The organism is Enterobacter cloacae (genome assembly GCF_013375935.1).
In the GTDB taxonomy this organism is placed as follows: domain Bacteria; phylum Pseudomonadota; class Gammaproteobacteria; order Enterobacterales; family Enterobacteriaceae; genus Enterobacter; species Enterobacter pasteurii.
Map to the genome: position 1 here is coordinate 230,687 of NZ_CP056117.1, position 57,671 is coordinate 288,357.

Sequence of the window (57,671 nt, forward strand, 5' to 3'; positions counted from 1 at the left end):
GCTCAGGTTAGTGAATACGGAGGCAGCAAACTTCAGGGCCGCCACGCGATGCTGTACCAGACCATGGGAAGATACTTCCATCGCCGCAAAGGTCGCCCCCTGCTCTGCAAGGCCCGCCAGCACGTGCTGCACGTCAACCGCAGAGCCGGTGGTATTTTCCGTTGGGCTTACCTTGCCCAGCAGACCATTACCTACGGTACCCATCACGGCTCCGGTTTCACCCAGTAGCTGCGCCCACTGCGCCATCAGCTGAGTGGTGGTGGTTTTCCCGTTTGTCCCGGTTACGCCAACCAGCCGTAGCTGGTCGGAAGGTTCGTTGTAAAAACGCCCTGCCAGCGCGGAGAGACGCTCGTTCAACTGGCTGAGATAGATGACCGGTACGCCGTGCATTTCACGGATCTCACCGTCTGTTGCCTCATCTTTAGCCTCAGCAATAATGGCAGCAACACCTTGCGCAATCGCCTGCGGGATATAACGACGCCCGTCCGCCTGATGACCAACCACCGCGACAAAAAGATCCCCAGCAGCCGCTACGCGGCTGTCCAGTACCATCTCTCGCAGTGCTCGCGCAGGTAGCATAGGCACCCACGGAGCAAGAAGGTCGCGCAAATTACGATCTGCCACCTGTTCCCTCGCCTTGATTAATTACAAATTCACTTTTTTCGCCCGTCGCCAGCGCATCTGGTTCAATGTTCATGGTGCGCAATACGCCGCCCATGATAGCCCCGAACACAGGCGCGGAAACGGCGCCGCCGTAGTATTTACCCGCCTGTGGATCGTTGATAACGACCACCAGCGCAAAACGCGGATTGCTTGCAGGCGCAACGCCCGCGGTATAGGCAATGTATTTGTTGATATAGCGGCCATCCGGCCCCACTTTCTTCGCTGTACCGGTTTTAATGGCGATACGATAGCCTTTAATCGCCGCCTTCACGCCGCCACCGCCCGGCAGCGCGACGCTTTCCATCATATGCACGACGGTACGAACGATAGATTCCGGGAAAATACGCTCGCCAGGAACCGGTGGATCAACTTTGGTAATCGACAGCGGGCGATAAATGCCATAGCTGCCGATCGTTGCGTAGACTCGCGCTAACTGTAACGGGGTTACCATTAGCCCGTAGCCGAAAGAGAAGGTGGCCCTCTCTATGTCAGACCACCGTTGTTTTTGAGGATATAAGCCACTGCGTTCTCCGACCAACCCCAAATTGGTCGCCTTTCCCAGCCCAAAACGTGAGTAAGTTTCTACTAACGCTGAGGACGGCATCGCTAACGCCAGCTTTGAAACACCGACGTTACTCGACTTCTGTAAGACCCCGGTCAGGGTCAGTTCGCTGTAACGGGCCACGTCTTTGATTTCATGGCCGTTAATGCGGTAAGGAATCGTATTCAGAACGGTACTTTCATTGACGATGCCGCGCTGAAGCGCAGTCATCACCACCATAGGTTTTACCGTGGAGCCGGGTTCAAACACGTCGGTGATCGCCCGGTTACGCATCGCGTCTTTTGCGGTGCCGGTAAAGTTGTTCGGGTTATAGGAAGGGCTGTTGGCCATCGCCAGCACTTCGCCGGTACTGACATCCACCAGCACGGCGCTGCCGGATTCCGCCTTGTTAAAGGCCACGGCGTTGTTCAGCTCGCGGTAAACCAGCGCCTGCAGGCGCTCGTCGATACTCAGGGCCAGGTTGTGCGCGGCCTGGCTGTCAGTAGAAGAGATATCTTCAATGACGCGACCATAGCGATCTTTACGTACAATGCGCTCGCCGGGCTGGCCTGTTAGCCACTTGTCGAAGCTTTTCTCAACGCCTTCAATCCCCTGACTATCCACGTTGGTAAAGCCGATGAGGTGAGCGGTTACTTCGCCGGAAGGATAGTAACGGCGTGATTCCTCACGAAGATGAATTCCCGGCAGCTTCAGTTTTTTAATGTAGTCGGCCATGTCAGGGTTGACCTGACGCGCCAGATAGATAAAGCGCCCTTTCGGGTTGGCGTTAACGCGCGAAGCCAGCTGATCCAGCGGCATTTTCAACGCGTCTGAGAGCGCCTTCCAGCGGTTATCAAGGGTGATCCCGCCTGCATCGTGCAGCTCTTTCGGATCGGCCCAGATCGCCTTCACCGGCACGCTCACCGCCAGCGGACGGCCAGAACGATCGGTGATCATCCCGCGGGAGGTAGAAACTTCCTGTACGCGCAGTGAACGCATATCCCCCTGGCGCACCAGCATGTCAGGGGCGATGATTTGTAGCCACGCCACGCGACCCAGCAGAAAACCCAGCGCCAGTAAAATGCAGCCGCAAAGCAACGCAAAACGCCAACTGACAAAGTTGGCCTGTTCTTCCTGGCGTTTTGGTTTTAGCGTTTTTGCCGCTGCTTTCATGCGTCGCGTTTTCCCTTATTTTTGTACTACGATATTTTCCTGCGAAGGATCAACATGCTGTAACTGCAGTTTTTCCGTTGCGATCCGTTCAACCCGGCTGTGATCGCCGAGCGCGTTCTCTTCAAGGATCAGGTTTCGCCATTCAATATCCAGCGCATCGCGTTCCAGTACCATCTGTTCACGCTGCGCAGTTAATAAACGGGTATGGTGAGCGGTCGTAACCACCATGACTGCCGTCACAATGATGCAAATGAACAGGCAGAGTGGCAGCTTCCCAAACCGCAAAAGATCGTCGCCGATCACGCCAGGCAAGGCATGGCGCTCGTTGCTTCCTAACGATCCCTTAACTTTGCTTAGGGTCTCTGTCACTCTGCCGATCATGCGTTCGTCCTCTCTGCAATACGCAGCACTGAACTACGGGCACGTGGATTCTCTGCCACCTCTTCTTCGCCCGGCATCAACTTGCCTAATGCTCGCAGCTGACGGCCACCCAGCTTCCTGAGCTGTTCTTCCGTCATCGGCAGCCCCGCCGGAACCTGAGGACCGCGGCTCTGTTCACGCATGAAGCGTTTCACAATGCGGTCTTCCAGCGAATGGAAGCTGATGATGGATAACCGCCCACCCGGGGCCAGCACGTCGAGCGAGCTTTTTAGCGCCAGCTCTATTTCCTCCAGTTCACTGTTTACCCAGATACGAACCGCCTGGAAGGTGCGGGTCGCGGGATGTTTGTGCTTATCCTTCACCGGCGTTGCCGCCGCGATCACTTCAGCCAGCTCTTTGGTGCGGGTCATTGGCTCAATGCGGTTGCGCTCAACGATGGCGCGGGCAATACGTTTGCCGAAGCGCTCTTCACCGAAGGTTTTGATCACCCAGGCGATATCCGCTTCGTCAGCAGTTTGTAACCACTCAGCGGCAGACTGGCCGCGTGTCGGATCCATGCGCATATCCAGCGGGCCATCGCGCATAAAGGAGAAGCCGCGTTCAGCATCATCAAGCTGTGGTGAAGAGACGCCGAGATCGAGCAGAATCCCGTCGATCTTGCCGGTCAGGCCGCGCTCAGCAACGTAATCCGCGAGCGCAGAAAAAGGTCCATGCACGATGGAAAAGCGAGGGTCATCGATGGTTTGCGCAACGGCAATTGCCTGCGGGTCGCGGTCAATTGCCAGCAGGCGTCCTTCCGCTCCAAGCTGAGAGAGGATTAAACGCGAGTGACCACCGCGACCAAAAGTGCCATCAATATAGATGCCGTCCGGACGAATATTCAGGCCGTTAACGGCCTCATCCAGCAGCACCGTTGTATGTTTATAATTTTCCATCATATTTATAGAGACAAGTCCTGCAGCCGTTCCGATAATGTTGCGGAATCAGACTGCTCAGCGTCGATATCTTCCTTGACCTGTTGATACCAGGTCGTTTCGTCCCACAGTTCAAACTTGTTGAACTGCCCGACCAGCATCACTTCTTTGGTCAGACCGGCATGTTGCCGCAGCACGGGCGCAATCAGTAATCGCCCTGCGCTATCCATCTGACACTCACTGGCATGTCCCAATAACAGTCGCTGCACGCGACGTTCCTGCGGGTTCATGCTCGACAGTCGCGACAGCTTTTGCTCAATGATTTCCCATTCAGGCAAAGGGTAAAGCAGCAGGCAGGGGGAGTTGATGTCAATGGTGCAAACCAGTTGACCCGAAGCGTTCTCAATCAGCTGGTCGCGGTATCGGGTTGGTACCGATAAACGCCCTTTGCTGTCGAGATTGACTAACGTTGCTCCACGGAACATACCAGCCTCACCCCTCCTCACCACTTTAACCCACAAATTCCCACCTGAAGGAGTTTACGGAGCGAGGGAAAAGCTTGTCAAGCCAGGACTCTCTCTATACGAACCCGAAAGTACCGTATTTACAGAGGCCGAGTGACCTGGTTAATAACTACACAACTGGCGAGGCAAAATTAACGTTATGAATATTTGTAAGAAAAAAACCGAATATGCACACGAGCGTTAAGACTCACTCAATATCATCGCAGGGAAATATAAAGTGTCAGTTTGCGACGCGGGCAGCATTTTAAGGCATATTGACCGGGGATAACAGCACCAGATTAACCGCAAGGCGATATGGATTCGTTCGCGAGCATTGCGGCCTGAAGGGGGGATCAAAAACGGCTGAATATTCATCGTCCGGCGCCTGTTTGTAACAAAACAATACAAAGATAAGCCGGTTAAAATTTATAAATGCTCTTTTTAAGGCCGAAATAGAGGCAAAAAAAATAGCAGCCTATGAATCGTAGAGATAAATCCTAATTTTTATCCGGGAATTATTTTCGCAATAACCGCGCAGCAAAAGGGGCAGTTTTCACCGCCCCTGAGGAAATATTAATGGCGGCTTAAAATTCCGCGCCGGTAGAGATTACGTTTGATACGGGTAAGCCCTGGTTTCGGCTTACGGGGTTCATCAAGGCTTGCCAGAACGATCTCCAGCACCCGCTCGGCGACATCGCGGTGACGTTGGGCCACGGCCAGCACCGGACACTGCAGGAAATCGAGCAGTTCGTTATCGCCGAAGGTTGCAATCGCCAGGTCGGATGGCAGCTTGCCGTCACGACGTAACGTAACGTCCATCACCCCCTGCAACAGAGCAAACGAGGTGGTAAACAACGCCTGCGGCATCGGGTGCGTTTCCAGCCACTTCTCGAACAGCTGAGCTGCCGCTTCGCGCTCATAGCTGTTGGCATACAGATAATGAACCTCACGCGGATCGTCTTTCCAGGCGGTACGGAAGCCCTGCTCGCGCAGGAAGCTTACGGAAAGTTCAGGTAACGCACCGAGATAGAGCACCGTTTCAGCCGGGAAGGTTCGTAACTCGGCGGCGAGCATTTCAGCATCATCCTGATCGGCACCCACTACGCTTGTGAAGTGTTCACGGTCGAGCGCCCGGTCCAGCGCCACTATCGGGAACGGATCGTTCGCCCAGCGCTGGTAGAAAGGATGCTCCGGCGGTAGGGAGGTCGAGACGATAATGGCATCAACCTGACGTTGCAGCAGATGCTCAATGCAGCGCATCTCGTTGTCGGGCTGATCCTCAGAGCAGGCGATCAGCAGCTGATAGCCGCGCTGGCGAGCCTGACGTTCCAGATAGTTGGCGATGCGGGTATAGCTGGTATTCTCCAGATCCGGGATCACCAGGCCGATAGAGCGGGTGCGCCCGGCACGTAAACCTGCGGCGACAGCATTGGGATGGTAATTATGCTCACGCACGACTGCCATCACTTTTTCAACGGTCTTATCGCTGACGCGGTACTGCTTTGCTTTACCGTTAATCACATAGCTGGCCGTGGTTCTCGACACGCCGGCGAGCCGGGCGATTTCATCCAGTTTCACAATTGCCCCTCAAAAAAAGAAAAGAGTCCATGGCCCTGTCAAGGTTATGGTTAAATCTTTTAACATCTAAACGCAGAATAGCCTTCACGGCAACCGCTTTTGTCTGCGTTATCGGCGGATTACGCAAAAAAAAGCCCGGCGTTAACGACCGGGCTGAAAGAGGCGAACCTTTTGCGCAACTAACGCATGATTTTATCGCCGCGCGACAGGCCAACCACGCCAGAGCGCGCAACTTCAACAATCTTTGCCACATCCCGGACTGACGCCAGGAACGCGTCCAGCTTATCGCTCGTACCCGCAAGCTGAACGGTATATATAGAAGGGGTGACGTCAATAATCTGCCCGCGGAAGATATCCGTGTTGCGTTTGACCTCTTCCCGGCCGTAACCGCTGGCCTGAATTTTCACCAGCATAACTTCACGTTCAACGTAAGCGCCCTGCCCCAACTCGCTGACGCGCAACACATCCACCAGCTTGTGCAGCTGCTTTTCGATCTGCTCAAGCACTTTCGCATCGCCCACGGTCTGGATGGTCATCCGGGAGAGCGTAGGGTCATCGGTCGGAGCGACGGTCAGGCTTTCAATGTTATAGCCGCGCTGGGCAAAAAGGCCAATAACGCGCGACAGTGCGCCCGACTCATTTTCCAGTAATACAGATAATATCCGGCGCATATCAGGTTCTCTCCGTTTTGCTTAACCACATTTCATCCATGCCGCCGCCGCGAATATGCATCGGATAAACGTGTTCCGTGCCGTCAACGATAACGTCCATGAAAACGAGGCGATTATTTTTAACGTGCGCAAGCGCTTCGGCGAGCTTTGCTTCCAGCTCTGACGGTTCCGTTACCCGCATGCCAACGTGGCCGTAGGCTTCAGCCAGACGCACGAAGTCCGGAAGCGACTTCATATAAGACTGAGAGTGGCGGCCGGAATAAATCATATCCTGCCACTGCTTCACCATGCCGAGATAGCCGTTATTCAGGTTCAGCACCAGCACCGGCAGCTCATATTGCAGCGCGGTAGAAAGCTCCTGAATATTCATCTGAATACTGCCGTCCCCCGTAACGCAAATTACCGTTTCGTTCGGCAGAGCCAGCTTCACTCCCAGCGCAGCGGGCAGGCCAAAGCCCATCGTGCCCAACCCGCCTGAGTTGATCCAGCGACGCGGTTTATCAAACGGGTAATACAGCGCAGCAAACATCTGGTGCTGGCCCACGTCTGAGGTCACATAGGCATCGCCGTTGGTCAGACGCCAGATCGTTTCGATCACCGCCTGCGGCTTAATGCTCTCACTTTGGGTGTCGTAGTTCAGGCGCTGACGGCTACGCCACTGCTCAATCTGCTGCCACCAGTCGCGTATCTCATCCAGCGGTTGGGTCGCGGTCTCTTGCGCCAGAAGATCAAGCATCTGATCCAGTACCTGCCGGGCATCCCCCACGATCGGCACATCCGCCGGTACCGTTTTGGAGATAGACGTAGGATCGATATCAATGTGCAGCACCGTCGCGTTCGGACAGTATTTCGCCAGGTTATTGGTGGTGCGATCGTCAAAACGCACCCCGACGGCAAAAATCACATCAGAATTGTGCATCGTCATGTTGGCTTCGTAGGTGCCGTGCATGCCCAGCATGCCCAGCGCCTGACGGTGGGTAGCCGGAAATGCCCCCAGCCCCATCAGCGATGACGCCACAGGGAGATTAAGCTTCTCAATCAGGTCGCGTAGCTGCGTTTCACAGGCGGCATTAACGGCGCCGCCCCCGACGTAGACCACGGGTTTTTTCGCTGCCAACAGCGTTTGCAGCGCGCGCTTAATCTGGCCCTTGTGCCCTTGCGTCGTCGGATTGTAAGAGCGCATGCTGACCGACTCCGGCCACAGGTACGGCAGCTTATTGGCCGGGTTGAGAATGTCTTTCGGCAGATCGACCACTACCGGCCCGGGACGACCGCTGGCGGCCAGCCAGAAGGCTTTTTTCAGTACCCCAGGAATGTCTTCAGTCTGCTTCACCAGGAAGCTGTGCTTCACGACCGGGCGTGAAATCCCCACCATGTCGCACTCCTGAAATGCATCGTAGCCAATCAGCGACGTCGCAACCTGTCCGGAGAGAATGACCAGCGGAATGGAGTCCATATAGGCAGTCGCAATGCCGGTAATGGCATTCGTCGCCCCCGGGCCGGAAGTGACCAGCACCACCCCAACTTCACCCGTGGCGCGCGCCAGGCCGTCAGCCATGTGCACGGCAGCCTGTTCATGACGCACCAGAACATGATCAATCCCGCCCACCGTGTGCAGTGCGTCATAAATATCAAGAACCGCACCTCCGGGGTAGCCGAACACCTGCTTCACGCCCTGATCGATAAGCGATCGGACGACCATTTCCGCGCCAGACAACATCTCCATGCTTCGCCTCCAGGCTTTTGTTATAGACGGTTGCAGAATTCAATTTCCGCGCCGTCTTCTGACAGGGTAATCCCGTCTTATAATTTGCAGAGTGATTGATACCTTAACCGCTCGTTATGAGGCAGGCAATTAGCAAGCGAGAAGCGAAAAAAGAGGTTAAAAGCAGAAAAAACAGCTGCCTGGCACAAATATGGTGAATTCAACTGAAATGAAGGAAGGTGGTGATTATTCATTTTTCAAAAAGGGGATGAATCAGGAAATCATCTATTTTTGAGCCTTCTTGAACTTCTGAAAAAAATGACATCAGAACAAAATAGCGTAAGCGTGAAAAACAACAGAATAAACCGCACATCCTCTTGCGGTTTATTCTCGCAGGGTTATCGACGACAGATATTAATCAGCAGCTCTTCCATCCACTGGTGTCCCTTATCCCGGCCCGCGGCTTCGTGCCATGAAAGGTAACAGGTACGGCTATTAAGCTTAAGCGGCAAAGGGAGAATTTGCAGGCTCAGCGATTCAGAGAACTCTTCCGCAAGCCAGCGCGGGGCAATCGCGACCAGCTGCGTTTGCGAGACGACGTTTAATACGCTTACCATCGCCATTCCCTGATAGGCCACGCTCGCCTGCTTATCGGCCGTGTCATACCACGGCTGACTAAATGAGGCATATCTGTCGAGGGCAACAACGGCATGCTGTTCGCTGTAAACATCACTTTCACGCAGCGGTGAATTCATGCGTGGATGTTTTTTACTGGCAACCAGCACCATTTCATCTTTGAACAAAGGAACGCAGGAAAATTCAGGACGTCGAAACTCCTCATACCCCAGAACGAACTCCGTTTCCTGATAACGAAGCTGATGTTCGGTGTTTTGATTTAATGATGATTTAAAAACGAGATGAATATTTGGCGCAATTTCTTCAACTTTATTATATATAACAGACGTCAAATAATTGTCTAACGGGCTGCACACGCAAAGGTGGAAGACACGCTCGCTGCTCAGCGGTTCAAAGCCCGATCCCGGCAGCTCATTTTGGACCAACTGTAGCGCCTGGCGGATAGAACCGAATAGCTGGAAGGCACGCGCGGTGGGCTGAATCCCTCTTCCGTAACGCACAAATAACTCGTCGTTAAACATCACTTTAAGACGGGCTACGGCATTACTGACGGCAGGTTGAGACATCCCCAGAGATTGTGCTGCTCGCGTAATATTCTGTTCCTGCATAACTGCATCAAAAACAGTCAACAGGTTAAGATCCACCGTGCGTAACTGAGGCTTAACCCCATCATAAGACTGAGGTTGGTTAATATTATTTTCTGGCATTTCTGACTCCACTGTCACGCTAAATTCCCTTTGCCAAAGTACAGTAATAACTTCGAAAAATATGATTTACCATGCAGATACAACAAGCGAAAGAGAATTGTTTAAAATTCGGAAAATATAAAGAGTCTCCCGACAAAAGATGAGATTGTGCATCCCATTAATGAAGAGATAAAAAATGGATCAAATGATATCTAAAACTTTAGTGCAGGCATGAAAACATAAACCAGACAAATAAACAATCACCTGCCTCGTTAATAATGACTTAAGCATTATTAAACTATTAATACAAGGCGCCCTTATTTTGTTAACAAATTTCTATCATTATCGTTAACCTAAATACGCGAAACCCATTCACTAAACTTATAAATCAATGAAAGTAAACACATTTCATTTCACATCATCCCGGCATAAACAATATGTTTAATTGCTACCAATTATATTCAAATTATTCCAGAGATGAATCTCTAGTCCAATAATAGACAATTAAATCGGCCTTCCGTGTAAAAACCAGCACAATTAGCTAATGTGTTGCCGAGGCTCAGGCACGCCGTTTGGACCGATTTTACTGGCAGGGGTTGACATGGATCGCCGTATCCAGTACCACTAAAAGCATATCGCATTTACCTGGAGCACGATTCATGATTCGCACCCTTCGTTTCACCGGTCTACTACTACTAAACGCATTCACTGTGCGCGGTAGACTGGCGGGCGAAACTCAGCGTTGAATCGTCACCAGTAACACTAAAAACCCGCGCCACTGCGCGGGTTTTTTTATGCTCGTAGCAAGGCGCCCTAAGACTGACAAGGACCAAACCCATGAGCCAGCAAGTCGTTATTTTCGATACTACCTTACGTGACGGTGAACAGGCATTACAGGCGAGCCTGAGCGTTAAAGAAAAATTGCAGATTGCGCTGGCCCTCGAACGTATGGGCGTGGACGTGATGGAGGTGGGTTTTCCCGTCTCTTCGCCGGGAGATTTTGAGTCAGTACAGACCATCGCCCGCACCATCAAGAACAGCCGCGTGTGCGGCCTGGCACGCTGCGTAGAGAAAGATATCGACGTGGCCGCGGAATCGCTGAAGGTCGCTGAAGCTTTCCGTATCCATACGTTTATCGCCACCTCCCCCATGCACATTGCGACCAAGTTACGCAGTACGCTGGATGACGTGATTGAACGTGCGGTGTACATGGTCAAGCGCGCGCGCAACTACACCGATGACGTCGAATTCTCCTGTGAAGATGCTGGCCGTACGCCGATTGAAGATCTGGCGCGCGTGGTGGAAGCCGCCATTAACGCAGGTGCCACAACTATCAACATCCCGGACACCGTCGGCTACACCATGCCGTTTGAGTTCTCCAGGATCATTACCGGCCTGTATGACCGCGTACCGAATATCGATAAAGCCATCATCTCCGTTCATACCCATGATGATTTGGGCCTGGCGGTAGGCAATGCCATCGCCGCCGTTCACGCCGGTGCGCGCCAGGTTGAAGGTGCGATGAACGGTATCGGCGAGCGCGCGGGCAACTGCTCGCTGGAAGAAGTGATCATGGCGATTAAAGTGCGCAAGGACATCATGAACGTGCACACCCGCATTAATCACCACGAAATCTGGCGCACCAGCCAGACCGTCAGCCAGATTTGTAATATGCCGATTCCGGCTAACAAGGCGATTGTCGGCACCGGCGCATTCGCGCACTCGTCCGGCATTCACCAGGACGGCGTGCTGAAGAACCGTGAAAACTACGAAATCATGACCCCGGAATCCATCGGCCTGAACCAGGTCCAGCTGAATCTGACCTCACGCTCTGGCCGTGCGGCGGTGAAACACCGAATGGAAGAGATGGGCTATCAGGAAAGCGACTACAACATGGATCAGCTGTACGACGCGTTCCTGAAGCTGGCCGACAAGAAAGGCCAGGTCTTCGATTACGACCTGGAGGCGCTGGCGTTCATCAACAAACAGCAGGAAGAGCCAGAGCACTTCCGCCTGGATTACTTCACCGTGCAGTCAGGCTCCAGCGATATCGCAACCGCCTCAGTCAAGCTTGCCTGCGGCGATGAAGTTAAAGCGGAAGCGGCCAACGGTAACGGCCCTGTGGACGCCATCTATCAGGCGATTAACCGTGTTACCGAGTACGACGTTGAGCTGGTGAAATACGACCTGACGGCTAAAGGGCACGGTAAAGACGCCCTGGGCCAGGTTGATATCGTCGTCAACTACAGCGGCCGCCGCTTCCACGGCGTGGGTCTGGCAACGGATATCGTCGAATCCTCCGCGAAAGCGATGGTGCATGTCCTGAACAACATCTGGCGCGCCGCTGAAGTGGAAAAAGAGTTGCAACGAAAAGCTCAGAATAAAGAGAACAACAAGGAAACCGTGTGATGTCGAAGAATTACCATATTGCTGTGTTGCCGGGTGACGGTATTGGCCCGGAAGTGATGGCACAGGCGCTGAAAGTTCTGGAAGCCGTTCGTTCGCGTTTTGCGATGAAAATCACCACCAGCCACTACGACGTGGGCGGTATTGCGATTGATAACCACGGTACGCCGCTGCCAAAAGCGACCGTGGAGGGCTGCGAGAATGCCGATGCCGTGCTGTTTGGCTCCGTGGGCGGGCCCAAGTGGGAACACCTTCCGCCGGCAGAACAGCCGGAGCGCGGCGCGCTGCTGCCCCTGCGTAAACATTTTAAACTGTTCAGCAACCTGCGCCCGGCGAAGCTGTATCAGGGGCTGGAAGAGTTTTGCCCGCTGCGTGCGGACATCGCGGCCAACGGCTTCGACATTCTTTGCGTGCGTGAGCTGACGGGCGGCATCTATTTCGGCCAGCCTAAAGGTCGCGAAGGCAGCGGCCAGCATGAAAAAGCGTTTGATACCGAGGTCTATCACCGTTTCGAAATTGAACGTATCGCCCACATCGCTTTTGAATCTGCGCGCAAACGCCGCCGTAAAGTGACGTCCATCGATAAAGCGAACGTGCTCCAGTCGTCTATTTTGTGGCGCGAGATCGTCAGCGAAGTCGCGAAGCAGTACCCGGACGTCGAGGTATCGCACATGTACATCGACAACGCGACGATGCAGCTGATTAAGGATCCGTCTCAGTTTGACGTGCTGCTCTGCTCCAACCTGTTCGGCGATATTTTGTCTGACGAGTGCGCGATGATCACCGGCTCTATGGGCATGCTGCCGTCGGCCAGCCTGAATGACGAAGGCTTTGGCCTGTACGAACCGGCGGGCGGCTCCGCGCCGGATATCGCAGGTAAAAATATTGCCAACCCGATTGCGCAAATTTTGTCTCTGGCCCTGCTGCTGCGCTACAGCCTGGATGCAGGCGATGCAGCAGCCGCAATAGAAAACGCCATTAACCGTGCGTTAGAAGAAGGTGTCCGTACCGGTGATTTAGCACGCGGTGCGGCGGCAGTCAGTACTGATGAAATGGGCGACATCATTGCCCGCTATGTCGCTGAAGGGGTGTAACCATGGCTAAGACGTTATATGAAAAGTTGTTTGATGCGCACGTTGTCTACGAGGCGCCAAACGAAACCCCGCTGCTGTACATTGACCGTCATCTGGTGCACGAAGTGACCTCACCTCAGGCCTTCGACGGGCTGCGCGCGCACAAGCGCCCGGTTCGCCAGCCGGGTAAAACCTTCGCCACGATGGACCACAACGTCTCCACTCAGACTAAAGACATCAACGCGTCCGGCGAAATGGCGCGCATCCAGATGCAGGAACTGATCAAGAACTGCAACGAGTTTGGCGTTGAGCTGTACGATTTAAACCACCCGTATCAGGGCATCGTCCACGTTATGGGCCCTGAGCAGGGCATTACCCTGCCGGGCATGACCATCGTCTGCGGCGACTCTCATACCGCGACGCACGGCGCGTTTGGTGCCCTGGCGTTCGGGATTGGTACCTCTGAAGTTGAACACGTTCTGGCGACGCAGACCCTGAAACAGGGCCGTGCCAGGACCATGAAGATTGAAGTGAAGGGCAAGGCCGCGCCGGGCATTACCGCGAAAGATATCGTGCTGGCGATTATCGGCAAAACCGGCAGCGCAGGCGGCACCGGGCACGTTGTGGAATTTTGCGGTGACGCTATCCGGGCGCTGAGCATGGAGGGTCGTATGACCCTGTGCAACATGGCCATTGAAATGGGCGCCAAAGCGGGCCTGGTTGCGCCAGATGAAACCACCTTCAGCTACGTGAAGGGTCGTTTGCATGCCCCTAAAGATCGAGATTTTGTGGATGCCGTTGAGTACTGGAAAACCCTGAAAACGGACGACGGCGCCACCTTCGATACCGTGGTGACGCTGCAGGCGGAAGACATCGCGCCGCAAGTAACCTGGGGCACTAACCCGGGCCAGGTGATCTCCGTCAACGACAGCATTCCCGATCCGGCGTCCTTCGCCGATCCGGTCGAACGCGCCAGTGCGGAAAAAGCGCTGGCCTATATGGGGCTGAAGCCAGGCGTGCCGCTGACCGACGTAAACATTGATAAAGTGTTCATCGGTTCCTGCACCAACTCCCGTATCGAAGATTTACGCGCGGCGGCAGAGATTGCCAAAGGTCGCAAAGTGGCCCCGGGCGTGCAGGCGCTGGTAGTGCCGGGTTCCGGCCCGGTGAAAGCTCAGGCGGAAGCAGAAGGCCTGGATAAGATCTTTATTGAAGCGGGCTTCGAGTGGCGCTTGCCGGGCTGCTCCATGTGTCTGGCGATGAACAACGACCGCCTGAATCCGGGCGAGCGCTGCGCTTCTACCAGCAACCGTAACTTTGAAGGCCGCCAGGGCCGCGGTGGACGCACCCATCTGGTCAGCCCGGCTATGGCCGCCGCTGCGGCTGTCACCGGCCATTTCGCCGATATTCGCAGCCTGAAATAAGGAGACAATCATGGCAGAGAAATTTACCCAACATACGGGCCGGGTTGTCCCGCTGGACGCCGCAAACGTCGATACTGACGCCATCATTCCTAAACAGTTTTTGCAGAAAGTGACCCGCACGGGCTTTGGTGCGCACCTGTTCAACGACTGGCGTTTCCTCGACGATAAGGGCGAAGTGCCCAACCCCGAGTTCGTCCTGAACTTCCCGGAATACGAAGGCGCATCCATTCTGCTGGCGCGGGAAAACTTTGGCTGCGGTTCATCCCGTGAGCATGCGCCATGGGCACTGACCGACTACGGCTTTAAGGTGGTAATCGCCCCGAGCTTTGCGGATATCTTCTACGGCAACAGCTTCAACAACCAGCTGCTGCCGGTGACGCTGAGCGACGAACAGGTGGATGAGCTGTTTGCGCTGGTGCAGGCGAATCCGGGCATGGCGTTTGAAGTGGATCTGGAAGCGGAAGTGGTAAAAGCAGGTGAAAAGACCTACAGCTTCAGCATCGACGCTTTCCGTCGCCACTGCATGCTGAACGGTCTGGACAGCATTGGCCTGACGCTGCAGCACGAAGACGCTATCTCCGCCTACGAGAAGCAACAGCCTGCGTTTATGGGCTAAAGGCAATGGCCCGCAGCATGCGGGCCATTGATAAGGGTGCGTTGAGGCGTAACCACGCTGGAGAGGCGGGGAAAACCCCGCCAATACCGCTAACGTTTTGCTTCGTAAGCCAACACTGCCGCCAGCTCCGTTTTCTCCTGTCTGAAATGCAGCTCACACAGCGAGTCGCGTACCATCCAGGTGAAGATCAACAGCGTTGAACAGATCAGAAACAAACCTAACAGCAGAGTACGTTTTGGCATTCCAGCCTCCTTATTGCTTTTCGGCAATGAAGAGACTAACCTCGCAATGATGGTTGTGAAGTTTGTCTCCCCATCAGTTTTTTTGATGTGGGACTCTCCACTGTTTGCCTCTTGCGAAAGCCTGAGGCAAACAGCCTCAAGCACCCGCCACGCACTCTATGCTCCTTAGCCGCACCTGTCAGAAAGTCATTTCATTTCGTGAAGCAGCCTTCCAGAATCAGACGTCTTTAACCCTGCACGTTAAGGCCAGCGTGACGACGGATATCGCCGCAATCATCCAGTAAACCGAGGCGTGGCCATAGCTTTGCGCCAGCGCGCCCTGAATCACACCCGCAAGAATGACGCCCGTCGAGATGCTGTTGGTAAAAAGCGTGGTCGCAGAGCCCGCACGGCCGGGCATTAAATCCTGGAACCAGAGCATGCCGATCCCGGCGACAATCCCGATGAATACGGCGTTAAACAGCTGAAGCGCCAGTAACGCCTCACGGGAATGGAAAAGGAGTAGCCCCGCGTAGAACAGCACGCCGGCCGCCACGGCGACAATCATCATCCGGCGCTTTCCGAAACGCTTAACGTAATACCCCGCCAGAATCATCGCCGGGATTTCCAGCCCGGCGGCGGTCCCCATTAAGATCCCGGCGAGCTTGTCCGGCAGGCCCAGATCGCTGCTGATCCACAGCGGCATATCGATGATATACATGGTGTTGCAGGTCCACATCAGCGTGGAAGCAATAAACAGCATGCGGACGTTTTTATCCTGCCAGCCGCTCACCTGGGTTAACGGTTTATCCGTCGTTTGCTCGACCCGGGCAACAGACGGCAGCGCAAAAGCAATCAGCGCCAGGCTAACGGCAAAAATCCCCGCCGCGATGGAAAACATAGCGGTGAAGCCATAGTTCAGCGCCAGCATGAACGCCAGCGGCGGGCCGATAACCCAGGCGAGTGAGAGCTGGGCACGCATCACCGAGCTGAACATCACTACTTCACGCGCCGAGTTATCGGCATATTCCCGGGCCAGCGCGAACAGCTGCGGCATGGCGGTGTTGGCCAGCGAGGCTAGCAGTACGCCGCAGGTGATTAGCGTCAGGTAATGGCGGTTGAAGGCAAAGAGCAGCGCGTTGCCCACGGCCATGGCGCAGCAAAAGAGGATCAATTTGCGGCGATCGCCCCGGCTGTCGGATCGTTTCGCCAGCCACAGGCTGACCAGGATCCCGGCGATAGCGTTGACGGTATAAAACAGGCCGACCCAAAACGGCTGCGCCCCCACCTCGCGGCTGAGAAACAGGCTCAGCGTCGGTGCCTGAAGCGCGCCGGCTACGCCCATCATGAAGGCCACCAGCATAAAAGCGGCATACACGCCGTTCAGGCGTCGCCCCATCGTCATCAACCAGAGCATGCGCAAATCCTTATGAAAGCGAATCGAAATTGGGTGAAATAGTAAACGAAAAAAGCCAGCAAAAACATTTTGCTGGCGGGTGATTAGCACCAATACTCAGTCACACATGATCGAGGCGAGTTAGCGAGAAGAGGTCGGTTTCGTAACGTCCCACTGCATCAGATCTTCCAGTATTCTCAGCCGCTGCTCTGCGCACTGGCGGGCCAGCCAGGACACTCCTTTTGTCGCTGAAAAATAGTGCTGATAAAACTGACGTGCGGTAGACCTCTTCATAATTTACCTCCTCGCTTCATCGGGAAGAATTATTGGCTTAATATAGGGATTAATAAATTGCTGATTTTTTGTCAGGAGTTCCCCTTTTATGTCGTCTGGTCGTCTGCAACAACAATTTATCCGCCTGTGGCAGTGCTGCGAGGGGCAATCGCAGGAGACCACGCTGAACGAGCTGGCAGAACTCCTCAACTGCTCTCGCCGCCACATGCGTACGCTGCTTAATACCATGCAGCAGCAGGGCTGGCTTAACTGGGAGGCCGAGGCCGGGCGCGGCAAGCGTTCGCGCCTGACCTTCCTCTATACCGGGCTGGCGCTGCAGCAACAGCGGGCGGAGGATCTGCTGGAGCAGGACCGCATCGATCAGCTGGTACAGCTGGTGGGCGACAAGGCCGCCGTGCGCCAGATGCTGGTCTCGCATCTTGGGCGCAGCTTTCGCCAGGGGCGCCATATTCTGCGGGTGCTCTACTACCGTCCGATGAAAAATCTGCTGCCCGGCACGGCGCTGCGCCGCTCTGAAACCCACATGGCCCGGCAGATATTCAGCGGCTTGACGAAAATAAATGAGGAAAATGGGGAACTGGAAGCGGATATTGCCCACCACTGGCAGCAGCTGTCCCCGCTGCACTGGCGCTTCTTTTTACGCCCCGGGATCCACTTCCACCACGGACGCGAGCTGGAGATGCGGGACGTCATCGGCTCCCTGGAGCGGGCCCGCACGCTCCCGCTCTATTCGCATATCGCGCGGATCCACTCCCCGACGGCCTGGACGCTGGACATTGAGCTGTCGCAGCCGGACAAATGGCTTCCGTGGCTGCTGGGCTATGTGCCCTCGATGATCCTGCCCGGCGAGTGGGGATCGCTCAACAATTTTGCCAGCCTGCCGATCGGTACGGGCCCCTACTCCGTTTCGCGCAATAACAATAATCAGCTCAAGATCCGCGCCTTTGATGACTATTTTGGCTATCGGGCGCTGATCGACGAAGTTAACGTCTGGGTATTACCTGATCTTAACGAGGAGCTGAGCGCAGGCCTGACGCTGGAAGGGCCAACAACAAGCGAAAAGGCTTTCGAAAGTCGCCTGGAAGAGGGGTGTTATTACCTGCTCTTTGATAGCCGCAGCCATCGCGGCGCAAACCACGACGTTCGCAAGTGGATCAGCCATATTCTGGCCCCTGCTAACCTGATTTATCATGCAGAGGAGCAATACCAGACGTGGTGGTTCCCGGCCTATGGCCTGCTCCCGCGCTGGCACCATGCTCAGCCGGTGCGCAGTGAAAAACCTGCCGGGCTTGAGACCATCACCCTCAGCTATTACCGCGATCACATTGAGCACCGGTTTATCGCAAGGATCATGAGTAAGCTGCTGGCGGCCGAGGGCGTGACGCTGGCGATACAGGAAGTGGATTATGATGAATGGCACCGCGGTGACGTCGTCAGCGATATCTGGCTCAACAGCGCAAACTTCACGCTGCCGCTTGATTTCTCACTCTTTTCTCACCTGTATGAAGTGCCGCTCATTCAGCACTGCATCAACCGGGACTGGCAGCAGGACGCCGCGCGGTGGCGGGCGGGAGAAATGGATCTGGCCGCCTGGTGTCAGGAGCTGCTGGCCGGGCAGACGATCGTACCGCTGATCCACCACTGGCTGCTGATCCAGGGGCAGCGCAGCATGCGCGGCCTGCGGATGAATACCCTGGGCTGGTTTGATTTTAAATCCGCCTGGTTTGCGCCGCCGGAGCCATAACGCTTTCGTAATATTCACCAAATCATTACAATAGCGCCGTTCTCAACGGGGTGCTGCATCACTGATGTGCGCTGAGATAATACCCGTCGAACCTGATCCGGATAACGCCGGCGAAGGGATTTGAGGCTGTCTCTCAAAATCCTTTGCCACTCAACCCTGAGGTGCAAAGTGTTAAAAAACGTTCTTCCTCTGCTGGCGCTGTTTGCGCTGCCTGTTTTTGCCAAGCCCGTGCTCACGGTTTACACCTATGACTCTTTCTCCGCCGACTGGGGCCCCGGCCCGGCGGTTAAAAAAGCCTTTGAGGCCGACTGCGGCTGCGAGCTGAAGTTCGTGGCGCTGGAAGATGGCGTGTCGCTGCTTAACCGTCTGCGCATGGAAGGGAAAAACAGCAAAGCCGACGTGGTGCTCGGGCTGGATAACAACCTGCTGGAAGCCGCCACGCAAACCCGATTGTTTGCTAAAAGCGGCGTTGCGGCAGAGGCCGTTAAGGTGCCTGGCGGCTGGAAAAACGAGACCTTCGTTCCCTTTGATTACGGCTACTTTGCTTTCGTCTACGACAAAAACAAGCTGAAAAACCCGCCGAAAAGCCTGAAAGAGCTGGTCGAAAGCGACCAGAAATGGCGCGTAATTTATGAAGATCCGCGTACCAGCACCCCGGGCCTTGGCCTGCTGCTGTGGATGCAAAAGGTCTACGGGGATAAAACGGCGGAAGCGTGGCAGAAGCTGGCCGCCAAAACCGTGACCGTCACCAAAGGCTGGAGCGAGGCCTACGGCCTGTTCCTGAAAGGGGAAAGCGATCTTGTACTGAGCTACACCACCTCCCCGGCCTACCACATTATTGCCGAGAAGAAAGACAATTACGCTGCCGCGAACTTTGCTGAAGGGCATTATCTGCAGGTGGAAGTGGCGGCGCGCACCGCCGCCAGCAAACAGCCGGAGCTGGCCGAAAAATTCCTGAAATTTATGGTTTCACCGGCATTCCAGAACGCCATTCCGACAGGCAACTGGATGTACCCGGTGACTGACGTTGCGCTGCCGCCGGGCTTTGAGCAGCTGAACAAACCGCAAACCTCGCTGGAGTTTACGCCGCAGCAGGTTGCTGCCCAGCGCGCCGCATGGATAAGTGAATGGCAACGCGCCGTCAGCCGCTGATCGCCGGCTGGTTACTCCCGGGACTGCTCGCCGCCATGCTGATGGTGGCGGTCAGCCTGGGCGCATTCCTTGCGCTGTGGTTTAACGCGCCGGAGAGCGATCTGCTCGCGCTCTGGCACGACGGCTATCTCTGGCACGTTATCCGCTTCTCCTTCTGGCAGGCGTTTATCTCCGCGCTGCTGTCGACGATCCCGGCAATTTTTCTCGCCCGCGCCCTGTATCGACGGCGTTTTCCCGGCAGGCAGGCCCTGCTGCGCCTGTGCGCCATGACGCTGATCCTCCCCGTGCTGGTCGCGGTGTTTGGCATCCTGAGCGTTTACGGCAGGCAGGGCTGGCTGGCATCCCTGTTCAGCCTGCTTGGCCTGGAGTGGACCTTCTCTCCCTACGGGCTGCAGGGCATTCTGCTGGCGCACGTTTTCTTCAACATGCCGATGGCAACGCGCCTCTTTTTGCAGGCCCTGGAAAACATTCCCGGCGAGCAGCGCCAGATTGCCGCCCAGCTCGGCATGCGCGGCTGGTCGTTCTTCCGCTTTGTCGAATGGCCCTGGCTGCGACGCCAGATTGCCCCGGTTGCCGCGCTGATCTTTATGCTCTGCTTCGCCAGCTTTGCGACCGTGCTCTCTCTCGGCGGCGGGCCGCAGGCCACCACGATTGAGCTGGCTATCTATCAGGCGTTAAGTTACGACTACGATCCTGGCCGCGCCGCGCTGCTGGCCATCGTACAGATGATTTGCTGTCTGGCGCTGGTGTTATTGAGCCAGCGTCTGAGCAAAGCGATCCCCGCAGGAAGCAATAACATTACCGGCTGGCGCGATCCGCAGGACAGCCTGCACAGCCGCATCACGGATGTGATGCTGATCGCACTGGCCCTCCTGCTTCTGCTCCCGCCGCTGCTGGCCGTCATCGCTGATGGGCTGAATAGCAATGTGCTGTCGGTATTGCAACAGCCTGTCCTGTGGCAGGCTACGTGGACCTCGTTGCGCATCGCGCTGGCAGCCGGGCTGGTCTGCGTGCTCCTGACCATGATGCTGCTCTGGAGCAGCCGCGAGCTTTATGCGCGCCATGCCCGCAAGGCCGGACACGCGCTGGAGCTGACGGGCATGCTGATTCTGGCAATGCCCGGCATCGTGCTGGCGACCGGTTTCTTTTTACTGTTTAACAGCACCATCGGCCTGCCGGAAAGCGCCGACGGGATCGTTATCTTTACCAACGCCCTCATGGCTATCCCGTATGCGCTTAAGGTGCTGGAAAACCCGATGCGGGATGTGAACAGCCGGTATAGCGTCCTGTGTCAGTCCCTTGGGATAGCAGGCTGGCGGCGTTTGAAGGTGGTCGAGCTACGCGCCCTGAAGCGCCCGCTCGCCCAGGCGCTGGCCTTCGCCTGCGTGCTGTCGATTGGCGATTTTGGCGCAGTGGCCCTCTTTGGCAACGAAGATTTCCGCACGCTGCCGTTCTGGCTTTATCAGCAAATTGGCTCTTACCGCAGCCAGGACGGTGCCGTCACGGCGCTGCTGCTGCTGATCCTGTGCTTTGCCTTATTTACCGTTATCGAAAAACTTCCGGGGCGTGATGCTAAAACTGACTGATGTAACCTGGCTTTACGAGCACCTGCCTATGCGCTTTACCCTCTCCGTTCGCCAGGGTGAGCGTATTGCGGTGCTTGGCCCAAGCGGTGCCGGAAAAAGTACCCTGCTCAATTTAATTGCCGGTTTCTTGCAGCCTGCCAGCGGATCGATAGCGATCGATAATCGTGATTTTACCCACGCCCCTCCGGCTATACGTCCGGTGTCGATGCTGTTTCAGGAAAACAACCTGTTCAATCACCTCACGGTGTGGCAGAACATCGCGCTGGGGATGGATCCGGGGCTGAAGCTCAATACCGCGCAGCGGCAGAAGCTGGGAGCAATCGCTGAACAAATGGGCCTGTCCTCGCTTGTCGACAGGCTGCCCGGCGAACTCTCCGGCGGCCAGCGCCAGCGGGTGGCGCTGGCGCGTTGCCTGGTGCGCGAACGGCCGCTGCTGCTGCTCGACGAACCTTTCTCGGCGCTCGACCCGGCCCTGCGCCAGGAGATGCTCTCGCTGGTGGAGGAGGTTTGCCAGCGCCAGCAGATTGCGATGCTGATGGTCTCGCACAGCATTGAGGATGCCGCGCGCATCGCGCCGCGATCGGTGGTGATCGCGGAGGGACGGATTTTGTGGGATGGAGAAACAGAAGAACTTCTGAGTGGTAACACGGGGGCGTCTTCATTGTTGGGCATTCGTGCGGTCTGACGCCCTCACCCTGGCCCTCTCCCACGGGGAGAGGGAAAACTTCTTAACGGCTCACCACCTTCAACAGGATCTCGCCGTACACCGGCATCAGCGGATGGCGAATCAATGCCACCAGCGCCACCACCGCAACGCCCAGCGTCAGCGGCGCCAGCCACATCAGGCGAGCGCGCGGGAGATAGCGCGTCAGGCGATCGACGCTGGCTTTTGCGCTGCGCCACAGCCGCCAGCAGAGCCAGGCCGCCAGCCAGAGCAGCACCGCCGTTGCCAGCAGCAGCCACTTAAACTCACCGCTTTGCATACCGTCAGGAATATCAATGGCCGCGCCCGCGAGGATCCCCGGCAGGAAGTAGAACGGCGGCCAGAAGACGCAGCCGATGATGTTCGGCACCACGAATTTCGCGACGGGCAGATCCAGCATGCCGGCAACCATCGGCACCAGCGGACGCGTTGGCCCGACAAAACGCCCCACGAGGATAGTAAACATGCTGTGCTGGTGCAGGGCGTGCTCGGTCTTATCCAGCAGCGCTTTGTGTTTTTTCAAAAACGACCAGCGGTGCAGCGGCTTCTTAAAGCGCCAGCCCAGCCAGAAGGAGATCCAGTCCCCCAGAAAACAGCCGATCGTACCGGCCAGCCACGCCTGCCAGAAATTGACCTCACCGCTGCCAATCAGCGCTCCAAGCCCCGCCATCAGTACGGTGCCGGGCAGGATCAGCCCGACCAGCGCCAGCGATTCGAGAAACGCCACCAGCGTTACCGCGATGAGCGAATACATAACGGACTGGGTAATAAAATGTTCCAGCAATGCCTGCATAACTATTCCGGTCAGAAAACGAATCAGCGATTCTGCTTAGCGCCCTGCACCGCGTCAAGGCAACAATTGTCTGAATAGTTTACAGGGTGCTTTCTGAGTTCACCTGTATGTTTAGCTTTTTTTACCGATTATTCACATCCAGCGCGAAATTCACTGGGGCTGGCGCCAGTGCATTTTTTAAATACGCGGGAAAAATAGAGCTGATCTTCAAAGCCCACGTTGCGCCCGACGGTAGCAATAGGCATTCGGGTGGTGCTGAGCAGCAGTTTCGCCTGGCTGATGCGCTGATCCTCACGCCAGCTCAGCACGCTGACGCCAAGCTGCTGGCGAAACAGATGCGACAGGCGTGACGGCGACAGGCAGACGTGCTGGGCGACGCTGGCGATATCAAACTGGCTGTCCGCCAGGTGGTCGCTGATGTACTGGCAGGCGTCACGCACGCGGTTGTCCAGCGGCGGGTTAAGCGACTCGTTGATGGCCTCCATGCGCCGCAGCAGCACCTGCTCCAGCAGGTTAATGGCCAGCAGTTCGGCATAGCGCCCGCCCGCCTGCCCCGCCTCTATAATCTGCGCGAAAAGTTCACGGAACTGTGCCAGATGCGCTTCATCCGGACGATAAAAGCCGGTATGGGCGAAAATGGCCGGCCACGACAGCCACTCCTGCCAGTAGGCGCGCGGACGGAAATAGACCCACTGGTGATACCACTCTTTGGCGTCCGGGTGACGTCCGTAGTGGTGGATCTCCCCGGGGGGAAACAGCAGCATATCGCCGGGACGGCAGACGAATTGCCGATCGCCGTTTTTGATCACCCCCTCCCCGCGTACGGTAAGGTTCAAAATATACCCTTTCATGCCGAGCGGTCGATCGACGTAAAAATCGAGATAACCCTCGGCCTCAATTGGCGTCAGCCCCGCCACCAGATGGGCGTTAAATGAGTAGCCCGGCAGTAAGGGATCGTTTTGCGGTTCGGCCATAGATTCAGTTCTCCCAAGGGTCCTGAAGGAAACCAATTGTCCATATCGTTAAAAGCAGTATAAAAAGGGGCCGCGAAAAGATCCAAAAAGCATCACGCTTCTTTTACGTCCGCCATGTTTCAGCCTTTTCCCCTGATTTATCTGCCGACAGGGGCAGATAAGCAGTAACAAAAGTGTCTATAAGTACGGCAGAAATGTCCACATTGAATATTTGCACGGCGTCACACTTTCCGTTGCTACAGCAATTTTATCCATAAGATTAGCGGATCCTGCCTGACGATTTTTGTCCCCAGTCTCTAATGTTCTTTCATACCTGTTTTCTGGATGGAGCAACACCATGGCAATTGCAATTGGCCTCGATTTTGGCAGCGACTCGGTTCGCGCGCTGGCAGTGGACTGTACGACTGGCCAGGAGATAGCAACCAGCGTTGAGTGGTACCCGCGCTGGCAAGAGGGGCGCTACTGCGATGCGCCGAATAACCAGTTCCGCCACCACCCGCGTGATTACATTGAATCTATGGAAGCGGCGATGAAAGCCGTGCTGGCTGAACTGACGGATGCCCAGCGGGCCGACGTGGTGGGGATTGGCGTCGACAGCACCGGTTCAACGCCGGCCCCGGTTGATGCCGAAGGCCGCGTGCTGGCGCTGCGCCCGGAGTTTGCCGACAACCCGAACGCCATGTTCGTGCTGTGGAAAGACCATACCGCCGTGGAAGAGGCGGAAGCCATCACCCGCCTGTGCCATGAGCCAGGCCACACCGACTACTCCCGCTACATCGGTGGGATTTACTCCAGCGAATGGTTCTGGGCCAAGATCCTTCACGTTACCCGCGCGGACGCTTCGGTTGCGCAGGCGGCGGCATCATGGATTGAGCTGTGCGACTGGGTGCCTGCCCTGCTCTCCGGCACCACCCGCCCGCAGGATATCCGCCGCGGCCGCTGTAGCGCCGGGCATAAATCCCTGTGGCATGAAAGCTGGGGCGGCCTGCCTCCAGCCGCGTTCTTCGACGAGCTCGACCCGATTATCAACAAGAACCTGACATATCCGCTGTTTACCGACACCTTCACCGCCGATATTCCGGTCGGCACGCTCTGCGAAGAGTGGGCAAAGCGCCTCGGCCTGCCGCAAAACGTGGCGATCTCCGGCGGCGCGTTTGACTGCCACATGGGCGCCGTGGGCGCGGGTGCGCAGCCCAATACGCTGGTGAAAGTGATCGGCACCTCTACATGCGACATTCTGACGGCGGACAAAACGACCGTTGGCGACCGCGCGGTGAAGGGTATCTGCGGCCAGGTTGACGGCAGCGTGGTGCCGGACTTCATCGGCCTCGAAGCCGGTCAGTCCGCTTTCGGCGACATCTACGCCTGGTTTGGCCGCGTGCTCGGCTGGCCGCTGGATCGCCTGGCGGCGGCGCATCCCGAGCTGAAAACCCAGATTGACGAGAGCAAAAAACAGCTTCTGCCGCAGCTCACGGAGGCCTGGGCAAAAAATCCGTCTCTCGATCACCTGCCGGTAGTGCTGGACTGGTTTAACGGTCGCCGCACGCCGTTTGCGAACCAGCGTCTGAAAGGGGTGATTACCGACCTCAACCTGGCGACCGACGCGCCGGCGCTGTTTGGTGGCCTGATTGCAGCCACCGCATTCGGCGCGCGCGCCATCATGGAGTGCTTCACCGAACAGGGCATCGACGTAAACAACGTGATGGCTCTGGGCGGTATCGCCCGTAAAAACCCGGTGATCATGCAGGCCTGCTGCGACGTGCTCAACCGTCCGCTGCAGATTGTGGCCTCCGATCAGTGCTGTGCGCTGGGCGCGGCGATTTTCGCGGCCGTGGCCGCAGGCGTTCATGCCGATATTCCGACCGCGCAACGGCATATGGCGAGCGCCGTCGAAACCACGCTCCAGCCGCGTGCCGGACAGGCACAACGCTTCGAACAGCTTTATCAGCGCTACCAGCAATGGGCAAAAAGCGCCGAACTTCACTATCTCCCTGTCGCCGCCCCGGCCAAACGCACCGCGGACACTACGGCAACCCTGACCCATTAAGGACACGATGATGACCATTTTTAATAATTATGAAGTGTGGTTTGTGATTGGCAGCCAGCATCTGTACGGACCGGAAGCGCTACAGCAGGTGACGAAACACGCGGAGCACGTTGTTAACGCCATGAACGCCGAAGCCAAACTGCCGTGCAAACTGGTGTTAAAGCCGCTGGGGACCACCCCGATGAAATCACCAACATCTGCCGTGACGCCAACTACGACGACAAATGCGCCGGTCTGGTGGTGTGGCTTCACACCTTCTCACCGGCCAAAATGTGGATCAACGGCCTGGCCATCCTCAACAAGCCGCTGCTGCAGTTCCACACCCAGTTCAATGCCTCCCTGCCGTGGGACAGCATCGACATGGACTTCATGAACCTGAACCAGACCGCGCACGGCGGCCGCGAATTCGGCTTCATCGGCGCGCGTATGCGTCAGCAGCATGCGGTCGTGACCGGCCACTGGCAGGACGGTCAGGCGCAGCAGCGTATCGGCGCCTGGATGCGTCAGGCGGTCTCTAAGCAGGATACCCGTCACCTTAAAGTGGTGCGTTTCGGCGACAACATGCGTGAAGTTGCCGTAACCGACGGCGACAAAGTGGCCGCGCAGATCAAGTTCGGCTTCTCCGTGAATACCTGGGCGGTGGGCGACCTGGTGCAGGTGGTGAATGACATCAGCGATGGCGACGTGAACGCGCTGGTAGACGAATACGAAAGCAGCTACCGCCTGACGCCTGCGGCACAAATTAACGGCGACAAGCGCCAGAACGTGCTGGACGCGGCGCGCATTGAGCTGGGCATGAAGCGCTTCCTGGAACAGGGCGGCTTCCACGCCTTTACCACTACCTTTGAAGATCTCCACGGCCTGAAGCAGCTACCGGGCCTGGCGGTACAACGCCTGATGCAGCAGGGCTACGGCTTTGCGGGCGAAGGCGACTGGAAAACTGCCGCTCTGCTTCGCATCATGAAGGTGATGTCGACCGGTCTGCAGGGCGGCACCTCCTTTATGGAGGACTATACCTACCACTTCGAGAACGGTAACGATCTGGTGCTCGGCTCGCACATGCTGGAAGTGTGCCCCTCCATCGCGGTTGAAGAGAAGCCGATCCTCGACGTACAGCACCTCGGCATCGGCGGCAAGGCGGACCCGGCTCGTCTGATCTTCAACACCCGTACCGGCCCGGCCATCAACGCCAGCCTGATCGACCTCGGCGATCGTTTCCGCCTGCTGGTGAACTGCGTCGATGCGGTTGAAACCCCGCACTCCCTGCCAAAACTGCCGGTCGCGAACGCCCTGTGGAAAGCACAGCCTGACCTGCCAACCGCGTCAGAAGCGTGGATCGTGGCGGGCGGCGCGCACCACACCGTCTTCAGCCACGCGCTGGATCTTAACGACATGCGTCAGTTCGCCGAGCTGCACGATATCGAGCTGACCGTTATCGATAACGATACCCGCCTGCCTGCCTTTAAGGACGCGCTGCGCTGGAACGAAGTCTATTACGGTTCAAAACGTTAAGTACGGAGAGCCCGGCGGCGCAGCGCTTGCCGGGCCTGGAGACAGCAATGCTAGAAGATCTTAAACGTCAGGTTCTCGAAGCTAACCTGGCGCTGCCAAAACATAACCTGGTGACGCTTACCTGGGGGAACGTCAGCGCCGTCGATCGCGAAAAAGGCGTGTTCGTGATCAAGCCTTCGGGCGTGGATTACACGGTGATGACCGCGGAGGATATGGTGGTGGTCAGCATCGAAACGGGCGAAGTGGTTGAAGGCAACAAAAAGCCCTCCTCCGATACGCCCACGCATCGCCTGCTGTACCGGTCATTCCCGACCATCGGCGGCATCGTGCATACCCATTCGCGTCACGCCACCATCTGGGCGCAGGCCGGCCAGTCCATTCCGGCTACCGGCACCACCCACGCGGACTACTTTTACGGCACCATTCCGTGCACGCGGCTGATGACCGACGCGGAGATCGGCGGCGAGTATGAATGGGAAACCGGCAACGTGATTGTCGAAACTTTCGAAAAACAGGGTATCGACGCGGCGCAAATGCCCGGCGTGCTGGTGCACTCCCACGGCCCGTTTGCCTGGGGCAAAAACGCGGAAGATGCGGTGCATAACGCGATAGTGCTGGAAGAGGTCGCCTATATGGGGATCTTCTGTCGCCAGCTGGCACCGCAGCTGCCGGATATGCAGCAGACCCTGCTGGATAAACACTACCTGCGCAAGCACGGCGCGAAGGCCTATTACGGGCAATAAACTGTATATAAACCCAGCATAAAAACGTTAACCAGGCTATAATCAGGCCTGGTTTGTTTTATGGGATAACGGCGTGGCACAGGCGCAAGAAGGCTTTTTACTGACCCGACACTGGCGGGATACCCCTCAGGGTACCGAGGTCGCGTTCTGGCTGGCCACGGATAACGGCCCGCTGCACGTTACCCTGCCGCCCCAGGAGTCCGTGGCGTTTATCCCTGAACACCACGTCGAGAAAGTAAAGCAGCTCCTGCACGGTGAAAACGGCTGGCGCCTTACTCCCCTTGAGCTGAAAGATTTCCACCGCCAGCCGGTTTATGGCCTCTACTGTCGCGCCCATCGCCAGCTGATGCGCTATGAAAAACTGCTCCGCGAAGCGGGCGTGACGCTCTATGAAGCCGACATCCGCCCGCCGGAACGTTTTCTGATGGAGCGGTTTATTACCGCTCCCGTCTGGGTCGACGGCGCTGAGCAGAACGGTTGTCTCGTGAACGCGCGCCTGAAACCTAACCCGCACTATCGCCCGCCGATGAAGTGGGTCTCGCTGGATATCGAAACCACCCGCCACGGTGAACTGTACTGCATCGGCCTGGAGGGCTGCGGGCAGCGGGTTGTCTATATGCTCGGCCCGCCAAACGGCGACGCGTCTGCGCTGGATTTTCATCTGGAATACGTTACCAGCCGACCACAGCTGCTGGAGAAGCTTAACCAGTGGTTTGCCGAGCACGACCCGGACGTGCTGATCGGCTGGAACGTGGTGCAGTTTGACCTGCGCGTGCTGCAAAAGCATGCCGAGCGGTACCGCATTCCCCTGACGTTAGGGCGCGGAAACACGGAGCTGGAGTGGCGTGAGCACGGTTTCAAAAACGGCGTTTTCTTCGCGCAGGCCAGTGGCCGCCTGATAATCGACGGCATCGAGGCGCTGAAATCCGCCTTCTGGAACTTCTCCTCCTTCTCGCTGGAAGCGGTGGCGCAGGAGCTGCTTGGTGAAGGTAAATCCATCGATAACCCCTGGGACCGGATGGACGAGATTGAGCGGCGCTTTAACGAGGATAAGCCGGCGCTCGCCACCTACAACCTGAAGGACTGCGAGCTGGTAACGCAGATTTTCCACAAAACCGAGATCATGCCGTTCCTGCTGGAGCGCGCGACGGTGAACGGTCTGGCTGTCGACAGGCACGGCGGCTCGGTAGCGGCCTTTAGCCACCTCTATTTTCCACGAATGCACCGTGCGGGCTACGTCGCCCCTAACCTCGGCGACGTGCCGCCGCAGGCCAGCCCCGGCGGTTACGTGATGGATTCACGGCCCGGGCTGTATGACTCGGTTCTGGTGCTGGACTATAAAAGCCTGTACCCGTCCATTATTCGCACGTTCCTGATCGACCCGGTGGGGCTGGTAGAGGGGATGGCGCAGCCAGATGACGCCCACAGCACCGAAGGTTTTCTCGGCGCCCGTTTTTCGCGCGAGAAACACTGCCTGCCAGAGATCGTGGGAAACATCTGGCACGGCCGCGACGAGGCAAAACGCCACGGCAACAAGCCGCTCTCGCAGGCGCTAAAGATCATTATGAACGCCTTTTACGGCGTGCTGGGAACCAGCGCCTGCCGCTTCTTTGATCCTCGCCTGGCGTCATCCATCACCATGCGCGGGCACGACATCATGCGTCAGACCAAAGCGCTGATTGAGTCCCGGGGCTATGACGTCATTTACGGCGATACCGACTCCACCTTTGTCTGGCTGAAAGCCGCCCATTCGGAAGACGACGCCGCGCAAATCGGCCGCGAGCTGGTCGCCTTCGTGAACGGCTGGTGGCGTGAAAATTTGCAAAAAGAGCGGTTAACCAGCGCGTTAGAGCTGGAGTTTGAAACCCATTTCGCCCGTTTTTTAATGCCCACAATTCGCGGCACCGACCAGGGCAGCAAGAAGCGCTACGCCGGGCTCATTCAGGAGGGCGAAACGCAGCGGATGGTCTTTAAGGGGCTGGAGACGGTGCGCACCGACTGGACGCCGCTGGCGCAGCAGTTCCAGCAGTCGCTCTACCTGCGGGTATTCCGCAACGAGCCTTACCAGGATTACGTGCGCGAGACCATCGCCAGCCTGATGGCGGGGGAGCTGGACGATCGGCTGGTCTACCGCAAGCGCCTGCGCCGCCCGCTGGCGGAGTACCAGCGTAACGTGCCGCCCCACGTGCGCGCCGCGCGGCTGGCAGATGAAGAAAACGTTCGTCGGGGCCGCGCGCCGCAGTATCAGAACCGGGGGAGCATCAAATACGTCTGGACAATTAACGGTCCGGAACCGGTTGATTACCAGCAGTCTCCGCTCGATTACGATCACTACCTGACGCGTCAGCTTCAGCCGGTTGCGGAGGGAATATTACCGTTCATCGACGATGACTTTGCTACACTAGTGACAGGACAACTGGGGCTATTTTGACGCGTGACGAAACCGTTGCCATCCAGTACCATAGCGCCCTTTCCATTCCCGGACCCATTTTTCGATGACCGTCTTTTTTGACGGGGTCGAACTATTGCCTGCAATTAGAGATTAGAGCCGAACAACTATGCCTTTTACACTTGGTCAACGCTGGATCAGCGATACAGAAAGCGAACTTGGATTAGGAACCGTCGTTGCCGTTGATGCGCGCATGGTTACCCTCCTTTTCCCTGCTACCGGTGAAAACCGCCTGTACGCTCGCAATGACTCCCCTGTTACCCGCGTGATGTTCAATCCGGGTGACACCGTGACCAGCCACGACGGCTGGCAACTGAAGGTTGAAGACGTAAAAGAAGAGAATGGACTGCTCGCCTACATTGGTACTCGTCTTGATACGGATGAAGCCAATGTCGTCCTGCGTGAAGTGCTGCTCGACAGCAAGCTGGTCTTCAGCAAGCCGCAGGATCGCCTGTTTGCCGGGCAAATCGACCGTATGGACCGCTTCTCCCTGCGCTACCGCGCGCGTAAGTTCCAGAGCGAACAGTACCGCATGCCGTGGAGCGGACTGCGCGGTCAGCGTACCAGCCTGATCCCACACCAGCTAAACATCGCCCATGACGTGGGCCGTCGCCATGCGCCTCGCGTGCTGCTGGCTGACGAAGTGGGCCTGGGTAAAACCATCGAAGCAGGCATGATCCTGCACCAGCAGCTGCTCTCTGGCGCTGCCGAGCGCGTGCTGATTGTGGTTCCAGAAACGCTGCAGCATCAGTGGCTGGTTGAAATGCTGCGCCGCTTCAACCTGCGCTTCTCCCTGTTCGACGATGAGCGCTATGCCGAAGCCCAGCACGACGCGGACAACCCGTTTGAAACCGAACAGCTGGTCATCTGCTCGCTGGACTTTGTGCGCCGCAGCAAGCAGCGCCTGGAGCACCTGTGCGACGCCGAATGGGATCTGATGGTGGTCGATGAAGCGCACCATCTCGTCTGGAGCGAGGACGCGCCGAGCCGTGAATACATGGCGATTGAGCAGCTTGCCGAACGCGTGCCCGGCGTGCTGCTGCTGACCGCCACGCCGGAGCAGCTGGGGCTGGAGAGCCACTTCGCCCGTCTGCGCCTGCTCGATCCGAACCGTTTCCATGATTTTGAGCAGTTCGTTGAGGAGCAGCAAAACTACCGTCCGGTTGCGGACGCCGTCGCGCTACTGCTGGCGGGCAATCGTCTCTCTGACGAAGAGCTCAATACCCTGAGCGACCTGATCGGCGAGCAGGACATCGAGCCGCTGCTTCAGGCTGCAAACAGCGACAGCGATGACGCGGGTTCCGCGCGTAAAGAGCTGATTGACATGCTGATGGATCGCCACGGCACCAGCCGCGTGCTGTTCAGAAATACCCGCAACGGCGTAAAAGGGTTCCCGAAACGCGAACTCCACACCATCAAGCTGCCGCTGCCGACCCAGTATCAGACGGCGATTAAAGTCTCCGGCATCATGGGTGCGCGTAAAACTCAGGAAGAGCGTGCTCGCGACATGCTTTACCCGGAGCAAATTTATCAGGAATTTGAAGGCGACACCGGCACCTGGTGGAACTTCGATCCGCGCGTGGAGTGGCTGATGGGCTACCTGACCGCGCATCGTTCCCAGAAGGTGCTGGTGATCTGCGCCAAAGCCGCCACCGCGCTGCAGCTGGAACAGGTTCTGCGCGAGCGTGAAGGTATTCGCGCAGCCGTGTTCCACGAAGGCATGTCCATTGTCGAACGCGACCGCGCTGCGGCATGGTTTGGCGAAGAAGACAGCGGCGCACAGGTTCTGCTGTGTTCCGAAATCGGCTCAGAAGGCCGTAACTTCCAGTTCGCCAGCAATCTGGTGATGTTCGATCTGCCGTTTAACCCGGATCTGCTGGAGCAGCGTATCGGGCGTCTGGATCGTATCGGCCAGGCGCACGATATTCAGATCCACGTTCCGTATCTGGAAAAAACCGCCCAGTCCGTTCTGGTTCGCTGGTACCACGAAGGTCTGGATGCGTTTGAGCATACCTGCCCGACGGGCCGCACCATTTACGATCGGGTACATACGGATCTGATCGCTTATCTCGCCGCTCCGGAAAACACCGACGGTTTTGATGAGCTGATCAAATCCTGCCGCGAGAAGCACGACGCGCTAAAAGCCCAGCTGGAACAGGGCCGCGACCGTCTGCTGGAGATCCACTCCAACGGCGGCGAAAAAGCGCAGCAGCTTGCTGAAAGCATTGAAGAGCAGGATGACGATACCAGCCTGATTAGCTTCTCCATGAACCTGTTCGACATCGTCGGCATTAACCAGGACGATCGCGGCGAGAACCTGATTGTGTTGACCCCGTCCGATCACATGCTGGTTCCGGATTTCCCGGGCCTGCCGGAAGACGGCTGCACCATCACCTTTGAGCGTGATGTGGCGCTGTCCCGCGAAGACGCACAGTTCATCACCTGGGAGCATCCGCTGATCCGCAACGGTCTGGATCTGATCCTCTCCGGCGATACCGGCAGCAGCACCATCTCCCTACTGAAGAACAAAGCGCTGCCGGTGGGGACCCTGCTGGTGGAGCTGATCTACGTTGTGGAAGCTCAGGCGCCGAAACAGCTTCAGCTTAACCGCTTCCTGCCGCCAACGCCGGTGCGTCTGCTGCTGGATAAAAACGGTACGAATCTGGCCGGTCAGGTGGAGTTTGAAAGCTTTAACCGTCAGCTGAGTGCGGTAAACCGTCACACCGGCAGCAAGCTGGTGAATGCGGTGCAGCAGGACGTGCATGCCATTCTGCAACTGGGCGAAGCCCAGGCCGAGAAAGCGGCCAGAGCGCTGATCGACGCGGCGCGCGGCGAAGCCGATGAGAAGCTCTCAGCCGAGCTGTCGCGTCTGGAAGCGCTGAAGGCGGTGAACCCGAACATTCGTGACGATGAACTGGCCGCGATTGAGAGCAACCGCCAGCAGGTGCTGGAAAGCCTGAATCAGGCGGGATGGCGTCTCGATGCCCTGCGTCTTATCGTTGTGACGCATCAGTAAGCGGAGCGCAAGATGGTAATGGAGCCCTACAATCCCCCGACGGATCCCTGGCTGGTCATTCTCTATCAGGATGAGCACATTATGGTGGTCAACAAGCCGAGCGGCCTGTTGTCCGTGCCCGGGCGCCTGGATGAGCATAAAGACAGCGTGATGACGCGTATCCAGCGTGATTATCCGCAGGCCGAGTCCGTCCATCGCCTGGATATGGCGACCAGCGGCGTGATTGTGGTGGCTCTGAATAAGCCGGCGGAATGCGAGCTGAAACGCCAGTTCCGCGAGCGCGAACCGAAAAAGCAGTATGTTGCCCGCGTGTGGGGACATCCGGCGCAGGCGGAAGGGCTGGTGGATTTGCCGCTGATTTGCGACTGGCCGAACCGGCCTAAGCAGAAGGTGTGTTATGAAACCGGCAAGGCCGCACAAACCGAGTATGAAGTGCTGGAGTACGTGCCGGATAACACCGCGCGCGTTCTCCTGAAGCCGATTACCGGGCGCTCCCACCAGCTGCGCGTGCATATGCTGGCGATGGGACACCCTATTCTGGGCGACAGATTCTATGCGCCGCCGGAAGCGCTGGCCCTCGCGCCGCGCCTGCAGCTGCATGCGCAGACGCTCACCATCTCCCACCCCGCGTTTGGCAACGCGATGACGTTTAAAGCCCCGGTAGACTTCTGAAAAAATGGCCCGACGATGTCGGGCCATTTTTTTTATTTAAAACCTTTTTGCTCTTTAATCAGCTCGTAGGCTTTCTGGATTTCCTGCGCTTTCTGTTTCGCCATCTCCATCATCTCTGGCGGTAAGCCTTTCGCCACCAGCTTGTCCGGATGGTGCTCGCTCATCAGTTTACGATAGGCGCGTTTGATGGTCGTGACATCGTCAGACGGCTTCACGCCGAGCACGTTACAGGCATCTTCCAGCGTGGGACCACGCTGCGCCTGCTGCCAGCCGCCGCCGGAGGAGTGCTGCTGATATCCACCGCCAAAGTGCGCGCCGCCCTGCATCATGCGCAGGAACTGGTCGAACTGCATGCGGGATATGCCCAGCTCTTCGGCAATGACGTACAGGACGTCCCGTTCATTCGGATGCAGAGAGCCGTCCGCAAAGGCTGCCTGGATTTGAATTTCCAGAAACATCCGAATTAAATCAAAACGCCCGAAACAGATGCTACGGAACTGGCGCATTTTTTCACGCAGCGGATAGTTATCCGATTTCCCAATCCTGAACGCATTCTGCGCGGCCACGCGTGATTCGCCGTGCAGGTTCATGCGATCCATAAAGACGCTGGCAACCTGAATATCGGCCTCCGTTACGCGTCCTTTCGATTTGGTTAAGTGCCCCATCACCTCAAAGGTGGTGGAGAAAAAGAGTGACTGGCGCTCGCGCTGGTTGGCAAACCAGGCCATTTTGCGGCTGCGTGCTTTATCAAACATATGGCCGATAATGAGGCCAAGAACGACGCCCCAGAATCCGGCACCCATAATAATTGCGAACGCAACGCCGATTATTTTACCCCAATACTGCATATACTCCCCGAATGGTCATGTTCCTGGCCGACGCAACGCCATCATTACAGTGGTCGCGCCACGGTCAATTGAGGGACATCGCCTATAATTTGCATTATCATACTCGTCATTCGATAGCGAGCCTAACACTCTGGCGCGCAAACGGGCAGGATTAACGCTGGTACTGCGCTGATGAGTAAGATAGTCTCTGAGCGTTTGTAAGCCGTAGCCACTGATGACGGAACAATAAAATACAACGTATGAAAAAACGTATCCCCACCCTTCTGGCCACTATGATTGGCACCGCCCTGTATAGCCAACAGGGGCTCGCAGCCGATCTCGCCTCGCAGTGTATGCTTGGCGTTCCAAGTTACAATCGCCCACTGGTGAAAGGCGATACGAATGACTTACCCGTCACCATTAATGCCGACAGCGCGAAAGGTAATTATCCAGACAATGCGACCTTTACGGGCAATGTCGATATTAACCAGGGAAACAGCCGACTGCAGGCTGACGAAGTGCAACTGCACCAGAAGCAACCTGAAGGTGCTCAGGCGCCCGTTCGTACGGTGGATGCGCTGGGTAATGTGCACTATGACGACAATCAGGTCATCCTGAAAGGTCCGAAAGCCTGGTCAAATCTGAATACAAAAGATACCAACGTCTGGGAAGGTGATTACCAGATGGTAGGTCGTCAGGGGCGCGGTACCGCAGACCTGATGAAGCAGCGTGGTGAAAACCGCTACACCATTCTTGAAAACGGCTCGTTCACCTCCTGTTTGCCTGGGTCAAATACCTGGAGCGTGGTGGGGAGCGAAGTGATCCACGACCGTGAGGAACAGGTCGCTGAGATCTGGAACGCCCGTTTTAAACTCGGCCCGGTCCCCATTTTCTATAGCCCTTACCTGCAGCTTCCCGTGGGTGACAAACGTCGTTCAGGCTTCCTGATCCCGAACGCGAAGTACAGCACGTCGAACTACTTTGAGTTCTACCTGCCGCACTACTGGAACATCGCGCCCAACATGGACGCCACGATCACGCCGCACTATATCCACAAGCGCGGCAATATCATGTGGGAGAACGAGTTCCGCTATCTGACCAAAGCGGGCGCGGGTCTGATGGAGTTCGATTATCTGCCATCCGATAAAGTGTTCCAGGACGAGCACCCAACCGAAGGCGATAAACACCGCTGGATGTATTACTGGCAGCACGCCGGGGTGCTGAATCAGGTGTGGCGCTTCAACATTGACTACACCAAAGTCAGCGATCCGTATTACTTCAACGACTTTGACTCTAAATACGGTTCCAGTACCGATGGATACGCCACGCAGAAATTCAGCGTGGGCTACGCCATTCAGAACTTTGACGCGACGGTGTCGACCAAGCAGTTCCAGGTGTTTGATACACAATCGCGTAGTACCTATGGTGCTGAGCCGCAGCTGGACGTGAACTGGTACCAGAACGACGTCGGGCCTTTCGACACGCGCGTTTACGCTCAGGCGGTGCATTTCGTCAACACCAACTCGGATATGCCGGAATCAACGCGTCTGCATATTGAGCCGACGATCAACCTGCCATGGTCAAACGACTGGGCGAGCCTGAATACCGAAGCCAAGCTGATGGCAACCCATTACCAGCAGAAAAATCTGGACTGGTATAACAAACAAAATAAGACCAATCTTGAAGAATCGGTAAACCGTACGCTTCCGCAATTCAAGATGGACGGTAAGCTGATCTTCGAACGTGATATGGGCCTTCTCGCGGACGGATACACCCAGACGCTTGAGCCGCGCATGCAGTACCTGTACGTGCCTTATCGCGATCAGAGCAAAATTCAAAACTACGACTCGTCCTTCCTCCAGTCTGACTACAGCGGCCTGTTCCGCGACCGTACCTACGGCGGGCTTGACCGTATTGCATCTGCTAACCAGTTGACGACCGGCGTCACAACCCGCGTTTATGATGATGCTGCCGTTGAACGTTTTAACGTTTCTGTTGGTCAAATCTACTATTTCACCGAGTCTCGTACCGGTGATGACGACATAAACTGGGAGAAAGACAACAAAACGGGTTCACTGGTTTGGGCGGGCGATACCTACTGGCGCATGACGGATCGCTGGGGTCTGCGTGGTGGGGTTCAGTACGATACGCGACTGGACAATATCGCGACGAGCAGTGCCGCTATCGAGTACCGTCGTGATGAAGATCGTATGATTCAGTTGACGTATCGTTACGCCAGCCCAGAGTATATCCAGGCGACATTACCTAAAAACAGTAGAGATACAACCTGGAATGCGCCTCAGTATAAGGAAGGTATTTCACAGGTAGGTACCGCCGCAAGCTGGCCGATTGCCGATCGTTGGTCAATCGTCGGAGCCTACTACTATGACACGAATGCCCAAAAACCTGCTGACCAGATGTTAGGTCTGCAATATAACTCCTGCTGTTACGCAGTACGTGTCGGTTACGAACGCAAACTTAACGGCTGGGATACACAAAACAGTCAGGGCAAATACGATAACGTGATTGGCTTTAACATCGAGCTGCGCGGCCTGAGTTCTAACTACGGTCTGGGCACGCAGCAGATGCTGCGCTCGAACATTCTGCCATATCGCAGTTCCTTGTAATGTGCTTGATTTAAAACGTAATCCGCTTTGCGGTTAATTGAAATGGAAAAAGTATGAAGAACTGGAAAACGCTGCTACTCGGTGTCGCTATGGTTGCGAATACCAGCTTCGCGGCCCCACAGGTTGTCGATAAAGTCGCGGCCGTGGTTAACAACGGCGTCGTGCTTGAAAGTGACGTTGACGGTTTGATGAAATCTGTAAAGCTCAACTCGGGTGAAGCAGGTCAGCAACTTCCGGATGACGCTACGCTGCGCCACCAGATCCTGGAACGTCTGATCATGGATCAGATTGTCCTGCAGATGGGCCAAAAAATGGGCGTGAAGATCTCTGACGAGCAGCTCGATCAGGCGATTGCAAACATTGCTAAGCAGAACAACATTACCCTGGATCAGATGCGTAGCCGCCTGGCCTATGACGGCATCAGCTACGCCACTTACCGTAATCAGATCCGCAAAGAGATGCTGATTTCCGAAGTGCGTAACAACGAAGTTCGCCGCCGCGTCACCATCCTGCCTCAGGAAGTGGATGCGCTGGCAAAACAGGTGGGTAATCAGAACGACGCCAGCACCGAGCTGAACCTGAGCCACATTCTGATCCCGCTGCCGGAAAACCCAACCTCCGATCAGGCTGCTGAGGCGGAAAGCCAGGCGCGCGCTATCGTGGAGCAGGCGCGCAACGGTGATGACTTCGGTAAGCTGGCAATCACGTATTCTGCTGACCAGCAGGCGCTGAAAGGCGGCCAGATGGGCTGGGGCCGCATTCAGGAGCTGCCATCCCTGTTTGCTCAGGCGCTGAGCACGGCGAAGAAAGGCGACATCGTCGGTCCAATCCGTTCCGGTGTTGGCTTCCACATCCTGAAGGTGAACGACCTGCGCGGCCAGAGCCAGAGCATTTCCGTCACCGAAGTTCACGCACGTCATATCCTGCTTAAGCCATCGCCGATCATGACTGACGATCAGGCCCGTGCGAAGCTGGAGCAGATTGCAGCTGACATCAGGAGCGGTAAAACCAGCTTTGACAAGGCGGCAAAAGAGTTCTCCCAGGATCCTGGCTCAGCTAACCAGGGCGGCGATCTCGGTTGGGCGGCTGCCGACATTTACGATCCGGCTTTCCGCGACGCGTTGATGAAGCTGAATAAAGGCCAGATGAGCGCCCCTGTGCACTCCTCCTTCGGCTGGCATCTGATTGAACTGATGGATACCCGCAACGTGGATAAAACCGATGCGGCGCAGAAAGACCGCGCTTATCGCATGCTGTTTAACCGTAAGTTCTCTGAAGAAGCGGCAACCTGGATGCAGGAACAGCGCGCCAGCGCTTATGTGAAAGTGCTGAGCAACTGATGAAACCGCATCGTGTGGCGATCACCCCCGGCGAACCCGCCGGGATTGGGCCTGACCTTGTCGTCCAGCTTGCCCAGCGCAGCTGGCCGGTAGAGCTGGTTGTCTGCGCCGATGCAGCACTGTTACAGGACCGGGCAACGTTGCTCGGTCTGCCCTTAACGCTTATCCCCTACGTCGAAGGCCAACAGCCTGCACCGCAGCAGGCGGGTACCCTCACCCTGCTTTCGGTTCCGCTTCGCGCCCCGGCTGTTCCCGGTGAGTTAAACCCTGGAAACGGCCACTACGTTGTCGAGACGCTGGCGCGCGCCTGTGACGGCTGTCTGAACGGTGAATTTGCCGCTCTGATCACCGGACCGGTGCACAAAGGGGTTATCAACGACGCGGGCATTCCGTTTACCGGGCATACCGAATTTTTCGAAGAGCGCTCGCACAGCCCGAAAGTGGTGATGATGCTGGCAACCGAAGAAATGCGCGTAGCCCTGGTGACGACTCACCTGCCCATCAAAGCGATTCCGGACGCCATTACGCCTGAACTTCTGCGCGAAATTATTGGGATTTTGCATCACGATTTGCAAACCAAATTCGGCATCCCGCAGCCCCATGTCCTCGTCTGCGGCCTGAATCCGCACGCGGGCGAAGGCGGACATATGGGAACCGAAGAGATCGACACCATCATTCCGGTGCTCGAGGAAATGCGGGCGAAGGGAATGAACCTCAGCGGGCCACTGCCTGCCGACACCCTTTTCCAGCCCAAATACCTGGATAATGCCGACGCCGTGCTCGCGATGTACCACGATCAGGGCCTGCCCGTGCTAAAATACCAGGGCTTTGGCCGCGGTGTGAACATCACCCTCGGTTTACCCTTTATTCGAACGTCCGTTGACCACGGTACTGCGCTGGATCTGGCAGGCCGGGGAAAAGCGGATGTCGGCAGTTTTATTACGGCGCTTAATCTCGCCATCAAAATGATTGTTAATACTCAATGACTAATCGAGTCCATCAGGGCCACTTAGCCCGTAAACGCTTCGGGCAAAACTTTTTAAACGATCAGTTTGTGATCGACAGTATCGTCTCTGCCATTAATCCGCAGAAAGGCCAGGCCATGGTCGAAATCGGCCCGGGTCTTGCCGCGCTGACCGAGCCGGTAGGCGAACGTCTGGACGAACTGACCGTTATCGAACTCGACCGCGATCTGGCCGCGCGTCTGCAAACGCACCCATTCCTGGGGCCAAAGCTGACGATCTATCAGCAAGATGCGATGACCATGAACTTTGGCGAACTGTCAGAAAAAATGGGCCAGCCGCTGCGCGTGTTCGGTAACCTGCCGTACAATATCTCCACCCCGCTGATGTTCCATCTGTTTAGCTATACTGATGCCATTGCCGACATGCACTTCATGTTGCAAAAAGAGGTCGTTAACCGTCTGGTTGCAGGCCCGAACAGTAAAGCGTATGGTCGTTTAAGCGTGATGGCGCAGTATTACTGCAACGTGATCCCGGTATTAGAAGTACCGCCTTCCGCGTTTACGCCACCACCAAAAGTGGATTCTGCGGTTGTGCGCCTGGTGCCGCATAAAACGATGCCGTACCCGGTGAAAGACCTGCGCGTGCTGAGCCGCATCACCACGGAAGCCTTTAACCAGCGCCGGAAAACGATTCGTAACAGCCTTGGCAATCTGTTTACCGTTGAAGTGTTAGCTGAGTTGGGCATCGACCCGGCAATGCGAGCGGAGAACATTTCCGTAGAGCAGTACTGCAAGCTGGCTAATTACATCAGCGACAATGCGCCGCCGAAGGAGAGCTAAGCCATGATTGATTCGCCCCGCGTCTGTGTTCAGGTTCAAAGCGTCTACATTGAGTCCCAATCCACACCGGATGAAGAACGTTTTGTCTTTGCTTATACCGTAACCATTCGCAATCTGGGGCGGATGCCTGTGCAGCTGCTCGGGCGCTACTGGCTTATCACCAACGGCAATGGCCGTGAAATTGAAGTCCAGGGCGAAGGTGTGGTCGGTGAACAACCTCATATCGCCCCTGGCGAAGAGTATCAGTACACCAGCGGCGCGGTGATTGAGACGCCGCTGGGTACCATGCAGGGCCATTACGAAATGGTCGATGCCGACGGTAATGCCTTCCGCATTGCCATTCCTGTGTTCCGTCTCGCCGTTCCTACACTTATTCATTAATCTAATGGCTACATATCTGATTGGCGACGTTCACGGTTGCTACGATGAACTGATCGCATTATTAAAGCAGGTCGACTTTACCCCGGCGCAGGACACGCTCTGGTTAACGGGCGATTTAGTGGCACGCGGCCCCGGCTCCCTCGACGTCCTTCGCTATGTTAAATCTCTGGGCGACAGCGTGCGGCTGGTGCTGGGTAACCACGATCTTCATCTGCTTGCCGTTTACGCCGGGATCAGCCGCAATAAGCCGAAAGATCGCGTTACCCCTCTGCTGGAGGCGCCGGATGCGGACGAATTGCTTAACTGGCTGCGCCGCCAGCCGCTGCTCCAGATTGATGAAGAGAAAAAGCTGGTGATGGCCCATGCCGGCATCACGCCTCAGTGGGATCTTGAGACGGCAAAAATCTGCGCGCGCGACGCTGAAGCGGTTCTGGCGAGCGACTCCTACCCGTTCTTCCTTGATGCCATGTACGGCGATATGCCGAACAACTGGAGCGAGGATCTCAGCGGTCTGGCGCGGCTGCGTTTTATCACCAACGCGTTTACGCGGATGCGCTACTGTTTCCCGAACGGACAGCTGGATATGTATTGCAAAGACACGCCGGAAAATGCGCCTGCGCCGCTTAAGCCGTGGTTTGCCATCCCGGGCCCCGTGGCTGATGAATACAGTATTGTGTTCGGGCACTGGGCATCGCTGGAGGGGAAAGGTACGCCGGAAAATATATATGCGCTGGACACCGGATGCTGCTGGGGAGGGGATCTAACCTGCTTACGCTGGGAAGATAAACGTTATTTTGTGCAGCCGTCCAACCGACAGCTGGATCTGGGAGAAGGCGAGGCCGTTGCCTCCTGAATAATCCGCTTCCCCTCACCCCAGCCAGGGGTGAGGGGAACTATCGCTTAACGACGCTCCAGAATTTCGAAGCAGTAGCTGTGTGAGTTCTGCGCATCCGCGTCGTGAAATTCGCTGAACACGGATTCCCACTCGTCCGGATCGTAATCCGGGAAATGGGTATCCCCTTCCACTTCGGCATCAATATGGGTCAGATACAGCTTCTGCGCTTTCGGCAGGAACTGCTCATACACGCGTCCGCCGCCAATCACCATGATCTCTTCGGCATCACCGCAGGCGGCAATCGCTTCATCAACGGACTTAACCCACTGAACGCGATCGTCAGTGCCCGCCTGGCTACTGATAACGATATTCTTACGGCCCGGCAATGGACGACCAATCGACTCCCAGGTCAGGCGGCCCATCACTACCGGCTTGTTTAACGTAGTACGTTTAAACCATGCGAGATCGGCAGGCAGGTTCCACGGCATGGCGTTTTCCATACCGATAACGCGGTCTACCGCCAGCGCTGCAATCAGACTGATCATTGAAAATTTCCCGGATGCAAAAAATTGCCGCCACTATACGGAAAGCTTAATCTTTCGTCGACTGGCGGCAGGGTAAAGAATCAGAAATTTTTTAATATTGCTGGCAACTCCTCTTCACGCAGACGGTTTACTCTCCGGTTCATCGGCAGGATCGCCGGTATGCTTGCCCTCTTCCGTCCCTTGCCAGCCGTGACGCTGTACCAGCGACAGGTGATTACGATCCTCGTTAATAATTTCCGTCAGCATGGTGCTGGTGCGCTTGAACACCGCCGCACGCTCGGATGCCGTACTGCTGGCCATCGCCACCATCTCTTCCACCATGTCAGTATTAAAACGACGGAACAGATCGGCACGTTCACGCGCTTCATACGCGCCAAGCCCCAGGCTTTCCAGCGCCATGCGGCCAGACTTGAGCGCACCTTCGAAGGTTTCACGCTCTGGCGCGGCCACCCCTGCCTGGCGCAGCTGGATGTAATGATCCACATCGCGCGCGCGCGAGATGATCGTCAGATGCGGGAAGTGCTCTTTGACAAGCTCTACCAGCTGCATGCTGGCCTGCGGATCGTCGATGGCGTTAATCAGCACTTCAGCCTTCGCCGCCCCCGCCGACTCGAGCAGGTCGACGCGGGTCGCATCGCCGTAAAAGACCTTCATGTCGAATTTACGCAGCGTATCAACATGGTCGGGATCGTGATCGAGGATAACCATTTTCACACCGCTGGAGAGCAGTAAACGGCCGGTAATCTGTCCGAAGCGGCCGAAGCCCGCGACAATCACGCGCGGCTGCTCCTCGTCGATCTCATCGACTTCGCGCTCCTGTTCGCTGCCGGTTTTTTCCAGACGCGTCAGCAGGACCAGCAGGACCGGCGTTGCGGCCATCGACAGCGCAACCGCCAGCGTCAGCGCTTTTGCCCATTCCGGATCGAGCACGTTGGCCATCTGCGCGGCACCAAAGACCACGAACGCAAATTCACTCCCCTGCCCCAGCAGCACGGCAAACCAGCGGCGCTGCGGCTTTGGCACGTTCAACGGGCGAGCAATAAGCCACAGCATACCCATCTTTATGACCAGGAAGCCCACCAGCAGAATGACGATCCGCAGGGGATGCGTCACCAGCGTACCGAAGTCGATCGACATCCCGACGCCGATGAAAAATAGCCCCAGCAGCAGCCCTTTAAACGGCTCAATATCGCTTTCCAGCGCATGCCGGTATTCGGAGCTAGCCAGCAACACCCCGGCGAGGAAGGCCCCCATCGCCATCGACAGCCCGGCCTCTTCCAGCAGCAGGCCAAAGCCAAACACCAGGAATAACGCCACGGCGCTGAACACCTCGCGCAGGCCGGAGCGCGCCACAAAGCGCAGCAGCGGCCGCGTTACGTAACGCCCCAGCAGAATAACCAGCGCCAGCGCGCCGACCACCTTCAGCGCCGAAAGGGCAAACGCCCCCATCGTCGTCGAGGCGCCGCTGGCTGCCAGCAGCGGGATCATCGCCACCAGCGGGATTGCGGCAATATCCTGGAACAGCAGCACGGAGAAGGCGCTACGGCCCATTTGCGTCACCGTCAGGTTACGCTCGTTCATTGCCTGCATGGCAATCGCCGTTGAGGAGAGCGCCAGCGTCATGCCGATAAGCTCCGCGACTTTCCACTCCATGCCCAGCAGAATGCAGGACCCGCCGAGCAGCAGACCGCAGGCCAACATTTGCAGAGCACCGCCTCCAAATACCGAGGCGCGCAGTTTCCACAGGCGCTGCGGATCGAGCTCCAGGCCAATCACGAACAGCATCAGCACAACGCCAATTTCAGCGAAATGGAGAATCGCTTCTGCATCCGTGACCAGACGAAAACCCCACGGCCCGATGACGCAGCCAGCAATCAGATAGCCGAGAACCGAGCCCAGCCCCAGGCGTACCGCCACGGGCACAATCAGCGCCGCCGCGCCGAGGTAAATCAGCGCCTGTATTAGCGTATGGCTATCCATGATGCGTCTCCTGCCATTCAAGTAAGCGTTGTTTATAATGTCGAGCCTGCGCCTGGAGCGTTTCATCGTCGCAGACAAACGTGCAGTGCATGGCAAAAGGCGGGAGCCAGTTCAGGCCACAGTAGAGGGCCGTCGCCTGTAGCGGCTGTGCCAGCACGTCAAACCCCGGAAACGCGCCGATAGAAAAATGGCTTTCACCACCGCCGGTAGTGACCGCCCACATCAGGCTTTTCCCTTTTAGCGCATTGCCGTTATGACCATACGCCCAGCCGTGAGAAAAGACTTTATCGATCCACAGCTTCAGGAGCGGGGGCACGCTGTACCACTGCATGGGATGCTGCCAGATAATCAGATCGGCACGGGAGAGCGCCTCCTGTTCGGCGGCGACATCGATATTAAAGTCGGGATAAAGTTGATAGAGGGAACGTATCTCTACGTTATCAAGCGTCCTTACCTGTTCAAGCATCCGTTTATTCGCATGCGAATGGTGCGGATAAGGATGCGCGTAAATTATTAGAATCATGAATGGGCCTGTCTTCTTCTATTCTTGTAGCAGTGAGTGTAGACAGTTACCTTCCCGACTGAAAGGGGTTAACGAGCGCCTTAAAGCAAAACGCAATTTTTGGCAATCGACGCCGCCATGCCATTTTGCTGGCGCGAAAGTAAAAAACGACGGACTAAATAAATTCACCCCATAAAATAAAAACAATAACTCATATAATTAACCGATATTTTTAGATTGTCTTAACTCATTATTTAACAAATCAACCTGTACATAAACCCTTGAAAAATTAATAATTTTATGCTCTGTTTTTTGAGCTCACTCTTTAACGCGGTCAATATACATTTTCACCCACGTTACCTGATGTTCCTTCTCACTCAAATGGATGTGTACATGAGCAACAAATTCTTCACATTAAATAATACAACCCAAAGTCTTGGGAAGCTATTTCCTGCCTTGTTGATATGCACCCCAGCAGTTGCGTTTTCTGCAACTATTGAACAATCAACGTCTGTTCCGCAAACCTTTTCAGACGATGCTGAATACGTTATCAATAAAGACGTCACAATTTCCTCCGCCGGTAGTGAAGCGGCCGTGACCGTATCAGGTTTTACTGTCACCAAAGCCACTAACCAGGGGAATATTTCCGGTACCGGAAATGGACTCGATATTAATACTGGCGCACAGCATGTTGAAGTGAATAACGAGGAAGGTGCCACAATCACCTCCACAACGGGCACTGCCGTTAATATTGAATCCATGCAGGGGGAAATTAACAACAGTGGCAAAATAACTGCTTTTGAGAATGGTATTTTAGTTAGCGAAAATTCCTCCGCAGTAAATATCACCAACAGTGCCTCTGGGATTATTAAAGGTAAAACGGGACTTAATGCACTTACAGGCGTAGCCATTAATAATGCGGGTACAATCACTGGTACAGGTGGCGATGGAATAGCCTTGAGTGATGGCAATACTAAAGTCATTAATACTGGTGACGTGCAGGGCGCTCAGAACGGCATCCATGTAACGGATAATGCAAAAGTAGATATAACCAATAGCAGTTTTATCGGCGGCGGCAATACAGCAGTACTGTTTGCAAGTAGTAAAAATAACACCCTTGTTCTTAATACTGGCTCCTCCCTGGTCGGTGACGTTATTTCCACAAATTCAACAGGGAACACCCTGACCCTGATCGGCACCGGTACGGAAGACAGTAACTTCGTTGGGCTGAATGAAGGCGAGGGCTTTGCCAGCGTCAAAATGAACGGTGAGAACTGGACGCTTACGGGCGATCTCGACATTATCGGCACCGATGATTCTCTGCAAGTGAATAGCGGTGATTTAACGCTAGCGGGTACCGTCTCTAATAGCGGTAATACCCTGGTTGCAAACGACAGCACGTTACGATTAGGCGATGGTAAAAATACCGCCAGCCTTAGCGGTGGTCTGGAAAACAACGGTACCGTCATTTTCAATCAGGGCAGCGATTTCTCCTTTGCCACCAGCATGACCGGCAGCGGTAACGTAGAGAAAGCGGATTCCAACACCCTGACGCTGACGGGTAACAACAGCTACACAGGAAATACGGTCCTGCACGGCGGCACCACGCTGGTCTCCGCCGGAGCAACGCTCGGCGTCAAAGGCAGCAACGCCACCGTCACCGTGGAAAACGGTGCAACCTTTGCTACCGCAGGCGAAGTTAACAACAACGTCGCCGTTCTTACCGGCGGTACGCTGGCAGCGTGGAATGCGATTGCGGGTAACACGACGCTAAGGGATGCCGGATTTGATACGGTGAACGGCAACGTGACGAACGGCGGCACGCTGCTGCTCAGCGCGGACGATCGTAGCGTTGGTAATGATTTCACGATTAACGGCGACTACACCGGTTCTGACGGCAGCCAGATTGTGATGAACAGCACTGTGGGTAAAGATGATGCGCCAACCGACCACCTCACCATTACCGGCAGCAGCTTCGGTCAGTCCGGCGTACGCATTACCAATATTGGTGGCGAAGGCGCGCAAACCGTTAACGGTATGGAAATTGTAAGCGTAGGCGGCAGCTCCGAAGCCCAGCTGACCCTGGCAGCACCGGTTGTTGCCGGCGCTTATGAATACAACCTTTATCAGCACGACGACGGCAACTGGTACCTGGAATCAAAGGCGACACCTTCTGATGAGCCTTCCGACGGCGGCGATAATACCGATGACGGCGGAAATACTGATGATGGCGGCAACGCTGATGGCGGCGGCAATACCGACGATGGTGGAAACACAGACGGCGGTGGCAATACCGATGATGGAGGTAATGCTGACGGTGGCGGCAATGCAGATGGCGACAATACCGACAACGGCGGCAGCAATGCCCCGGAAGTGATGGCGCCTGAAGTAGGGGCTTACTTAGGCAACTACCTTGCCGCACAGAGCATGTTCCTGCATAAGCGCGACGATCGCGACCAGCTTACCTTCCGCAATGAAGACGATCTGAACACCTGGATGTACGTTAAGGGTCGCTATCACGAGAACGATGCCGGTGGCGACAAAGTCAGCTACGACACCACGACCACCGTTCTGCAAGTCGGCAGCGATTTCCTGAGCAAGCCAATGGATAGCGGTATCCTGCATGCCGGCGGCATGTTCGGTGCAGGCCAGGCGAAGACCCACTCGGATGCGAAACACAACGTGCGTGACGCACAGGGTAAGGTCGATGGCTTCAACGTTGGGCTCTACGCCACCTGGCAGGAAGATCAGAAGTTACGTCTGGGCAGCTACATTGATACCTGGGCCGCCTACAGCTGGTACAACAACAAAGTGACCAGCAACCGCAACGATGAAGACTACAACAGCGAAGGTTTTGCCGCGTCTGTTGAGGTCGGCCACGCGTGGATTATCCCGTCTGAAAACGAACGTACCTGGAAGATCGAGCCGCAGGCACAGGTGATCTACAGCTATCTCGATCAGGAAAATCACACCGATCGTGACGGCGTACGCGTAACCACGCTGGACAATGACAGCATCTTTGGTCGTCTGGGTGTTAAATCCAGCTACTTCCAGCAGAAGGACGTTAAGGCGTGGCAGCCATACGTGGCGGTTAACTGGCTGAAAGGTGCGGGTCAGAACGACCTTGCGTTTAACGGCGAGACCGTCAGCAACGATACGCCGGAAGATCGCGGCCAGTTAGAGCTTGGCGTCACCGGCAACCTGAACGAAACGACGACCATCTCCCTGCGCGCCAGCGGCGAGTGGGGTGAAAACAGCTACGCCGCTTACGGCGGTCATATCCTGTTAAACCACCGCTGGTAATCTGTCAGCATGAAGCAAAAAAGCAGTGGCATTCGCCACTGCTTTTTTTTAGTTATCCAGCTCACCCATGGATTTAACCTGGTCACGGTTAATCTGCTCAGTTTGGCCCGTTTCGGCGTTTTTGTACGACACCAGACCGGTATCGTCATCCACCTGCGGCTTCCCGTCAGTGACAATGGTTTTGCCATCGGTAGTTTTGACGGCCTGGTTGGACGAACAGCCCGCTACGGTGAACATTGCAGTGGCAGCCAGAACGGAAGCGATCAGTAGTTTATTTTGCATGGTGTTTTCCCCTGCTCTCAGTTGAATTTCGTTATCGACCTAACCATTTTAGGCTAACTGACTGAAAGCGGATGAAAAACCAGAAGGTTCCGAAGATGGAAACAGAGCCCGGCAACCGAACGGTGCCGGGCAATTTGTCTTACTTGTTAATCTGGGCGTGCATTTCCTGCACCGAAATGACCTTCTCGGTGGCATCCGCATTCAGCGCCATGGCCGTTGCGAAACCGCCGTTCAGGGTGGTGTCGTAATGCACTTTGTACTGCAGCGCGCTGCGGCGAATCAGCTTGGAGTCTTCAATCGCCTGGCGGCCCGCGGTGGTGTTGATGATGTAGGTGTATTCGCCATTCTTGATGCGGTCCTGAATGTGCGGACGACCTTCATGCACCTTGTTAACCAGACGCGGGTTGATTCCCGCTTCGCCCAGCACAATCGCCGTACCGTGGGTTGCATCCAGCTCGAAGCCCTGTTTCAGCAGCTTGGCGGCCAGGTCAACCACGCGCTCTTTATCGCCTTCGCGAACGGAGAGCAGCGCACGGCCCGATTTTCTCATGGTGGAGCTACTGCCCAGCTGCGCCTTGGCGAACGCTTCTGCGAAGGTGCGGCCTACGCCCATCACTTCCCCGGTAGAGCGCATTTCTGGCCCCAGCAGCGGGTCAACGCCCGGGAATTTGTTGAACGGCAGCACCACTTCTTTCACCGAGTAGTACGGCGGGATGATTTCTTTGGTCACGCCCTGCTGAGCCAGCGTCTGGCCCGCCATCACGCGCGCCGCCACCTTGGCCAGCGGAATGCCGGTTGCTTTGGAGACGAACGGAACGGTACGCGCCGCGCGCGGGTTCACTTCGATCAGGTAGACTTCGTTATCTTTCACCGCAAACTGGACGTTCATCAGACCACGAACCTGCAGCTCAAAGGCCAGCTTCTGCACCTGCTGGCGCATCACGTCCTGAATTTCCTGGCTCAGGGTGTACGCTGGCAGAGAACATGCAGAGTCACCGGAGTGAACGCCCGCCTGCTCGATATGCTCCATGATGCCGCCAATCAGCACCATTTCGCCGTCGCAGATGGCGTCAACGTCCACTTCAACCGCGTCGTCGAGGAAACGGTCAAGCAGAACCGGCGCATCGTTGGAGACGCTTACCGCCGTCTGGAAGTAGCGGCGCAGGTCGGCTTCGTCATAGACAATTTCCATCGCGCGGCCGCCCAGCACGTAGGAAGGACGTACCACCAGCGGGTAACCAATCTCTTTCGCCTTCTCAACGGCCATTTCAATGGCCGTTACGGTGGCGTTCGCCGGCTGCTTCAGCTTCAGACGGTCAACCGCCTGCTGGAAACGCTCGCGGTCTTCCGCACGGTCAATGGCATCCGGGCTGGTACCGATAACCGGCACGCCTGCCGCTTCCAGCGCGCGCGCCAGCTTCAGCGGAGTCTGGCCGCCGTACTGCACGATAACGCCTTTCGGCTTCTCGATGCGCACGATTTCCAGCACGTCTTCCAGGGTTACCGGCTCGAAGTAGAGGCGGTCAGACGTGTCGTAGTCGGTAGATACGGTTTCCGGGTTACAGTTGACCATAATGGTCTCGTAACCGTCTTCGCGCAGCGCCAGCGAGGCGTGTACGCAGCAGTAGTCGAACTCAATGCCCTGGCCGATACGGTTTGGACCGCCGCCCAGCACCATAATCTTGTCGCGGTCGACGGAAGGGTTCGCTTCGCACTCTTCTTCATAGGTGGAGTACATGTAGGCGGTGTCGGTGGAGAACTCAGCCGCACAGGTATCCACGCGCTTGTAAACCGGGTGCAGGTCATACTGGTCGCGCAGCTTGCGGATTTCCGCTTCACGCACGCCCGCCAGCTTAGCCAGACGCGCGTCGGCGAAGCCTTTACGCTTCAGAACGCGCAGGAAGTCAGCGTCCAGGCCGTTGATGCCCAGCTCCGCGACTTTCTCTTCCAGACGCACCAGCTCTTCAATCTGCACCAGGAACCAGCGGTCGATGTTGGTCAGGTTGAATACGCCGTCGACGGACAGACCCGCGCGGAAGGCATCGGCGATGTACCAGATACGCTCTGCGCCCGCGTCTTTCAGCTCGCGGCGAATTTTGGTCAGCGCTTCCGGGTCGTCCAGGCTGACTTTCGGATCGAAGCCGGTCGCGCCCACTTCGAGGCCGCGCAGCGCTTTCTGCAGGGATTCCTGCTGCGTGCGGCCAATCGCCATGACTTCACCCACGGACTTCATCTGGGTGGTCAGACGGTCGTTCGCGCCTGCGAACTTCTCGAAGTTGAAGCGTGGAATTTTGGTCACAACGTAGTCGATGGACGGTTCGAAGGACGCAGGCGTGCGGCCACCGGTGATGTCGTTCATCAGCTCGTCGAGGGTGTAACCGACCGCCAGTTTCGCCGCCACTTTCGCAATCGGGAAGCCGGTCGCTTTGGAGGCCAGCGCGGAGGAGCGGGACACGCGCGGGTTCATTTCGATAACAATCAGACGGCCGGTTTTCGGGTTCACCGAGAACTGCACGTTAGAGCCACCGGTTTCTACGCCGATTTCACGCAGTACCGCCATCGAGGCGTTACGCATGATTTGATACTCTTTGTCGGTCAGCGTTTGCGCTGGCGCAACGGTGATGGAGTCGCCGGTGTGGATCCCCATCGCATCGAAGTTTTCGATGGAGCAGACGATGATGCAGTTGTCGTTTTTATCACGCACCACCTCCATCTCGTACTCTTTCCAGCCAATCAGCGATTCATCAATCAGCAGCTCTTTGGTTGGGGAGAGATCCAGCCCGCGCTCGCAAATCTCTTCGAACTCTTCGCGGTTGTAGGCGATACCGCCGCCGGTGCCGCCCATGGTAAAGGAAGGACGGATGATGCACGGATAGCCAACTTCAGCCGCAACGGCCAGCGCTTCTTCCATGTTGTGCGCGATGCCGGAACGCGCGGTGTCGAGGCCGATTTTTTTCATCGCCACGTCGAAGCGGCGGCGGTCTTCTGCTTTATCAATCGCGTCGGCGGTTGCACCAATCATGGTCACGCCGAACTCTTCCAGCACGCCCTGACGCTCCAGCTCCAGCGCACAGTTCAGCGCCGTCTGGCCGCCCATGGTCGGCAGCACCGCGTCCGGACGCTCTTTCTCAATGATTTTACGCACCACTTCCCAGTGAATTGGCTCGATGTAGGTCGCATCGGCCATTTCCGGGTCGGTCATGATGGTCGCCGGGTTAGAGTTGACCAGGATAACGCGGCAACCCTCTTCACGCAGAGCTTTACACGCCTGCGCGCCGGAGTAGTCAAATTCACAGGCCTGGCCGATGACAATTGGGCCAGCGCCAAGGATCAGGATGCTTTTTATGTCTGTACGTTTTGGCATGGTCTTTTCGGCTCCTGATTATTTAGCGGTCTTACGGTATTGCTCGATAAGTTCGATAAAGTGATCGAACAGCGGCGCGGCGTCGTGCGGGCCCGGGCTGGCTTCCGGGTGGCCCTGGAAGCTGAACGCTGGCTTATCGGTACGATGAATACCCTGCAGGGTGCCATCGAACAGCGATTTGTGCGTTACGCGCAGGGTTGCCGGCATTGACGCTTCGTCTACGGCGAAACCGTGGTTCTGCGCAGTAATCATCACCGTGTTGTTGTCGATATCTTTAACCGGGTGGTTGCCACCGTGGTGGCCGAACTTCATCTTGAGGGTATTCGCACCGCTAGCCAGCGCCAGCAGCTGATGGCCGAGGCAGATGCCGAATACCGGAATATCGGTTTCGAGGAAGGACTTGATGGCGGCGATGGCGTAATCGCACGGTGCCGGATCGCCAGGACCGTTTGAGAGGAAAATGCCGTCCGGGTTAATCTTCAGCACGTCTTCAGCGGACGTTTGCGCCGGCACCACCGTCAGGCGGCAGCCGCGGTCAACCAGCATGCGCAGGATGTTGCGCTTGGCACCGAAATCGTAGGCCACCACGTGGAACGGCAGCTCGCTCTCTTTTTTCGCTTCCGGCAGGTCGCCTTCCAGCGTCCAGCTCCCCTGCGTCCAGCTGTAGGCTTCCGCCGTGGTCACTTCTTTCGCCAGGTCCATGCCGTTCAGGCCAGGGAAGGCTTTCGCTTTTTCCAGCGCCAGCGTCGCATCGAGGTTATCACCCGCGATGATGCAGCCGTTCTGGGCACCCTTCTCGCGCAGCAGACGCGTTAACTTACGGGTATCGATATCGGCAATCGCCACGATGTTATGGCGCTTCAGCCAGGAAGAGAGATCTTCGGTATTGCGGAAGTTGCTGGCAATCAGCGGCAGGTCGCGAATGACCAGACCCTGCGCGTGTACCTGAGAAGATTCGTCGTCAGCAGCATTGGTGCCGACATTGCCGATATGAGGATAAGTAAGAGTAACGATTTGGCGAGAATAGGAAGGATCAGTGAGGATTTCTTGATAACCGGTCATTGAAGTATTGAAAACGACTTCCCCAACCGCCGAACCCGTTGCCCCTATGGCCCGACCGATAAACTGGGTTCCGTCTTCCAGAACCAATAGCGCTGACTTAATCAAAACACCCTCCAGAGAATATTCACTCACTTTATTTGCATATTAATGCATAACCACGTCATGAATCAATGCAAATGTGTTGCCAGCGGATTTTTGGCAAACGGCGGCATTCTGGGGATTTGCCAGGTAAAAGTCAACTCAAAACGGCTTTTTTGCTTATTCTTTTGCAGCCCTGGCTGCTGAAATACGTTTTAACGGGCAAAAAGATCATGCAAATCATTCTGGAAAACGCTTGCGCGGCAGATTTAATGAGATTTTTGAAATGAGAGCACTAAAAAGTGGACCAGATGGTCAAAATTTACATTCATTTCACACAAAAGGGAGGGAAGATTGAAGCTTATAGCGATTATGTGATTTATTTCATACCAAAATGATAAAATAAGAGGGCAATAAATTATTGCCCTATGCAATCAATACATTACGACTGCAATAACCACATCACGATGGGTAATAATGCTTACAAATTATTGAGATCGAGGACATCTCGCATATCAAAAAGACCGCGTTCTTTTGATTTCAGCCACAAAGCGGAGCGAACCGCACCGTTGGCAAACGTCATGCGGCTGGAGGCTTTATGGGTGATCTCTACGCGCTCGCCAATATCGGCGAACATTGCCGTATGTTCGCCGACGATATCCCCTGCACGCACGGTAGCAAAACCAATGGTTCCCGGCACGCGTTCACCGGTATGGCCTTCACGGGTGTAAACCGCGCACGCTTTCAAATCTTTATCCATGGCATGAGCAATCGCTTCGCCCATCGCCAGCGCCGTGCCCGAAGGGGCATCGACTTTATGACGGTGGTGCGCTTCAATAATCTCAATGTCGGTATAGTCGCCCATCACCTTCGCCGCTTTCTCCAGCAGCTTCAGCATGACGTTAACGCCTACGCTAAAGTTCGCGGCGAAGACGATCGCAATCTCGTTTGACGCATCCTGAATGGCCTGTTTACCGGCATCGTCAAAACCCGTGGTGCCGATGACCAAGCCTTTACCGTGCTGCCGACAAAATGCCAGATGCGCCAGCGTGCCTTCCGGGCGGGTAAAATCGATAAACACATCAAAATCATCCTTCACCGCGTCAAGGCTGCTCTGAACGGTTACGCCCGTCCTGCCCGTGCCGGCCAGCTCACCCGCATCGGCACCCAGCAGGGATGAACCTTCACGCTCCAGCGCCGCGCCCAGCGCCACGCCGTCCATCTGTAGTGCCGCCTGAATCAGCTGGCGGCCCATACGTCCACCCGCGCCCGCAATGGCGACGCGGATCTGTGCATCATGCATAGTTATTCTCTTACGTTAAAATGATGTAAACCGTTTTCAGATTAACCAGCCTTCGCAAAGGGTGCCACTGAAAACGCCAATAATTAGAATTTAATGATAAACAGGGAGAGATATCAGTGAAAGACATGATCGTCAGCGAAAACCGCATGATTCCCGCACCACCAGCCGCTGTGCTGGCTGATACGGTGAACGTGCCCCTGGCTGCGAACCGGCTCATCGCCGAGCGTGCCTGCGACACAGGTAACCACGCCAAACAGCAGCATCCGCTTTTCGAGCTCCGGCCTGTCCGCCAGGCGCGCCACGTCCATCGCGATGGCATACACCTGCTCTGGCCCTTCGCAGTCCGGATTGCGCAGCGACGGGCGGATCTGATCCAGCGTTCGGATCTCCGGCATTGGGCCAGTGACGTCGCCTCCGTAGTAAAAGCCCAACGGCTGATGTGTGATGGTTATATCCAGCCCAACGTTAAGCATGGCTGACCTCCCGTACCTGGAGGTGACGTTCAGAGGCTAACAGGTGGTATGCGGTAAGTAGAATAATGTGAGGATTCATGTTTATCTCCGGCCCGAGGAGAACAACACGACAAGCTTACCAGATTTACCGCTTCTCCTCCTGTGAAGCCTCCCGCTCTGTCGGGTTAATCACACTCCGGCTACGCCTGCTCGTTGAGGGCGTAAGTGACCACCAGCTGTCCTTTTTTTATTTTCATCCCCGAGATCTGCATTTCACCGATTTCCGCCAGCTGGGTAACGTGCGTTCCGCCGCACGAGTAGGCCGGAAGATCGCCGAAGCGCACCGTGCGTCTGCCCGCTTCCGTTTCGGTATAACAACGCAGATTGTCGGCCTTCCAGCCGTTGATGAGGGCGATCAGGGAGCCGGCATCAGGCACTGAGGCCTGCTGCTCCCTGGCCGTAAAGGTAATCCGGCCTTCACCCGACCAGTGGTGGGCTTTAACCGGTTACCAGCCAAATCGCTCGCCGGCATAACCAATCAAATGGCCCGCGCTGTGCCAGCGGGAGTGACGCACGCGCGCGCTTTTATCGACCTGAATCTCCACCTCCCCTGGCGCCAGCGGTTTAGCCAGAATATGAACGAGCTGCTCCCCCCGCAGGCTCACGCTCTCCACGGCGATCCCCGCGATTAAGCCCCGATCCGCCGGCTGCCCTCCTCCCTGCGGATGGAAAAGGGTTTGATCCAGCTCGACGGCGTAGCGGCCATCAGCTTCTTCAGTGCAGCGGATCGCCTTCACCCGGGCTTCTGTCGCGTCACTGGCGTAATAAAGTCGTTCTGTCATGGTTGTTCTCCTCTGTACCCTGACAGTATATTCATCACTTACGCATAGATAATCTGCCTTTCAAACAATGCACTCTTGCGTGGTATGCACAAATGAAACCTGCACTGCTTCCCGATCTCGCCACCTTCGTTTCCATCGTTGAACACGGTAATTTTTCAACCGCGGCCCGCATTGCGGGCGCGACTCCCTCGGCGATCAGCCGCTGTGTTTCACGCCTGGAAAAGGAGATGGGATGTAAGTTACTGAACCGCACCACGCGCAAGCTGGCACTTACCGAAACCGGAAAATCCGTTTATGAACATGCGCTGGAGATGCTGGAAGCAGCACAGCAGGCATTAGATTCCGGCAGCAGTCTGCAAACCATCGCGCAGGGAAAGCTCACACTGAGCGTGCCGAAAGCGGTGGGAAGGTTTGTGATCCATCCGCTGATACCCGCCTTTCTGGAGCGCTATCCGCAAATAGACGTCTGCCTGCGCCTGGAAGATCGCTACATGGATCTGATCGATGATGGTGTCGATCTGGCCTTACGGATCACCAACTCACCTTCTCCAGGCCTGTACGGAAAACCGCTGATGCCGGTAAGCCATATTATTTGCGCTACGCCAGAATACCTTCGTCGCGCGGGCACGCCTCAGCATCCGCAGGACCTCCTGGCGCATAGCTGTATTTCGCTCGGTGAAACCCCGGCCGATTCACGCTGGAAATTTACGCTGCAGGGGAAAACGGAGGTGGTACAGACGCACGGCCGCTACGCGGCTAACCACACGGGCGTGCGGCTTGACGCGGTTAAACGTCATGTTGGTATCGGAAGCTTACCGCTGTTTACGGCGCGTGAGGCGCTTGAAAATGGGGAAATTGTGCAGGTTCTGCCGGAGTGGAATTTCATCGACAGCTATTCAGGTGAGCTATGGCTGCTGTGGACGCGTAACAAGCATATGCCAGCCAGAATGCGGGCTATGATTAACTATCTGAATGAAAAAATGCCAGTCACCTGATGACTGGCATTTTTTAAAGCTTATTCTACTTCACGCGCGTCGATACGCAGCTCTTTCGGGACTTCGAAGACAATATTCTCTTCCCGGCCTTCCAGCGGAACGGCTTCACCACCGCCCAGCTCCTGCAGGCGGACAATCACGTTCTGCACGAGGATATCCGGCGCGGAAGCCCCGGCGGTGACGCCAACGCAGGCCGCGTTTTTCACCCACGCTTCCTGGATGTCCGTCGCGTCGTCGATCAGGAACGCCGCCTTGCCCATCCGCTGTGCCAGCTCGGCCAGACGGTTGGAGTTAGAGGAGTTTTTTGAGCCGACCACCAGCACCACGTCGGCCTGTTCAGCCAGTGCACGCACCGCTTCCTGACGGTTAGTGGTTGCGTAGCAGATATCATCTTTACGCGGCCCGACGATTTTCGGGAAACGCTGGCGCAGCGCGTCAATCACGTCCGACGTATCATCAACCGAAAGCGTGGTCTGCGTCATGAACGACAGGCGGCCTTCGTTTTTCACGTTGAGCGTCAGGACATCTTCCGGCGATTCAACCAGGTACATCCCCCCTTCCGGGTTGCTGTACTGGCCCATCGTGCCCTCGACTTCCGGGTGACCGGCGTGACCAATCAGGATCGACTCTTCACCACGACGGCTGGCGCGCGCCACTTCCATATGCACTTTGGTCACCAGCGGACAGGTAGCGTCGAATACGGTCAGATCGCGGCTTTTGGCTTCGTTACGCACTGCCTGTGACACGCCGTGCGCGGAGAAGATCAGAATAGCGCCGTCCGGCACTTCGCTGATTTGCTCGATGAAGATCGCCCCGCGCTCGCGCAGGCTGTCGACCACGTAGCGGTTATGCACCACTTCATGACGCACGTAAATCG

General features: G+C 56.3%; 46 protein-coding genes, 3 pseudogenes and 1 riboswitch (2 of these 50 running past the window's edge). Of the genes and pseudogenes, 23 read left to right on the plus strand and 26 right to left on the minus strand.

The annotated features are described in order from the left end of the window. From murE to leuO, 9 genes are all read right to left on the minus strand, one after another. Positions 1-624: the beginning of a UDP-N-acetylmuramoyl-L-alanyl-D-glutamate--2,6-diaminopimelate ligase gene (gene murE / locus HWQ14_RS01045; protein WP_148420074.1), read on the minus strand. Its footprint begins 864 nt before the window's first position; 624 of the gene's 1,488 nt are visible here — the first part of the coding sequence; the start codon lies at positions 622-624; the stop codon falls past the left edge of the window. After that, the gene (locus tag HWQ14_RS01050; RefSeq protein ID WP_176608709.1) at positions 611-2,377 is read right to left on the minus strand and encodes a peptidoglycan glycosyltransferase FtsI; all 1,767 of its coding nucleotides are present in this window, start codon (positions 2,375-2,377) and stop codon (positions 611-613) included. Before HWQ14_RS01050 ends, murE begins: the two co-directional genes overlap by 14 nt. A gap of 15 nt (positions 2,378-2,392) precedes the next feature. Then, complete coding sequence (gene ftsL / locus HWQ14_RS01055) at positions 2,393-2,758, minus strand: cell division protein FtsL (protein WP_148385983.1); 366 nt, start codon at positions 2,756-2,758, stop codon at positions 2,393-2,395. Then, on the minus strand, positions 2,755-3,696 hold the full coding sequence (gene rsmH, locus HWQ14_RS01060) for a 16S rRNA (cytosine(1402)-N(4))-methyltransferase RsmH (protein ID WP_013095568.1): 942 nt from the start codon (positions 3,694-3,696) through the stop codon (positions 2,755-2,757). The genes ftsL and rsmH overlap by 4 nt, the downstream gene beginning before the upstream one ends. A 2-nt stretch (positions 3,697-3,698) precedes the next feature. Next, the gene (gene mraZ, locus HWQ14_RS01065) at positions 3,699-4,157 is read right to left on the minus strand and encodes a division/cell wall cluster transcriptional repressor MraZ (RefSeq protein ID WP_014830641.1); all 459 of its coding nucleotides are present in this window, start codon (positions 4,155-4,157) and stop codon (positions 3,699-3,701) included. A gap of 591 nt (positions 4,158-4,748) precedes the next feature. Beyond that, positions 4,749-5,753, minus strand: coding sequence for a catabolite repressor/activator (gene cra, locus HWQ14_RS01070; protein ID WP_013095565.1), 1,005 nt, complete (start codon positions 5,751-5,753; stop codon positions 4,749-4,751). Positions 5,754-5,932: 179 nt separating this feature from the next. Continuing rightward, positions 5,933-6,424 carry an acetolactate synthase small subunit gene (gene ilvN / locus HWQ14_RS01075; RefSeq protein WP_003856371.1) on the minus strand — a complete coding sequence of 164 codons (492 nt, stop codon included), beginning with the start codon at positions 6,422-6,424 and terminating at the stop codon, positions 5,933-5,935. A gap of 1 nt (position 6,425) precedes the next feature. Next, positions 6,426-8,150 carry an acetolactate synthase 3 large subunit gene (gene ilvI / locus HWQ14_RS01080; RefSeq protein WP_176608710.1) on the minus strand — a complete coding sequence of 575 codons (1,725 nt, stop codon included), beginning with the start codon at positions 8,148-8,150 and terminating at the stop codon, positions 6,426-6,428. Between the two features lie 377 nt (positions 8,151-8,527). Further along, on the minus strand, positions 8,528-9,472 hold the full coding sequence (gene leuO, locus HWQ14_RS01085) for a transcriptional regulator LeuO (RefSeq protein WP_176608711.1): 945 nt from the start codon (positions 9,470-9,472) through the stop codon (positions 8,528-8,530). A 638-nt stretch (positions 9,473-10,110) separates the two neighbouring features. Between leuO and leuL the strand changes: the two genes are divergently transcribed. From leuL to leuD, 5 genes are all read left to right on the plus strand, one after another. Next, positions 10,111-10,197 (plus strand): leu operon leader peptide, encoded by an 87-nt coding sequence (gene leuL / locus HWQ14_RS23475; RefSeq protein ID WP_176611136.1) that lies wholly within the window; start codon positions 10,111-10,113, stop codon positions 10,195-10,197. 91 nt (positions 10,198-10,288) lie between these two features. Continuing rightward, positions 10,289-11,860, plus strand: a complete 1,572-nt coding sequence (gene leuA / locus HWQ14_RS01095; RefSeq protein WP_176608712.1) for a 2-isopropylmalate synthase — start codon at positions 10,289-10,291, stop codon at positions 11,858-11,860. Further along, positions 11,860-12,951: a 3-isopropylmalate dehydrogenase gene (gene leuB, locus HWQ14_RS01100; RefSeq protein ID WP_176608713.1), complete on the plus strand. Its 1,092-nt coding sequence runs from the start codon at positions 11,860-11,862 to the stop codon at positions 12,949-12,951. The genes leuA and leuB overlap by 1 nt, the downstream gene beginning before the upstream one ends. 2 nt (positions 12,952-12,953) lie before the next feature. Then, positions 12,954-14,354: a 3-isopropylmalate dehydratase large subunit gene (gene leuC / locus HWQ14_RS01105; RefSeq protein WP_176608714.1), complete on the plus strand. Its 1,401-nt coding sequence runs from the start codon at positions 12,954-12,956 to the stop codon at positions 14,352-14,354. A gap of 10 nt (positions 14,355-14,364) precedes the next feature. Further along, a complete protein-coding gene (gene leuD / locus HWQ14_RS01110; RefSeq protein WP_176608715.1) occupies positions 14,365-14,970 on the plus strand; it encodes a 3-isopropylmalate dehydratase small subunit in 606 nt (201 codons plus the stop codon). Positions 14,971-15,059: 89 nt separating this feature from the next. On the opposite strand, the gene HWQ14_RS01115 is transcribed toward leuD, so the two are convergent. The 3 genes from HWQ14_RS01115 to sgrT all read right to left on the minus strand — a co-directional run bounded on the left by HWQ14_RS01115 (position 15,060) and on the right by sgrT (position 16,881). Beyond that, a complete protein-coding gene (locus tag HWQ14_RS01115) occupies positions 15,060-15,212 on the minus strand; it encodes a Hok/Gef family protein (protein ID WP_063867447.1) in 153 nt (50 codons plus the stop codon). A 217-nt stretch (positions 15,213-15,429) separates the two neighbouring features. Next, complete coding sequence (locus HWQ14_RS01120; RefSeq protein ID WP_176608716.1) at positions 15,430-16,608, minus strand: sugar efflux transporter; 1,179 nt, start codon at positions 16,606-16,608, stop codon at positions 15,430-15,432. A 120-nt stretch (positions 16,609-16,728) separates the two neighbouring features. Continuing rightward, complete coding sequence (gene sgrT / locus HWQ14_RS01125; RefSeq protein ID WP_003856388.1) at positions 16,729-16,881, minus strand: glucose uptake inhibitor SgrT; 153 nt, start codon at positions 16,879-16,881, stop codon at positions 16,729-16,731. An 88-nt stretch (positions 16,882-16,969) separates the two neighbouring features. Between sgrT and sgrR the strand changes: the two genes are divergently transcribed. From sgrR to thiQ, 4 genes are all read left to right on the plus strand, one after another. Then, entirely contained in the window at positions 16,970-18,625 is a 1,656-nt protein-coding gene (sgrR, locus tag HWQ14_RS01130) for an HTH-type transcriptional regulator SgrR (protein ID WP_176608717.1), read from the plus strand. Positions 18,626-18,661: 36 nt separating this feature from the next. Beyond that, positions 18,662-18,762: riboswitch (TPP riboswitch) on the plus strand. Between the two features lie 31 nt (positions 18,763-18,793). After that, positions 18,794-19,777 (plus strand): thiamine ABC transporter substrate binding subunit, encoded by a 984-nt coding sequence (gene thiB, locus HWQ14_RS01135; RefSeq protein ID WP_176608718.1) that lies wholly within the window; start codon positions 18,794-18,796, stop codon positions 19,775-19,777. Then, complete coding sequence (thiP, locus tag HWQ14_RS01140) at positions 19,753-21,363, plus strand: thiamine/thiamine pyrophosphate ABC transporter permease ThiP (protein WP_176608719.1); 1,611 nt, start codon at positions 19,753-19,755, stop codon at positions 21,361-21,363. The genes thiB and thiP overlap by 25 nt, the downstream gene beginning before the upstream one ends. Further along, positions 21,347-22,048, plus strand: coding sequence for a thiamine ABC transporter ATP-binding protein ThiQ (thiQ, locus tag HWQ14_RS01145; protein WP_176608720.1), 702 nt, complete (start codon positions 21,347-21,349; stop codon positions 22,046-22,048). The genes thiP and thiQ overlap by 17 nt, the downstream gene beginning before the upstream one ends. Positions 22,049-22,091: 43 nt before the next feature. Here the strand turns inward: thiQ and HWQ14_RS01150 are convergent, their stop codons facing one another. Both HWQ14_RS01150 and araC read right to left on the minus strand, forming a co-directional pair. Further along, positions 22,092-22,859, minus strand: a complete 768-nt coding sequence (locus HWQ14_RS01150) for a DedA family protein (protein ID WP_176608721.1) — start codon at positions 22,857-22,859, stop codon at positions 22,092-22,094. 128 nt (positions 22,860-22,987) lie between these two features. Further along, positions 22,988-23,833 carry an arabinose operon transcriptional regulator AraC gene (araC, locus tag HWQ14_RS01155; RefSeq protein WP_176608722.1) on the minus strand — a complete coding sequence of 282 codons (846 nt, stop codon included), beginning with the start codon at positions 23,831-23,833 and terminating at the stop codon, positions 22,988-22,990. Positions 23,834-24,170: 337 nt separating this feature from the next. On the opposite strand from araC, the gene araB reads away from it, so the two are divergent. The 6 genes and pseudogenes from araB (at position 24,171) to rluA (ending at position 34,272) form a co-directional block, all read left to right on the plus strand. Then, a complete protein-coding gene (araB, locus tag HWQ14_RS01160) occupies positions 24,171-25,880 on the plus strand; it encodes a ribulokinase (RefSeq protein WP_176608723.1) in 1,710 nt (569 codons plus the stop codon). 10 nt (positions 25,881-25,890) lie between these two features. Next, a pseudogene (araA, locus tag HWQ14_RS01165) lies at positions 25,891-27,392 on the plus strand (L-arabinose isomerase). A gap of 47 nt (positions 27,393-27,439) precedes the next feature. Then, the gene (araD, locus tag HWQ14_RS01170; protein ID WP_176608724.1) at positions 27,440-28,135 is read left to right on the plus strand and encodes an L-ribulose-5-phosphate 4-epimerase; all 696 of its coding nucleotides are present in this window, start codon (positions 27,440-27,442) and stop codon (positions 28,133-28,135) included. A gap of 73 nt (positions 28,136-28,208) precedes the next feature. Continuing rightward, positions 28,209-30,566 (plus strand): DNA polymerase II, encoded by a 2,358-nt coding sequence (gene polB / locus HWQ14_RS01175; RefSeq protein ID WP_176608725.1) that lies wholly within the window; start codon positions 28,209-28,211, stop codon positions 30,564-30,566. A 127-nt stretch (positions 30,567-30,693) separates the two neighbouring features. Beyond that, positions 30,694-33,600 (plus strand): RNA polymerase-associated protein RapA, encoded by a 2,907-nt coding sequence (rapA, locus tag HWQ14_RS01180; RefSeq protein ID WP_176608726.1) that lies wholly within the window; start codon positions 30,694-30,696, stop codon positions 33,598-33,600. Between the two features lie 12 nt (positions 33,601-33,612). Then, positions 33,613-34,272, plus strand: coding sequence for a bifunctional tRNA pseudouridine(32) synthase/23S rRNA pseudouridine(746) synthase RluA (gene rluA, locus HWQ14_RS01185; protein WP_176608727.1), 660 nt, complete (start codon positions 33,613-33,615; stop codon positions 34,270-34,272). A gap of 32 nt (positions 34,273-34,304) precedes the next feature. Here rluA and djlA read toward each other — a convergent pair whose 3' ends face one another. Beyond that, complete coding sequence (djlA, locus tag HWQ14_RS01190) at positions 34,305-35,120, minus strand: co-chaperone DjlA (protein WP_176608728.1); 816 nt, start codon at positions 35,118-35,120, stop codon at positions 34,305-34,307. Positions 35,121-35,359: 239 nt separating this feature from the next. Between djlA and lptD the strand changes: the two genes are divergently transcribed. The 6 genes from lptD to apaH are packed head-to-tail and all read left to right on the plus strand — an operon-like array spanning position 35,360 to position 42,104. Then, positions 35,360-37,726: an LPS assembly protein LptD gene (lptD, locus tag HWQ14_RS01195; RefSeq protein ID WP_176608729.1), complete on the plus strand. Its 2,367-nt coding sequence runs from the start codon at positions 35,360-35,362 to the stop codon at positions 37,724-37,726. 53 nt (positions 37,727-37,779) lie between these two features. Continuing rightward, entirely contained in the window at positions 37,780-39,066 is a 1,287-nt protein-coding gene (surA, locus tag HWQ14_RS01200) for a peptidylprolyl isomerase SurA (RefSeq protein WP_148420052.1), read from the plus strand. Then, complete coding sequence (pdxA, locus tag HWQ14_RS01205) at positions 39,066-40,052, plus strand: 4-hydroxythreonine-4-phosphate dehydrogenase PdxA (protein WP_411696688.1); 987 nt, start codon at positions 39,066-39,068, stop codon at positions 40,050-40,052. The genes surA and pdxA overlap by 1 nt, the downstream gene beginning before the upstream one ends. Beyond that, positions 40,049-40,870, plus strand: coding sequence for a 16S rRNA (adenine(1518)-N(6)/adenine(1519)-N(6))-dimethyltransferase RsmA (rsmA, locus tag HWQ14_RS01210; protein ID WP_148420050.1), 822 nt, complete (start codon positions 40,049-40,051; stop codon positions 40,868-40,870). The genes pdxA and rsmA overlap by 4 nt, the downstream gene beginning before the upstream one ends. Before the next feature lie 3 nt (positions 40,871-40,873). Next, entirely contained in the window at positions 40,874-41,251 is a 378-nt protein-coding gene (gene apaG / locus HWQ14_RS01215) for a Co2+/Mg2+ efflux protein ApaG (protein WP_003856425.1), read from the plus strand. A 4-nt stretch (positions 41,252-41,255) separates the two neighbouring features. Continuing rightward, on the plus strand, positions 41,256-42,104 hold the full coding sequence (apaH, locus tag HWQ14_RS01220; protein WP_176608730.1) for a bis(5'-nucleosyl)-tetraphosphatase (symmetrical) ApaH: 849 nt from the start codon (positions 41,256-41,258) through the stop codon (positions 42,102-42,104). Positions 42,105-42,151: 47 nt separating this feature from the next. On the opposite strand, the gene folA is transcribed toward apaH, so the two are convergent. The 4 genes from folA to HWQ14_RS23175 form a co-directional block, all read right to left on the minus strand. Then, on the minus strand, positions 42,152-42,631 hold the full coding sequence (gene folA, locus HWQ14_RS01225) for a type 3 dihydrofolate reductase (RefSeq protein ID WP_148420048.1): 480 nt from the start codon (positions 42,629-42,631) through the stop codon (positions 42,152-42,154). Between the two features lie 114 nt (positions 42,632-42,745). After that, entirely contained in the window at positions 42,746-44,611 is a 1,866-nt protein-coding gene (gene kefC, locus HWQ14_RS01230) for a glutathione-regulated potassium-efflux system protein KefC (RefSeq protein WP_176608731.1), read from the minus strand. Further along, a complete protein-coding gene (gene kefF, locus HWQ14_RS01235) occupies positions 44,604-45,134 on the minus strand; it encodes a glutathione-regulated potassium-efflux system oxidoreductase KefF (protein WP_148420046.1) in 531 nt (176 codons plus the stop codon). The genes kefC and kefF overlap by 8 nt, the downstream gene beginning before the upstream one ends. A gap of 356 nt (positions 45,135-45,490) precedes the next feature. Further along, positions 45,491-46,096, minus strand: a complete 606-nt coding sequence (locus HWQ14_RS23175; protein WP_245166429.1) for a hypothetical protein — start codon at positions 46,094-46,096, stop codon at positions 45,491-45,493. On the opposite strand from HWQ14_RS23175, the gene HWQ14_RS01240 reads away from it, so the two are divergent. Continuing rightward, positions 46,071-48,416, plus strand: coding sequence for an autotransporter outer membrane beta-barrel domain-containing protein (locus HWQ14_RS01240; RefSeq protein WP_245166430.1), 2,346 nt, complete (start codon positions 46,071-46,073; stop codon positions 48,414-48,416). The two genes, HWQ14_RS23175 and HWQ14_RS01240, sit on opposite strands and share 26 nt — an antisense overlap. Positions 48,417-48,464: 48 nt before the next feature. Here HWQ14_RS01240 and HWQ14_RS01245 read toward each other — a convergent pair whose 3' ends face one another. The 6 genes and pseudogenes from HWQ14_RS01245 to HWQ14_RS01270 all read right to left on the minus strand — a co-directional run bounded on the left by HWQ14_RS01245 (position 48,465) and on the right by HWQ14_RS01270 (position 55,799). Then, the gene (locus HWQ14_RS01245) at positions 48,465-48,698 is read right to left on the minus strand and encodes a YgdI/YgdR family lipoprotein (RefSeq protein WP_003856439.1); all 234 of its coding nucleotides are present in this window, start codon (positions 48,696-48,698) and stop codon (positions 48,465-48,467) included. A gap of 139 nt (positions 48,699-48,837) precedes the next feature. Beyond that, positions 48,838-52,062: a carbamoyl-phosphate synthase large subunit gene (gene carB / locus HWQ14_RS01250; protein WP_176608733.1), complete on the minus strand. Its 3,225-nt coding sequence runs from the start codon at positions 52,060-52,062 to the stop codon at positions 48,838-48,840. A gap of 18 nt (positions 52,063-52,080) precedes the next feature. Further along, positions 52,081-53,229, minus strand: coding sequence for a glutamine-hydrolyzing carbamoyl-phosphate synthase small subunit (gene carA, locus HWQ14_RS01255; protein WP_176608734.1), 1,149 nt, complete (start codon positions 53,227-53,229; stop codon positions 52,081-52,083). 454 nt (positions 53,230-53,683) lie between these two features. Then, entirely contained in the window at positions 53,684-54,505 is an 822-nt protein-coding gene (gene dapB / locus HWQ14_RS01260; RefSeq protein WP_176608735.1) for a 4-hydroxy-tetrahydrodipicolinate reductase, read from the minus strand. A 122-nt stretch (positions 54,506-54,627) separates the two neighbouring features. Then, positions 54,628-54,978, minus strand: a pseudogene (locus HWQ14_RS01265) (glucose-6-phosphate isomerase family protein); the annotation flags it as partial. 179 nt (positions 54,979-55,157) lie between these two features. Next, positions 55,158-55,799: pseudogene (locus HWQ14_RS01270) on the minus strand (alanyl-tRNA editing protein). Between the two features lie 92 nt (positions 55,800-55,891). Between HWQ14_RS01270 and HWQ14_RS01275 the strand changes: the two are divergent. Continuing rightward, a complete protein-coding gene (locus HWQ14_RS01275; RefSeq protein ID WP_176608736.1) occupies positions 55,892-56,794 on the plus strand; it encodes a LysR family transcriptional regulator in 903 nt (300 codons plus the stop codon). A gap of 20 nt (positions 56,795-56,814) precedes the next feature. Here HWQ14_RS01275 and ispH read toward each other — a convergent pair whose 3' ends face one another. Continuing rightward, positions 56,815-57,671, minus strand: partial view of a 4-hydroxy-3-methylbut-2-enyl diphosphate reductase gene (ispH, locus tag HWQ14_RS01280; RefSeq protein WP_148420040.1) — the 3' portion only. Its footprint extends 94 nt past the window's final position; 857 of the gene's 951 nt are visible here — the last part of the coding sequence; its start codon lies off the right edge, out of view — the gene reads right to left on this strand; its stop codon occupies positions 56,815-56,817.

Bases quoted from the DNA above. Each gene is read 5' to 3' on its own strand.
- kefF (WP_148420046.1), bottom strand. From the start codon at position 45,134: ATGATTCTAATAATTTACGCGCATCCTTATCCGCACCATTCGCATGCG.
- rapA (WP_176608726.1), top strand. From the start codon at position 30,694: ATGCCTTTTACACTTGGTCAACGCTGGATCAGCGATACAGAAAGCGAA.
- sgrT (WP_003856388.1), bottom strand. From the start codon at position 16,881: ATGAAGAGGTCTACCGCACGTCAGTTTTATCAGCACTATTTTTCAGCG.
- HWQ14_RS01115 (WP_063867447.1), bottom strand. From the start codon at position 15,212: ATGCCAAAACGTACTCTGCTGTTAGGTTTGTTTCTGATCTGTTCAACG.
- thiQ (WP_176608720.1), top strand. From the start codon at position 21,347: ATGCTAAAACTGACTGATGTAACCTGGCTTTACGAGCACCTGCCTATG.
- pdxA (WP_411696688.1), top strand. From the start codon at position 39,066: ATGAAACCGCATCGTGTGGCGATCACCCCCGGCGAACCCGCCGGGATT.
- HWQ14_RS01120 (WP_176608716.1), bottom strand. From the start codon at position 16,608: ATGCTCTGGTTGATGACGATGGGGCGACGCCTGAACGGCGTGTATGCC.
- ilvI (WP_176608710.1), bottom strand. From the start codon at position 8,150: ATGGAGATGTTGTCTGGCGCGGAAATGGTCGTCCGATCGCTTATCGAT.
- ftsL (WP_148385983.1), bottom strand. From the start codon at position 2,758: ATGATCGGCAGAGTGACAGAGACCCTAAGCAAAGTTAAGGGATCGTTA.
- leuL (WP_176611136.1), top strand. From the start codon at position 10,111: ATGATTCGCACCCTTCGTTTCACCGGTCTACTACTACTAAACGCATTC.
- HWQ14_RS01245 (WP_003856439.1), bottom strand. From the start codon at position 48,698: ATGCAAAATAAACTACTGATCGCTTCCGTTCTGGCTGCCACTGCAATG.
- ilvN (WP_003856371.1), bottom strand. From the start codon at position 6,424: ATGCGCCGGATATTATCTGTATTACTGGAAAATGAGTCGGGCGCACTG.
- lptD (WP_176608729.1), top strand. From the start codon at position 35,360: ATGAAAAAACGTATCCCCACCCTTCTGGCCACTATGATTGGCACCGCC.
- rsmA (WP_148420050.1), top strand. From the start codon at position 40,049: ATGACTAATCGAGTCCATCAGGGCCACTTAGCCCGTAAACGCTTCGGG.
- leuA (WP_176608712.1), top strand. From the start codon at position 10,289: ATGAGCCAGCAAGTCGTTATTTTCGATACTACCTTACGTGACGGTGAA.
- araC (WP_176608722.1), bottom strand. From the start codon at position 23,833: ATGGCCGAACCGCAAAACGATCCCTTACTGCCGGGCTACTCATTTAAC.
- thiP (WP_176608719.1), top strand. From the start codon at position 19,753: ATGGCAACGCGCCGTCAGCCGCTGATCGCCGGCTGGTTACTCCCGGGA.
- leuB (WP_176608713.1), top strand. From the start codon at position 11,860: ATGTCGAAGAATTACCATATTGCTGTGTTGCCGGGTGACGGTATTGGC.
- rsmH (WP_013095568.1), bottom strand. From the start codon at position 3,696: ATGATGGAAAATTATAAACATACAACGGTGCTGCTGGATGAGGCCGTT.
- dapB (WP_176608735.1), bottom strand. From the start codon at position 54,505: ATGCATGATGCACAGATCCGCGTCGCCATTGCGGGCGCGGGTGGACGT.
- djlA (WP_176608728.1), bottom strand. From the start codon at position 35,120: ATGCAGTATTGGGGTAAAATAATCGGCGTTGCGTTCGCAATTATTATG.
- rluA (WP_176608727.1), top strand. From the start codon at position 33,613: ATGGTAATGGAGCCCTACAATCCCCCGACGGATCCCTGGCTGGTCATT.
- apaG (WP_003856425.1), top strand. From the start codon at position 40,874: ATGATTGATTCGCCCCGCGTCTGTGTTCAGGTTCAAAGCGTCTACATT.
- araD (WP_176608724.1), top strand. From the start codon at position 27,440: ATGCTAGAAGATCTTAAACGTCAGGTTCTCGAAGCTAACCTGGCGCTG.
- apaH (WP_176608730.1), top strand. From the start codon at position 41,256: ATGGCTACATATCTGATTGGCGACGTTCACGGTTGCTACGATGAACTG.
- araB (WP_176608723.1), top strand. From the start codon at position 24,171: ATGGCAATTGCAATTGGCCTCGATTTTGGCAGCGACTCGGTTCGCGCG.
- HWQ14_RS01150 (WP_176608721.1), bottom strand. From the start codon at position 22,859: ATGCAGGCATTGCTGGAACATTTTATTACCCAGTCCGTTATGTATTCG.
- leuD (WP_176608715.1), top strand. From the start codon at position 14,365: ATGGCAGAGAAATTTACCCAACATACGGGCCGGGTTGTCCCGCTGGAC.
- kefC (WP_176608731.1), bottom strand. From the start codon at position 44,611: ATGGATAGCCATACGCTAATACAGGCGCTGATTTACCTCGGCGCGGCG.
- carB (WP_176608733.1), bottom strand. From the start codon at position 52,062: ATGCCAAAACGTACAGACATAAAAAGCATCCTGATCCTTGGCGCTGGC.
- leuO (WP_176608711.1), bottom strand. From the start codon at position 9,472: ATGCCAGAAAATAATATTAACCAACCTCAGTCTTATGATGGGGTTAAG.
- HWQ14_RS01275 (WP_176608736.1), top strand. From the start codon at position 55,892: ATGAAACCTGCACTGCTTCCCGATCTCGCCACCTTCGTTTCCATCGTT.
- folA (WP_148420048.1), bottom strand. From the start codon at position 42,631: ATGATCAGTCTGATTGCAGCGCTGGCGGTAGACCGCGTTATCGGTATG.
- HWQ14_RS23175 (WP_245166429.1), bottom strand. From the start codon at position 46,096: ATGACTTTAGTATTGCCATCACTCAAGGCTATTCCATCGCCACCTGTA.
- HWQ14_RS01050 (WP_176608709.1), bottom strand. From the start codon at position 2,377: ATGAAAGCAGCGGCAAAAACGCTAAAACCAAAACGCCAGGAAGAACAG.
- leuC (WP_176608714.1), top strand. From the start codon at position 12,954: ATGGCTAAGACGTTATATGAAAAGTTGTTTGATGCGCACGTTGTCTAC.
- sgrR (WP_176608717.1), top strand. From the start codon at position 16,970: ATGTCGTCTGGTCGTCTGCAACAACAATTTATCCGCCTGTGGCAGTGC.
- surA (WP_148420052.1), top strand. From the start codon at position 37,780: ATGAAGAACTGGAAAACGCTGCTACTCGGTGTCGCTATGGTTGCGAAT.
- mraZ (WP_014830641.1), bottom strand. From the start codon at position 4,157: ATGTTCCGTGGAGCAACGTTAGTCAATCTCGACAGCAAAGGGCGTTTA.